We start from the raw sequence: 57,379 nt of genomic DNA, 5'->3' as shown, positions 1-57,379 counted from the left end.
GGGCTATCCGCCAACTCCTCGGCAGCAAAAGACTCCACCTGCGGCTGGCCCACCAACACCACCTGAAACTCGGAGCGGGAGCGGCTTAGGGCCAAATTGAGGAACAAAGGCAACTGCGCCGTCAGCGCCTGGGCCCAACTTTGGGGATCGGCGGCACAGACTGCTCCCCTGGCTGGCGCAGCAGCTAGGCTGGACAACCCCCAAACCACCGCTAAACCTACGCCCCGCCCTCCTTGAGCAGCTCTTTTCCCCCGCTTGCTTCCCCCCACTTCCACTCCCCTCAGCCAGCCGTCTCCACCAGCACTTGGAAGCGTTGCCAGGCGGCTAGGGGATCGGCAGCTGCCGTGATGGGGCGACCCACCACCAAATAGTCTGCCCCTGCCCGCAGAGCTGCTGCCGGGGTGCAGACCCGCCGCTGGTCGTCTCCCACCTCTGGCTCTCCGAGGCGGATCCCTGGAGTTACCAGCAGAACTGCTTGCCCCAGCGCCTGGCGCAGCCGCCCTACTTCTTGGGGGGAACAGACCAGCCCAGTTAGGCCCTGCTCCATGGCCAGCTGGGCCAACTGCAACACATAGTCGCCGGGATCCCGCTCAATGCCCAGCTCCTGCCGCACCTGGTCAGGGCCAAGGCTGGTTAAAAGGGTAACTGCCAACAGGCGACAGGAACTGCCCTGGGCAGCAGCTGCGGCTGAGCGCAGCATGGCGCTGCCGCCGGCGGCATGGACACTGAGGAAATCCACGCCCTGCTTGACTACCACCTCAACTGTCCGCCCCACCGTGTGGGGAATATCGTGCAGCTTGAGATCCAAGAAAATGCGCTTGCCCTGCTCCTTAAGGCTTTGCAGGATTGGAGGACCAACCGCCGTAAACAGCTCCAGCCCCACCTTCCACCACTGCACCTGGGGTAAGCGCTCCACCCACTCGAGAGCCTGTTGGAGAGAGGAGGTATCTAGGGCAACAATAAGGCGGCTATCCTGCATACCCACAGCTCCCAGCCTAGCTAACGCGGAGGGCTCTCCTCCCGCCGCTCGTAGTGGGGACAGCCTTGGCAGGGACCATAGGGGTTGACGGCACAGCGCAGCTGCGGGGAAAGGGCGTTGTAGCGACAGGTGGGATCCCCAATCCAGCCAGGTGGCGAAGTGATATAGGTATAGACAACTATGCCCCCAAACCCCAAGGGGCTGATGAAAAAGCGGCTGGTGCTAAAAGACTGCCCCCCGGCAGGGTTAAACGCTTCCTCTGGGGCCTCCGGCTCGGGCTCCAGCCGCCAAAAGGTTTCCCACTGCCTAAGGGTTTGCTCAAAGGGTGTGGCCAGGTGTTCTCCCAGCTCCCTCAGGGCAGCTTCAAAAGCAGCAAGGCTTGCCTCTGCCGCCTGGGTAAAGGCCGCCACCCATTCCTCCAAGAGCTTCTCAAAATCCATGCAGCCGCAACCTCAGGTCTTCCCTTAAATACCTTACCGCTTGTCTTGGCGATACCGCTAACTTCCCCCCTGGCAAACCGCCTCCACCAACTCTTGGGTTACCAAAGGAAACAGCTCCGCCAGTTCTTCGGTAGAGAGGTGACCAGGGCAGACGTTGGTGCGGATGTGCCACTCCGCCCACATCTGGGCTGAGGGAGCGGTGGGATCCTGGCCTTCCTCTAGAGGTGCACCCTTCATCGGCCTCGGAGCCAAGCCCCGTCCCGACCCAAGGTTAAGTTGCCGTACGCTGTCGCGGTTGATGCCTGTCAAAGAGGTTTGGGCATAGGCTTCGCCGGCCCAGGCAAGCGATAGAGACAAAGCCATCCAAGCCAGTCCCCAAAAGGCAGCACGGTACATCACGGGATCCCTGCTGTGGTGGAGGGTTGAAGGCAATTATAGGGGCTGTCTTTGGCAGCCAGCCCCTTGCCCAAAGCCAATTCCCGACCACTGCACGCAGCGACGGCCCTCTTTTTCTAGGGATCCCTCGCGGCGATAGGAAAAGAAGTCCTGGGGCTGGCCAAAGGTGCAGTGGGGACTGATGGCAATGTTCTCGGGCGGGATCCCTTGCGCTTGGGCCTGGGCAGAGTTGACCCAGCGCAGATCCAGGCGAACTTTGCCAGGGAGGGGATCGGGCCAAAGGGCAAGCTGTGGATCCACCCCTGCAGGCAGGGTCTGCAGCACCTGGTCAGCCACTGCTTGGGAAACCTGGTAGGCTGGTCCAGAAATGGCTGGCCCTAAGGCAATGCGGATCTCCTCCGCAGGGATCCCCCCCTGGAGAAAGACCTGGAGCACCTTAGGCAGGATGCCTGCGGCCGTCCCCCTCCAGCCGGCGTGAACTGCTGCCACCCACTGGCGGCTGGCAACCAAAATCGGCACACAGTCGGCAGTGCCAACCCAGGCAGAGTCTTCTGGGCAGCGGGCAATGACGGCATCGGTTGCAGGACGCTGAACCTCGCCTTCTGTCTTCTCTGCCCGGATCCTGGTGAGGGTATCGGCCCACCTCCACTGGCAGCCGTGAACCTGGCGGCCCCAAGCCGCCCGTTCGGGGATCAACTGCAGTTGCTCAGCCAGTTCAGCCGGTTGATAGAAAGAGTGGCGCCGGCAGCCAAAGGCATGCGGCCAGTCTGCTAAAAGCTGACACTGCAGCCAACGCCACCCCCCTTTTTCTTGCCAAATCCAGCCGTTAGAACCGCTCATCGGCCCGCCGCGCGAAAAGAGGATCTCTGGGCGTGCAGATGTCCTACGTGCTCCTCTAGGCAAAGCCGCAGCTCAACGGGGTTAAAGAGCATGGGTAGAAAATGGATGCCTCGGCTTTCCCGGAAGAAAAAAAGAACAGGGACAGGTCGCCAGAAAATCTGCCAATCCTGCCACTCGCTGTAGGGGAACTCGCGAATGCGCTGGGAGCCGCTATAGACTTGCAGGGCCCTGCGGGTAAAGGCCAGCCCAATGAGACAGGTCTGCACTAGCAAAAACAGGCCAAACAGACCCATCGCCAGCCCTACCCAAAAGGAAAGCCAAAATAGCGGCCCTGCCAAAACCAACACTGCCAGGCTGAGGCGAAAGTCAGGGGTCAACAAGTGGGCAGAGTAAGGTTTGATCACGCCTTGCTTCTCCTTTGGATCCCAGGCCTATTCTACGCCGCTGCCACTTCCCTTCCCAACTGGGCTTTTTCCATGGCTTGGGGAGAGCCACCTAGTCTCCAAAGAGTTTGATGGCTGGAGGCCTGGGATCAAAAACCCCGCTGGGATCTACCCGCGGGCGCTCCACCCCTTGCAGGGGCGAGAGAGGGCGACCGGTGTCGAACTGAAAGAGATAGATGGGCAACTGGCCGTCGCCCAGAGGCAAAAAGGCCAAGATATCAATCTGGGTGAGGGCATTGCGGCTGGCCGGTCGGGTGAGGTTAAAGGCGGCGATGCGGTCTTCTAGGGGGGTACCTGCGGCGGTGCGTCTGCCCAGGCCAATGCTAAATTGCTGATTTCCCTGCTCGTCCACTCCCAAAACCTGGACCTCTCCCAGCTCCAGTTGGGGACTGCTCCCCGGCAGGCCGGCCACCACTGGCGGTGCATCCAGCGGCGGCTGTGAGGGCAAAAAGCGCAACTGCACCCCCTCCGGCAGAAGGCGATAGTCCTGGTAGTCGTGCCGGATGGCAAGGGATCCTCTGAACACGCGGCGGGTCAGGCCCTCCAGCGTCCAAAACCCATAGCCCACATTGATGCGGCTGCTCTCCGGCAGCCAGTAACGGGTGCCTCCCTGGGGAGCAGGCACTGCCGTAAACCCCATGAGGACATAGGCCTGCCCCCACACCCCTGACAAAAACAAGAGCACCTGCCGCGGCAGCCCTGACTCTGGCTCCAGCCACAGCTCCCGCAGCTGGCCCTCCTGCAGGGGCTCTAGGCGCAAGTGCTGGACAGGGGATCCCGCCAGATCCGCCCGTTCTGAGGAGACGACGCGGTAGCGGCTAGGATCAGCCTCTAGCTCAAAACTTACCGAGGGCAGGAGCGCTTCGGGCCGGCTCACGTACACCGAATACAGCTTGAGCAGGTCCGATTGGTTCACCACCTCCAGTTGCCGCGAATCCAACAGGCGAATGCGATCCCCTTCGGCTACCCACGCCTGCCAACTGCCGTCACGGCGGCGGAGCACATCCAGGGTGGCTGTGAAAGTTTGGGATCCCTCCACCCGCACCTGCTGGCGGTACTGCAAGTTGGGCAGAGGCGGCAACTGCTTCAGGGCAGCGTTGTAGCGCCCTAGCCAAACTTGGGGATCCAGCTCGGCGCTTGGGGAAGGAGCGGGATCCAACTGGGCCAAGGCCGGATCTGCTGCCTGTAGGGCAACCAGCCCCGTTAGCAGGAACACCACCCCGACGAGATAGCCCCCGCGGGATCCCCGCCGTCGCCACCCTCTCAGTTTGGACTGTCTGGGCGACATTAGCTTACCTCGGCTTGCCCTGCTAAATTGAGAGGCTCCCCAGCAGGGATCCCTCCTGCCCGGACGCCTACTCGATGGAAATAGACTGGGGGCCTTGGGTGGGGGCGGGTGAATCCTCCACCCTCAAGCCCTGGGACTCCAGCCAACTGCGCAGCGGATCTTGCTTGATATCCAAGCCCAGCAGGCCGCTCAGGAAGCCCCCGCAGAAGACAACGGGGTTGCTCAAAAAGGCCTTCCAGACCTCGTTGTTGGTGAACATAGCCAACATGCCAAACCCTTCCCTATCCTAGCAGGGCCAAGCTAGACGGCAATTAACTTCTGGCGATCTATGCTTTGCAGGACATTGAAGATGTTGCTGCCAAGGCGCTGGAACTCCTTGCCGCTTTTGTCAGCAAAATGGAGTACCCAGGGAAGCCTGCAGGCTTGGAATCCACTGGCAGGATGAAGTTGAGAAAGGTGATAAGTCTGTAGAGCCAAAACCTCCAAAGGCGTACTGCCATATTCGTGGACAACTCGCAGGGGCCTTGCGCTGCCAATGGAGCCTGCGCCTTTTCTGCTAATGGGCTCGCTTGTTACCAGAGTAAATGACTTTCGCGAGTAGTCGAAAACAACGGTGCCTATTTCGGCATCTTTGTACTTACCTTTTCCTTCTTCTATCCCCATTCTTCCTGTACCGCTTTTGCGTATGCCGACAATATCCACAGCAATCTTTTCTTTTTCTAGCTCCTCAATTGTTCTACTAAATTCGCCTCCTTGAACTAAACCATCCCTCATCAAGAGAACCTTGCTGGGATAGCGACGAAGCTTGTCATGAAACTTATTGACAAGTTTGGACACAGTTTGATAGATTGTGTCCCCGGAGAAGGTTTCTCCTCTCTGCACAGCAGGCAGCTCCCAACCTAAGCTCTGCCCATCGGCCAGCACAGCAAAAGCAGAGGCTCCGTAGTATAGCTGCCGATTAGTGCCCACATCAAAGCCAATGATTAGCTCAGGGCGTTCAGGATGGTCGAGGGGTTCCAGGAGTACCGGCTGCCATGCTGCCTTACACAGAAGCCCTAGGACGACGTTTAGGGCTTTGTAGGGATCAGCGCCAGGGATCATAAACTGAGTCGCTATCCCTGCTTCAAGGGCCTCCATTCGGATCTTTTGCTTGCGCTCATTGGGCGACCAGGGCATGACAACCAAAACGGTTTTGATCCCTTGCTCAGCCCAGTGTTGCCAGAATCTTTTTCGGGCAAGATCGCCTTCAGGCAAGTCTTGCTGAGTGGCATAGAAGCCCAGTTCAACTTCTACTCCGCTTTTTTGGGCTACCTCAAGCAAGCACTTGCGCACTTCGCTGGGATACTCTTGCCTGTCGTCGGAGAGGTTTAGGCATCCAAACTTAGTCTCGCCTACTTTTGCACATCCGTGATACCTAACCCGAGCAGGATTTTGAACTTGCTTGCGACCCGATCCCAATAGCTTTGGCTTGGGCAGGATGTAGCCCTTGGTCTTGAAGGGCTCAACTTCCAGCTTGGGAGGGTTGTAGACATTCTCTATAAGAGACTTTGCAGTCTTTTCAGACTCTTGCAATCGTTTCTCTAGGCTTTTTCTAACATGCTTGATAACACGGTCGATAACTTTGCTGCTAGAACCTTTGTTACCTTCTAGACTGGCCAGCATTTCCAAGGTTAAAACAGGCGATAGCCTTCGAGACAGATGGGGCAAACGCTTTTGCTTTGAAGCTACTTCGACTACCCAAGAGCTTTCCACTTCCTCTCTAGGTGCATTGTACTTCTGTAAATGGTACTCTGCCAGACTCATGTTCAGTTCTGGCAACCGAATCTCCCACGGCAACTGATTGGAAAGAATACCCAGATACTCCCAGATCTCGCGTTTACCGTATGTATTCCGAACCCACTTGATTGGGATATCTGGATAGTTTTCCAGCCATTCATGCAAAGTCCACGGCGTGTAGAGGCGGTGATGAATATCGACTTCTAAGTAAAGCTTTCCATCTGGTTCGACAGCAACATCTATCGCTCTCCCTCTGTGGATTTCCCAGCCATCTCCGGAAAGTTCTACCCCTTCCTGAGCAGTGATCCACCAGAGCAGGCCTCCTCCTATCAATTCAACTGCAGTTTTGGTGTACAGAGATCTAAGGCGCGACTCTATCCTCTTGCGCTCAAAGCTTTCGAGGGCGCTTCTTTCTTGAGCATTGGCACAGGTTAGAACCCTAAGCCCACACTCTTCTAACTCCCATTCTGTTGTTTTGAGCTGGCTGGGCGAGACTCTTTCCCGTGTGATAATGCGACTCCCCAAACGAACGGCTATTACACCCAGCCGATTGCAAACCTTAGCAATAGCTTTCTGCTCTTCTCCTGGCTCCGGAAGTGGGTTTGGCCTACAGGCGTACTCATAAAAGGTGAGGTCTTCCTGAGCTAGCTCCTTGACAAAGAAGCGATTGAGTATAACTTCAACTGACTGGTTCTGGTGAAGCAGGCTCATTGGTGGATTCTTCGTCACCTTTCCAGGATAAGCCCTAGCTCCTCGCTCAAGATCCCCAGCTCAAGGACGAAACAGCTCCGGTGGGGCCAGGTCATAGCTAAACGCCTCGGCTTCAAAGTGGCCGCTCATGCCCACCACTTGCCATTCAGCGCTGCGATTTCCTTGGCGGAAGCGCAACCGCTGCGCCCGCAGGGGCACCACCTGGATGACCTCGGCTGGAAACGCCTGGTACTCCCCCAGGTACTGCCGGGGATCCGGCGGCAGGTCGGCACTGCTTTCGATTTGAATCCAAAACACCCGCCCCGCCTGGTTGCCGTAGGCCCGGATCTGCTCTTGGCCTTGGTAGTGCTCCACGCCCCGTAGCCGCTGCCGCCCTACCTGCATAGACTTAGCCCACTCCGGCAAGGGATCCCCCAAACTAATGGACCAAGCCGGCCCGCCCAATCCCAGCCAACCCAACAGCAGCAGAACCCAAAGCCAGAGCCAGCAGCGTGGCCTTCTACGTGCAGGGATCCCCTCCTGGGCAAACATTGGTTTCCTCCACAATTCAACTCAAGGCCTTGATCTCAACGTAGGCGAAAGCCAATCCGCCCCCTTGCAATATCAAAGGCAACGTCGGCGTTGAAAAACAGGGGCATGCCCAACAGTTGCACTCTCTGGTTGCCGTTCACAAAGATCCGATCCCGGCTGGGCGTTACCGGAAAGCCCACCCGAATGCGGTAGTCAAATGCCCCCTCCAGGACGGCGCGCCATTCCGACCCGGGGGGCAGGGTTGCGGTGGAAAAGGGAGGGGATCCCAACAGGCGAACGTTGAGGAAGATGTCGGAGGCGCCGCTGTCAAATAGGGTGGGACTGAGGACATTTTGAATAGAGGTATTGCTGATGCTGTAGGCCACCTGCAGGGCTTCATCCCGCCAGATGGGCGTGCCATCGGGAAAGCTTCCCACCTGAGGCAGTTGCCGGAAATTGAAGCCAGCGGTGTTGGCCTCCGTCAGGCCGAGGGTGAAAAGGCCTTGCACAGAGTCGAACCCACCTGTCTGGAGGATGTACCCAGAACCCAAATTGCCCGGCAGGCGAGGAAGGGGGCTAAACAAGTTGGCATCGGGGCTGCGCTCGTCTAGGGAGGTGCCAAGGATCCCGGTAAAGGGCCGCCCTGGTCCAAATAGGTTGTCGGAGCAGGTGGCCACCAGACCCTCCACACAGGTAATTTGGTCAATCAACTGAATCGTTACCGGCTCTTGACTTTGGATCCCGCCCAAGCCAAAGGGAGCGCGGGCCAGCACTCCGATAAATTGTGTGCCATCGGCAAAGGTTACTGTGGAAGGGATCCCTGTCCGCTCCAGGCCAAGGCGGCCTGCTGCTGACGATAAGATGCGCAGCCCTGCCGAGCCGGTGTCCAGTAACAGCTCGGCCTCCCCCCCTGCCACTTCCACCCTCAAGCTCAGCAACTTAAAGCGGCTATTGCCCAGAGTGCGCACCGTCAGAGGGATCGACTGGCTACCCGGCTCAGGCGGAGGCGGGAGCAATCCAGGAGGGGAGGTCCCAGAGCCCTTGGGGCTAGAACAGGCGATCCCCAGCAGCACCACCAGCGCCAGCACCAGCCCCCCCAGTCTGCGCCGGATTTCCCTCGCCCAGGCTTTCTTTTGGAGCCGCTCTCCTGTCTGCATCAGATCCCACTCCCCCAGCCACCAAACGCTTGGGCAGGGAAAACCCAACTGCGCCCAGTGCGCCTGCCCTGCCGATGGGGCTGCCAAGGCACGCACGGCTATCCCAGCCAAGAACAGTGTAGCTAGGGCCGGCTAGCGGAGAAGGGGCAACAGCACCTAGCTTGGGCGGGATCCCCCCTTCTGCTAACGGGACGGGTTCTCGCTCTGCGGGCTAGCCTCCGGCATCAGACAGCCGAGAGCATCACACCCTGCCGGCCCCTCTGCTATGAGGGCGAGGTTGCGGTCGTAGCGCGCCAGGGCCTCGTAAAAGTTGTCGGTTTTTCGTCTTTGCTTGACCTCAGCCATCAGCCGTTCATAGGTGGCTTTGTCAATTTTCTCAAAGGGCAAGCGGGGGAAGGGAGCGTCGAAGCGCGCCAACAGCGCCGCGCTAATGTACCCCTCGTCGTCGCGGATGGCCTCGTAAATGCGGGATCCCAGCGCCTCGATCTCGTCCTCCCGCAGCTCGATGGTGGCTGAGGTGTTGTGGGTAGTGTAGTACTTTTGCACCTGCATGTAGAAGTCAAACTGGGCCAGGGCAGAGAAGCGCTCAATCTCAATCTCCTCGGCGCCGGGCAAATTGGCCCACTCCACCTCCACCGGCAGCTCCACCAGCCACTCGGTACAGCGGGGATCAAAGGGATCGTTGAGCAGGTTGCCGTTTTCGTCCTTGTCCGCCTGGGCAGGCACTACCGAGTAGCCATAGTCCAGACAGGCGAGGGCCACGGGGTCGTTTTTGGCAAAGGTGATGCGGCGGATGTAGCGCTGGGCCTTGGGCGGGTGCCAGCCGGGCGAGGCGTTGGTGAGCAGGGACTTGGTGCCAGCAGGCTGAACAGTGGTGCAGCGGTTGGGACGGCGCAATCCGTGGCGGTCGCAGTAGTCCCAGACCACGCGGTGGACAACCTCCTTCCAAAAGCTGAGGTATTCCCGCTCCTGCTGCTTAAACTCCCGCCCCAGGGGCGTGTCCGGCCTCCCCTCCTGCCACCAGCGCAGCCAGTCCACCCCAAAGGCTTTGACGCAAAAGTCAAACAGCCCCGTAAACGAGACGCCGACGATGGGATCCCACTCCCGCGAGCGCTGGAAGCGGGGCTCGACAAAGCGATGGTGCAATAGCGCCGCCGCCGTCAGGGCCCCGGCTGTGAAGGCCTCCTCTTGTTCCTGGCGGTTGTGGGGATCCAGCCGGTTGAGGTGGATCTCAGCCAGGTTGCAGTGGAAGTCGCATCCAATGATCTCGCCGCAAGGGTTTAACCCATACCGCCGCAGCCGATGCTCCAGTTCAGCCTCGGGCAGGGTTGGCCAGTGGTGTTTTAGCCAGCGTCGAGCTTCCTCTGGGCCTTGGGAAGCATAGATGTTGAGGAAGGTCTGTTTCAATTCTGGAGTGGCGAGCAGGTCGGCATTGGCCCGTGCCACAGCTTCCCCCGCCCACTGGATGGCTCCCTCGCCGGAGTAAAACTGCTTGCGCACTGCCGCAATGCACTCTTCTCGCGTTGGCTTGCGGTGGAACACGCGCGTGTGGTTGGCCATGCGCAGGGCATCCCGCTCCGGGTCAATTCTCCAGTTGCCCTGCTCGTCCTGCTGCCAGAGGTTGTCCTTGGCGCTGGATCCCAGCTCGTCGTCGGCGGCAAATTGGCGCATGCCCGCGCTGTTGTGGGTGAGATAGCCATTGCAGTAAAAGCAATGGGCCTCTTCGACTTCAATGTCGTAGGTTCGTACCCAGTCATGGCTGCCTAGGCCCTTAACTGTAACGGGGATATCCAAATCCAACCCCGACTCAGCCAAGTATCGTTCATAGTTGGCTTCGACCGACCGAGCTCCTTGGCAGCCCATGCCGCGCATCTCAGTGTAGCTGTATACTTCCTGCAGCAGGGAACCCGGAATCGTAAAGCCATGCGTCTCCAGCCCTTGGGGCAACTTCCCTTTAGCTGAGTAGGGAGCCACCAAGGCGTTGTACCGAGCCTTGAATGCCGGCAGGGTAAGGCTGTATTGAACCTGCCAGTTCTCCTGCTGGGGGGGGAGGATTGTGAGTCGGCCTGCAATACCCAGACTGGAGAGCACAGCCCCCACTTGCAGGGCAAAGGAGCGGTGGACAGTTGTCAGCAATTGGGGGGGATGACTACGGGTTGACCCATTGCTGTCGATAAGGCCTGCCAGGTAAGCTGACCGTACCTCAACGGTGCCGCGCAGGATAAAGTCGGGAACTTGCAGGGGTTGCTTTGGTTTCTTGATGTGCCGCTCGAAATACTCTGCCAGCGGGATGCAGGAACACACAAACCTTGCCCTGTTCTCCCCTGGCCCATAGCTGCAGGTAGCTGTCAGCCCGAAGGCGGCCAGCGCCTGCTCCAGCTTAGCTTGGAGACGGGAAAGCAGCTCGGGATCCAGGGTATTGGCACTCCACTCCAGGTAACCGTAGGGCTTGCCGTGGAGATCGCGCCCCAGCGCAACATACCCACCCCCCTGGGTAAACCCAATGAGCCAGGCCACCTCTGGCGTCAGGGGCGGGATGTGCAGGGGCTTTGCGGTGGGGCTTTGGCTTGGACGAGATGCCGTAAAGTCCTCAGGGAGATGGGTGATGGTGCCGGGGAGAACTTGGGTGTTGTGCAGCAGACGATCCCCCTCGACTAACTCGTGGGTACTTTTCCATGCGATGTTCCCCCGAGCGTCTGCCAAAACTGCATGGCGGTGGTTCAAAGTTGAAAAGAAAGGAAGGGCATTGGTCTCTATTTCGTAAACTTCTTGGATCCCTTGGTCAAACTTGTTGACCACCCGACGAAACCCAAGGGGGGTCTGAACCCAATCGCCTACCTGCACATCCTTGATGGGCACCAGACCTTGTGAGGTGTGCACCAAGGCGTTTTCAGGTAAGCACCGCCGAATGTTCCCCGCCACAATCGTCACCGCTGCCTCGTCGATGAGCAGGCAGCACTCCACCGAGTTCAGTTGTCTGCCCACCGCTTTGTTGAGGATGGCGGCGCAGCGCTCGTAGAGGCCGGGCAGCTTGATGGGGTTGGCCACCCCCCCAAACCCCTGTAGCCGCTCGCCGGCAGGGCGGACATCGCTCAAGTCCACCGTCACCTGGACCTCGCCGCCCAAGCTGGGATCCGCCGCCAGCTCCAGCAGCGCCTGGTAGGACTCCACCCAGCCCCGCCGGCTATCCCCCACCTGGATGTGCACGCGGGATCCCTGCCGCTGGATGCGGGTGTGCTCCTGCCGCTGCTCTCGGGGGGTGGCGCCGATGGATCCCACCACCTGAACCTGTAGGCGGTTGAGGATGGGGGGCAACTGGCTGATGAACTGGGGCTCCAGCACCGCCCCTGTGCCACAGCCCATCATGGCCAGATCCATCATCAGGCCAAAGGAGGGCCAGTCGACCACGGTGAGGCTGGTGCAGTTGTAGGCGCCGGAGTAGTTTTCCGGCTTTTGGATCCACGCGGTGCCCATCACCCACAGGGCCCGACCCGAGATCAACGCCTTCAACTGCCGCTGCAGACGTTCCACCAGCTCCCGCTCCTGGGGAGTGAAGCGTCCTAGGCGGGCAATATCGGCCAGGCTGCGATCGCAGACGTCGCTCCAAGTCTCGCGGCTGCCATCCGGGCGCCGCCGACTGTAGGTGCGGTAGAACACTGGAGCGGCCGTCGGAGCGGTTGCTGGGAACTCGCCCCCAGAACCCAGCGCTTGCCCTTGTGGCAAGGGCACCGCTTTGCTCTGTTCGCTTGAGCGGGACGAAATCGACACCATAGCCACACCCCTCCTGCAAAGCTGCCCGTGGAGTCCGACGAGAATTTTCCTTGCCGGCCAGGGCCGTCCCAGAGGAGTTGCCCGACCCGCCGGCCATCCAAATGCCCAACTAGGCTACCACAATCGTCAAGGGGCAGGGGGTGTCGTGGGCTCTGGCTATCTTCCCCAGCTAGGGTGGGGGCAGGCGGGGGATCCGTTACCAAGCCCTGGAAAGGGCTAGAGTGGAAAGGAAGGGATCCCCAACGGAAGGGTTACCTGCTGTCTTAGAAACTGTGCCCCTTGGGCAAAAGCTGTGTAAGGAGTTGAGGGCTATGACCAGTCGCCTGCGCATTGGGAGTTTGTGGGGGATCCCCCTCTTCCTGGACTACACCTGGTTTCCAGCGGCTGTGTTGCTGGTGCTCTCCTATGGCCTGGTGACGGCGCTAGGGCTGTTTCTCTCCTTGCTGGCCCATGAGTTGGCCCACAGCTTGGTAGCCCGCGCCTATGGAGTCCGGGTGAGTTCCATCACGCTGTTTATCTTTGGCGGCATGGCGGCCATCGAGCGGGAAGTTCCTCGCCCCCTGGGCGCCTTTTGGGTGGCCCTGGCAGGGCCCCTCCTCAGCTTGGGCTTGTTTGTCCTCTTGAGCGTGGCCGGAGCTTGGATGGGGCCAGGATCGCCGCTGGTCTCAACCCTCGCCAGCTTGGCTGCCATCAACCTAATGATTGCCCTGTTTAATCTGCTGCCAGGTTTGCCCCTAGATGGGGGGCAGATGCTCAAAGCGGCCATCTGGGCTTGGACAGGGGATCGGCAAAAGGGCATGCTCTGGGCGGCTAGATCTGGCCAAGGAGTGGGCTGGGGCTTAGTAGGCCTAGGTCTGCTGGTGGTATTTTGGGGAAGCCTCAACGGCCTTTGGGTGGGGCTAATCGGCTTGTTTATTTTAAACAGCGCCCGTCGCTATGAGCAGTATGCACAACTGCAGCGGGTGTTGGCCCGCCTGAAGGCCGCAGACGTCATGAGCCGCCGGTTTCGCGTCCTGGATGCGGGCATGAGCCTGCGGGAGTTTGTCGATCGCTACCTGGTTCCCGCTTCCCTCCAGCCAGAGGCAGGAGGGGGAGTTCAAGAAGTGTACTTTGCCGAGGAGGACGGTCGCTACCGGGGCCTGGTGAGGCCGGAACTGCTCAACGACATCGAGCGCAGCCAGTGGGATCACCTCACCCTCAAGGCCATTCTTAAGCCAATGGAGCAACTGCAGGGGGTACGAGAGGAGACCCCTCTCCTCCAGGTGATGCAGATGATGCGCCAGGCGGAACCCCGTCGCGTCTTGGTCTTCACCCCCAGCGGCGCCATTGCCGGCTTGATCGACCGCGGCGATGTGGTAGCGGTAGCGGCGCGGGAGCTGGGGGTAGATCTGCCCCAGGAGGTGGTGCAGCGGCTACGCGACAGCGAAGAATGGCCCCCGGGCTTCCAAGTGGAAGAAAGCCTAGACGAAGGATCCCCCAGCTTTTCGTGGCCAGGAGCAACGGATACCCCTTCCAAGACCTAGAGAAATGACCCCTCCCTAGAGTATTCCAGGCGCTGACGGGGGGTTGTCTTGCTAAAATTAAGTTTGTTCTCTATCAATTAAGAATTTTGAGCCGCCTACCTCGTCTTCTGCCTGCTTACACCCATCGCTTAAACAGCGGGCTGCGCGTTATTCTTCACCCCGTTCCCATTGCCGACTCGGCTACTGTGGACGTCTGGGTACAGACAGGCGGGCGCAACGAGCCGCCGCAGTGGCTGGGCATCTCCCACTTTCTCGAGCACATGGTTTTCAAGGGCAGCGAGCGGCTGGCCCCCGGTGAGCTGGATCGCGCTATTGAAGGGCGGGGAGGCATCACCAACGCTGCTACTGGCCAGGATTACACCCACTACTACATGACAGTAGCTGCTGCCGATCTGCCGGAGACTCTGCCCTATCTGGCAGAGGCGGTGTTGCGGGCCGGGATCCCGCCCGAGGAGGTGGAACGGGAGCGCCAGGTGGTTTTGGAGGAAATTCGCCGCGCTGCTGACGACTTGGGGTACATCACCTACCAGCTTCTCATGGAAACTGCCTACGGGGAGGAGCACCCCTATGGGCGACCAGTGCTGGGCAGGCCGGAAACCCTGAGGCAACTGACCCCAGAGCTGCTGCGCGCCTACCACCGCGGCTGGTACCGACCCGAATACATGACAGTGGTGGTGACGGGAGGCATCGACCCTGAGCAGACGCTGGCACTAGTGGAAAAGGAGTTTGGCGGCCCCGCCCGTGGCCCTGCCTGGACAAGGCCCCCAATCCCGCCTCAGCCCCACCCGCAGGGGATCCTGCGCCGCGAGAGCACCCATGCCCGCCTAGAGCAGGCCCGTCTAAAATTGGCCTGGCCCACAGTTAGCCTCGACGCCTGGGAGCAAGTTTGCGGCCTGGAGCTGTTGGCTGCCGTGCTGGGGGATGGGCGTACTTCGCGGCTAGTGCATCTGCTGCGGGAACAGCGGGGCTGGGTGAGGGCTATCGGCTGCTCTTCGCTGGTGCTGAAGGAGGGGGGGCTCTTTTGCATCAGCGCCCAACTGGAGGTAGAGGATTTGCCACGGGTGGAGGCAACCCTCCTGCACGAGATCGAGAAGTTGCAGCAGGATGGCATCGGCCAAGCGGAGCTGGAGCGCGCTCGGCGCATGCTGACCCACGAACTTCTCTTCTCCGCCGAGTCCCCCAGCCAACTGGCAAGCCTCTACGGCTACTACGAGACCCTGGTCGGGGTGCAGCGCCTCCAGGAGTACCTGGAGCTGTTGCAAGCGTTTACCCCAGCGCAAATCCGCGAGCTGGCTCAGCAGTACCTCTCTCCTGAGGCTTACGTGGTGGCTCTGCTTAAGCCGGCTGCCTCTAATGCTGCCGCGGCTTCGGAGCTCCAACTGGCCTGCCGTTGATGGCCCTTCCGTCTTGGATCCCTTGCCCCTAATGAGCTCCACCCTGCTTGCCACGCAACGTAGCCGTTTACAGCGCCTCCACCTGGGCAACGGTATCACGCTGCTGTTGGGCCAGAACCCGACGGTGGAGATCCTGGCCGCCCACTGTTTTTTTCGTGGCGGCAGCCGGGTAGAGCAGCCGCAGCAGGCGGGCTTGAGCCACTTGCTGGCCGCTGTCCTCACCAAGGGCACTCGGCAGCGCAACTCCCAAGCTATTGCCGCTTGGGTGGAATCGTTGGGAGCTTCCCTTTCTGTAGACAGCGCTGCTGATCATTTCGAGGTTGGCCTGCGCTGTGTAGCGGAGGACTTTCCGGAGCTGTTGCAGTTGCTGGCGGAGATCCTCCGGGATCCCAGCTTTCCCGAGGCGGAGGTGGCGCGGGAGCGGGAGCTGATGCTGCAGGCCATTCGCGCCCAGCAGGAACGGCCCTTTAACCTGGCCTGGGATCAGGTGCGGCAGGCCCTCTATAGGGATCACCCCTACGCCCTGCCGGGGTTGGGACGACTGGAGACGGTGGGATCCCTGACCCGCGAGGATTTGCTAGCCTACCACAGCACCTACTGCCGCCCGGAGGGAATGGTGATGGCGGTAATTGGCCCGGAGCCGCCGGAGACGATGGCAGCCCAAGTGGAAGCTGTCCTGGGAGATTGGGTGAGCGCTGGCCCCCCTGCCCCCGATCCCAATCTGCCTCTGCCCCCCTTGGAGAAGCCGCAACTGCGAAAGCTCTCCCAACCCACCCAGCAGACAACGATCGTGCTTGGCTTTCGCGGCTCCCCTGCCTCTTCTGCGGATTATCCCGCCCTGAAGCTACTGGCCACCTACCTGGGCAGCGGCCTGTCCAGCCGTCTTTTTGTCGAGCTGCGGGAGCGCGGCGGCCTGGCCTACGAGGTCTCCGCCTTCTTTGCCACCCGTCGGGATCCCGCCCCTTTTGTGGCTTACCTGGGCACGGCAGCAGAGAACACTCCCGTGGCGCTGGAGCGCCTGCAAGCAGAGATCCAGCGCCTCCACGACACCCTCCTGAGTAGCGAGGAAGTGGAGATGGCCCAGCGCAAGCTTTTGGGCCAATATGCCCTTAGCAAACAGACCAACGCCCAAGTGGCGCAACTGGCCGGCTGGTACGAGATTTTGGGGTTGGGCATGGAGTTCGACCAGCAGTATTTGCAGAGGGTGAGGCAGCTTACCCCTGCCCATCTTCAGCAGGCTGCAAAAACCTACCTGGTCAACCCAGCTATTGCCCTGGTGGGGCCGGAAGAAGCTTTGGCAAAAGTTGAGCTGTAGGTGGGTGCCCCAAGACAGGCTGCTGCCCCGGGTGATCAACGACGCCACCTTTGCCGCTGCCAGCCCCCAGCTTCCCCACCAGTCCCCTAGAGGTTGAGATCCCAGAGGGGGAAAAATCCCACCAGCAGTTCCACAATGACCAAAGCCGGCAGCAGGTTGGCCACCCGTAGGCGGGCCAGGCCCAGTAGATTAATGCCAATACCCAGGATGAGGAGCCCACCGGTGGCTTCCAAGGCGGCCAGCAGGTCTGGGCGCAACAGCGGCTGCAGTTGGCGGGCCAGCAGGGCCACGCCCCCCTGAACTAAGAGCACCGGCAGGGCGGAAAACAGTGTGCCCCAGCCCAGGCTGGCGGTAAAAGCTAGGGTGGCAATGCCATCCAAGGCGGCTTTGACCAAAAGCAGGGAGGGATCCCCCAAACCATCCTCAATGGCGCCCAGCAGGGTCATGGGGCCGACCACAAACAGGAGGGTGGTGGTCACAAAGGCGCGAGCAATAGGGCTGGGGCCTAGCCAGCGACTGACCTGCTTTTCCAGGGCCTGTCCCAGCCGCTCAAAGGCAGCCTCAAGGTCGATCCCCTCCCCCAGCAAAGCCCCCCCGATCAGGGCTAGCAAAACCGTTACTGCTTGGGCAGCGCTGCTGAGGGTGAGGGCCATCTGGATCCCCAAGACCAACACCAGGGATCCCATAGCTTGTAGCAGGGTTTGGCTCATGCGCTCTGGCAAACGGCGGCCCAGCACCCAGCCAAGGCCACTGCCCACGAGGATGGCAAGGGCGTTGACGAGGGTGCCGGTGCCGGGGAGAGCCATAGGACGTTCTCGCTGGCCAGACTGGATTATAAGTCTCCCTATGGGTCTCTTCCAAGCCGGCACGGCAGCCGCTGAGCAGACGGGCCGCTTCTGCTGCCGATCCCAGCTATACTGAGGACAGGCTCACAAAGGTGGGCTTTTGCCCCACTGCAATTCCAATGGGTTTTTGGAAAGGGCTGTTTGGGTCAGCAGGGGCCGCTGCCACCAAAGCGTCACCGCCAACGGCTACACCCGCCCCTCGCCAGGAAACGGTGGCGGTAGGGGGGGAAACTATTGTCTTTAGCCTGGATCCCAACATAGATGTGTACGAGCTAGAAGAGCTTTGCGATGCGGTAGGGTGGTCGCGTCGCCCCATCCACAAAGTTAAGAAAGCCCTGCAGCATAGTTTTCTAGTGGTGTCGATGTGGCAGCAGCGGGGCAGCTACCGTCGCCTCATCGGCTTTGCCCGCGCCACCTCTGACCATGCCTTCAATGCCACCATCTGGGATGTGGTGGTCCATCCTGAGTTTCAGGGCCGAGGGCTGGGCAGGCGGCTAATGGAAAAGGTAATCCAGGAGTTGCGCGCCCAGGACATCAGCAACATCACCCTTTTCGCCGACCAGGGGGTAGTCAGCTTCTACGAGCGGCTGGGCTTTACACCCGACCCAGAGGGGATCAAGGGCATGTTTTGGTACCCGCGCTAGCCCATGGCTGCTCTGCCCACGGTGATCCTGCCCGGCTACTTGGCAGGTGCCTCAGAGTACGAGCCTTTGCGTCAGGAGCTGGAGGCCCGCGGCTATGCGGCCCGGGTGGTGCCCCTGCAGGTGTACAGTTGGATTCCCACGCTGGGGGGAAGGCCCGTCACCCCCATCTTGCGGGCCCTCCAGGCCACTATCCAACGCACCCAGGCCGAGTTTGCAGTTGACCGGGTTAACTTGGTGGCCCACTCCGCTGGCGGCTGGATTGCCCGCATCTACCTGGGATCCGTGCCCTACGGGGGGCAGGTGTGGCAGGGGCGAGAGCACGTTGCCACCCTAATCAGCCTGGGATCCCCTCACACCAGCCGGGAACGCTGGACAAGGCGTAACCTGGACTTTGTTAACACCCACTACCCGGGGGCCTTCTGGCCGCAGGTCAAGTACGTCTGTGTGGCCGGCAAGGCCATTCAAGGGCGCCGCCTGGGCCTGGGATCCCTGTGGCGGCAGGAGCATTATCTGGCTTGGCTGGCCTACAACAGCTACCGGCTTACCGCCGGCCAGGGGGAGCTGTGGGGAGATGGCATCACTCCCATTGAGGCTGCCCATCTGGCAGGGGCCATCAACCTCACCATTCCCGACTGTCACCATTCTGGCCGCGGTGGGCGGCGCTGGTACGGCTCGCCAGAGGTAGTAGATAGCTGGATTGCCTATTTGGTCTAGCTACTGGGCTTGCTGGAATCGGCAGGGGAGCTGCTAGGCAGGGAGGCAGCCGATTGACGGCGTTCCTGTTGACGCCGGGCCGCTTTTACCATCTCCTCCACAACAGCCCGCGCCTGCTTCAGGCGGTCCAAGTTGCTGCGGTAGAGCTCTAGGTCTTTTCTCACCCTCTCTGGGGAAAAAGGCAGCTTACCAATAAGCTCCTCCAAAAAGCGGCGGGTGCGTTCTTCGGGATCTTTGTAGAGGGAGGCAGCAACTGCCTCATAGGCTGTGTAGAGGCCAACTGCCAAAACCCGACTGTAGGCATAGGGAGGCTGGGTCATGCGCTGCAAAATGGCCTTGAGCCCGCCCACATCCTCTGCCTCCGGTTTGAGACAGAGCAGGTTGTAGCGTTGCTGGGGATCCCCACTGCGCAGGAGCTCCAGGAGGTCGTGGGCATTCTTGCGCACCACCTCCGGCTTGAGGTGGAGTGCCTTACAGAGGGCAGTGAAGATGGCCTCACGCTGCTCTGGAGGATGGTAAGCTTCCATCAGCCCGTTGTAGAGGGTAACCAAACCCAGGGCAAAAAAGGGGTCGTAGACAAAGGCGCTGTTGACAGTGGTTAGGTGCAGCTCCACCAGCAACTCCTCCACTGCCCGGCGATAGGCAGGGTGGAGGGGGCGGGGGTAGGCGCTCAAAAAGGCAGCCTTAGTGGCCGAAAAGGTGCGGACAGGATTCACAGGCAGAGAGCGGGAGGCAGACCTATAATATTTTCCCTCGGAGCGACCCCAAGGGCAAGCCAGGCCTAAGGTTTCGGGGTGGGAGGAGTATTGAACGATGGCAGCTACAGGGGGGACGATTGTCGTAAAAATTGGCACCTCCAGCCTGACGGATCCGCAAACGGGCTCACTGCGCCTTTCCGTGCTGGGGCCGCTGGTGGAGGTGCTGACGCGGCTGCGCAACCAAGGCTACGCCGTGATCCTCGTCTCCTCCGGAGCAGTGGGAGTGGGCTGTGCCCGCCTGGGCTTGCGCCAACGGCCAACAGCAATCGCGGAAAAACAGGCGGTGGCGGCGGTGGGCCAGGGACGGCTGATCCGCCTGTACGATGATCTCTTCTCCGCTCTCAACCAACCCATTGCTCAGGTGCTGCTTACTCGCGGCGACTTCGTGGAGCGCAGCCGCTACGTGAACGCCAATCGCACCTTTACCCAACTGCTGCAGATGGGAGTTATCCCCATTGTTAATGAAAACGATACCGTGGCGGTGGAGGAGCTGAAGTTTGGCGACAACGATTCCCTCTCAGCCTTGGTAGCCAGCATGGTGCAGGCCAAGTGGCTAATCCTCCTCACCGACGTAGACAGGCTCTACTCAGCCGATCCCCACCGCGATCCCTCCGCCGAGCCTATTGAGCGGGTGGAGCACGGGATGCCTTTACGGGTCAAGGCGGAAGCCCAAGGCAAAAGTGGCTGGGGCACGGGCGGCATGGCCACCAAGCTTACTGCTGCTCAAATTGCCACCTCTGCCGGCGTGACGGTGGTAATCACCAATGGCAAGCGGCCCGACCAGATCCCGGCCATCTTGGCTGGCGAGCCCATTGGCACCCGCTTCGAGCCAGCTCCCCAGCCTGTTAGCGCCCGCAAGCGGTGGATTGCCTACGGCCTTATCCCCGAGGGATCCCTCACCCTGGACGAGGGGGCAGTGCGGGCAGTCTGTGAGCAAGGGCGATCCCTGCTGCCGGCAGGGATCGTAGAGGTTTCCGGCGACTTTGAGGCAGGAGCTGCCGTGCGCCTGTGTGATCCCAGCGGGCGTGAGGTAGGCAGGGGCCTAGTCAACTACAGCGCCGAGGAACTGCGGCGCATCAAGGGCAAAAAAACTGCCGAGATCCCCTACATCTTGGGCTACGAAGGGGTGGATACCGCCGTCCATCGCGACAACCTAGCCCTGCTGGATTGACCTACTTTCCAGATTCTTGAGAGATCCCCTCAATCCCCCGGCTTAACCACCCACTCCACCGGAGTTTTGCTGGGATCCGGCAATTTCAGCGAGAACAGCCCTGCCATCAAAATCAACAGGGTGGAAAACCAGAGGCAGCCCTCCAGGCCGTAGAGCTGGAAGAGGATCCCGGAGGTTACCGTCCCCAGCAGGCGGCCACCGGAATTGGCCATGTAGTAAAAACCCACATTGAGGGCAACATCGTCATCTTCCGTGTAGGCCAGCACCAGGTAGGAGTGCACTGCTGAGTTAAAGGCAAAGACAATCCCAAAGAGGATGAGGCCGCCAGTAACTACCCATTCCGGCGGCAGGCCGGCCATAAAGGCGGTGGCAATGAGGGCCGGCACCGCGGTTAGGGTAAACGTCCAGACCTGGACGGTACGGGCCTTGGGAGCGCGACCCGGGCGACCTCCTCCCAGGAGTTGGGGCGCTAGGAACTGGATGATCCCATAGCCAATGACCCAGATGGCCATGTAGCTGCCCACCTGCATAAAGCTCCAGCCCAGCTCGTCGTAGAGAAACACCGGCAGGGCCACCACAAACCACACATCCCGCGATCCAAAGAGGAAAAAGCGGGCCGCTGAGAGGAGGTTGATCTCACGGCTTTTGGAGAACAGCCGCTTGAAGGGGATCTTCGCCTTAACCTTGCCCATGTCTGCTGGCAGCAGCGCCCCAGAGCAGAAGATCAAAGCCAGCGCTCCTGCCTGGACGAAGTTGGCCATGCGGAAGCCCATGGGATCCCCGTAGATCTCAGTGAAGATCTGCAGCAGAGCCGCTCCCACAAAGAAGCCCGCCCCCTTGAGGGCGTTTTTGGATCCCGTCAGCATCGCCACCCAGCGGAAGAGGCGGGATTCGGCCTCCTTGGGCACCACCAGCCGGACAGCGCTTTTGGAGCTCATCTTGGTGAGATCCTTGGCGATCCCAGCTAGGGCCTGGGCCGTCATCACATAGGCCACCTGGCCCCAGACCGGCCACTGCAGGTTGATCACCCCCAGCATCACCAGGCCGAAGATCTGGATGGCAATGCCTCCGTAGAGGGTAAGACGCAGGCCAAACAGGGAGCCAATCCAACCGCCCAGGAAGTTGGTGATCACCCCGAAGATCTCGTAGAAGAGAAACAGCATGGCAATTTGAATCGGAGTGAAGCCCAACTTGTGGAAGTGGAGCAGCACCAACATGCGGATGGCGCCGTCGGTGATGGTAAATCCCCAGTAGGCGGCGGTTACTAGGGCATAGTTGCGCACTGCGGCAGCTTGGGCGCTTGAGACAGCAGTCATGGGCAGGTCTCCTCTATAAGCTGAGAGCCACCTTGCGGGCCAATTCCGCCATGCGATTGGCGTAGCCCCATTCGTTGTCGTACCAAGCCAGGATCTTCACTTGGGTGCCATCTACCACCATGGTTGAGGAGGCATCCACAATGCTGGAGCGGGGATCCCCCTTGAAATCCACGGAGACCAAGGGCAGCTCCTCATAACCAAGGATGCCTTTGAGTTCCCCTTCGGCTGCAGTCTTCAAGAGGTGATTGACCTCTTCCACCGTGGTGGGCCGCCTTACCTCAAACACAGCATCGGTCAAGGAGGCATTCAGCAGGGGCACGCGCACGGCAATGCCGTTGAGCTTGCCGTTGAGCTCAGGGTAGATGAGGCCAATGGCCGTAGCGGCGCCGGTGGTGGTGGGCACCAAAGACAACAGAGCCGAGCGCGCCCGCCGCAGGTCCTTGTGGGGGGCATCCACCACGGTTTGGGTGTTGGTGACATCGTGGATGGTGGTGATGACCCCGCGTAGGATGCCAATCCCTTCGTGGATGACTTTGACCAAGGGGGCCAGGCAGTTGGTGGTGCAGGAGGCGGCAGTAAGCAGGTGGTGGCGGGCTGGATCGTAGAGGTGGTCGTTGATGCCCATAACGACGTTGAGGGCCTCTCCATCCTTAACGGGAGCAGCCACAATGACCTTGCGCACCCCCGCTTTGAAGTAAGCCTCCAGCTCTGCTGCCTTGACAAATTTCCCCGAGCACTCCAGCACCAAGTCAATCCCCAAATCGGCCCAGGGCACTTCACCAGGGGACTTAAACTCACTGAAGGTGAGGGTTTTGTCTTGGATGCGCAGCCGCTGCTCACCGGGTTCGATGTCAATGTTCCAGCGGCCCTGCACCGAGTCGAACTTGAGCAGGTGAGCTGCCGCAACAGGCCCACCCTTGATCTCGTTGATGTGGGCAAACTCCAGCTCTGGCCAGCCCCAAGCTGCCCGTAGCACCAGCCGTCCAATGCGGCCAAAACCATTAATGCCTACCCGTGCCACCCTCTTGGCCTCCAGGGATCCCAGAACCCCGCCTAGAGCTTATCAGAAACACCTGTTCACTGCAATCAAGTGGAGCGGCTAGGTCTGGGGTTGCTTAGTTTCCTAGAGAGGGCGTATCCTTCAGGGGCCCGCTTGCAAGGGAGCGGGCAATAGCAGCTCCCTGGTGTCTGCCCCCGGACAGCTCTAGGTTCCTACTGTCCAAGTGTTGCCGTACTCGATCTGCTCCGGGGTAAGGCTGTCGATCTGGATCCCCATGGCCTTGAGCTTGAGGCGGGCGATGGTCTCATCGATCTCCGCAGGAATGGGGTGCAGCCCAGGAGCCAGGCGTCCTCGGTTTTTCACCAAGTACTCGCAGGCCAGCGCCTGGTTGGCAAAGCTCATGTCCATGACGCTGGCGGGGTGGCCTTCGGCAGCAGCCAGGTTGATGAGCCGGCCCTCTCCCAGCACAAACACCGACTTGCCTGACTGAAGGCGGTACTCTTCCACGAAGGGGCGCACTGTCTGCCGGGAAACGGCCCGCTCTCGTAGGGCTCCTAGGTCAAGCTCGATATCAAAGTGGCCGGCGTTACAGACCATCGCCCCATCTTTCATGCAGTCGAAGTGCTCGCCGCGGATAACATGCTTGTTGCCAGTGACCGTGATGAACAGATCCCCCAGAGGGGCAGCCTCGGCCATGGGCATAACTCGAAAGCCATCCATCACTGCTTCCAGGGCCCGCACCGGGTTGACCTCGGTCACAATCACCTGGGAGCCCATACCGCGAGCCCGCATCGCCACCCCCCTGCCGCACCAGCCGTAGCCAGCCACCACCACCGTCTTCCCGGCTAGGAGAATGTTGGTACAACGCAGGATGCCGTCTAGGGTAGATTGGCCAGTGCCGTAGCGGTTGTCAAACAGGTGCTTGGTGGCTGCGTCATTAACGGTCATTACCGGGAAGCTGAGCACCCCAGCTCTAAGCATGGCCCGCAGACGCACCAAACCGGTGGTGGTCTCCTCCGTGGTGCCAATGATCTCCGAGAGCTGCTCCTGCCGCTGCTGCACCAGCTCCGCCGTCACGTCGCCGCCGTCGTCAATGATGAGGTTGGGGCGGTGATCCAGGGCAATCTGGACATGGCGGCGGTAGGTTTCCACATCCTCCCCCTTGATGGCAAAGACCGAGATGCCGTAGTCAGCCACGAGGCTGGCGGCCACATCGTCTTGGGTGGAAAGGGGATTGCTGGCAATGAGGACACTCTCAGCTCCGCCTGCCTGCAGGGCCAAGGCCAGATTGGCGGTTTCGGTAGTGACATGACAGCAGGCTACTAGACGCAGGCCAGCCAAGGGCTTTTCTTGGGCAAAGCGCTCCCGGATCTGAGCCAGCACCGGCATCTCCCGCGCCGCCCACTGAATCCGCTGCTTACCCAGGGGAGCAAGGTTCAGATCCTTGACTTCATGCTTGGGGAGGGACAGAGTAGCACTGCTCATGAGAAGGCTCCTAGGAGGAAGTTAAACTCTCCAGCGGCCAGAGAGAGGCCGCTACAATGTTGCCAAGGACGGAGGCTCAGATGTCCACAGGCCTGTACTATTCTCCCACAAGAGATCCCTTTTCAGCCCTAGGGCTGGACGTGGGCAACCGCCGCATTGGCGTGGCCGGCTCCGACCGACTGGGGCTGCTGGCTACTGGCCTGGGGGTAATCCAGCGCCGTTCCCTCCCGGAAGATATTGCCCAAGTGCAGGCGTGGATCCGCCGCCGCCAGGCTACTGTGGTGGTGGTGGGGATCCCCCTTTTGGCAGATGGCTCAGTGGGATCCCAAGCCCGCAAAGTGCAGCGCTTTGTGCGAGCTCTCCAGGCGGCTGTGGATTTACCCATAGAGACAGTTAACGAGTACCTAAGCACCGTGCAGGCAGAGTGGGATCTGCGCCAGGCAGGGATACCGGCCAAAGCCCAGAAGGCTCTTATTGACCAGCAGTCGGCGGCGGTGATTTTACAAACTTGGCTGGATGAGCGGCGCTACGGCTCCACCTCAAAGGCTCCCTGCCGGTAGTCAGCCACCGCGTAGCCAAGGCCAGGCCGATATTCCACCAGAGCAACATCGAAGCGACAGGCTACTTCCGCCAAGGGGGGATGCTGGCTGAGGAACGCTTGGGCAGCTTGGATCAAGCACTGCTGTTTTCGCCTCCCAACTGCCAAAAGTCCGCCTTGATCCCACCCCTGGCCGCTGCGGGTTTTGACTTCCACAAAAATCAGCAGCCCTGCCTTGTAGGCCACCAGATCCACTTCCCCCCAGCGACAGCGCCACCGCCGGGCCAGGATCTGCCAGCCTCGCCCTTCTAGGTAGCGCTGCACGCAGGCCTCGCCGGCCTCACCCGCCTCCTGGGGAGCGCTTCGCTTGCGATCCTTAGTCCCCACTGCTTCCTGCTGGCCCTAGTGGGCAGAGCCGTTGCCGTGATACTTGTCGGTGTCGTAGAAGCCGTTGCGGGTGCCAAAGTAGAAGCTTGCCAACGAGAGGATCAGGCCAACCGCTACCAAGATTGACTTTGCTTCCACGCGGTTTTCTCCCAGCTGTGTCCTCGTCCCAACCATGATAGCCTGCCCCCTGGTTAAGGCAGAATGGGAGGGGGATCCCCCGCCGGGGGACCAGAGCTGCTCACCCCTCTCCCTTGCCGCCAGGGGTGCCCTGAGAGTCTACCCGTTTTTCTGTGACCTCCTATGTCTTCTTTACCCTCTCTGTCAGCCGTTTCCAGCGAGCCCCGCATCCTGTTGGGCCTGCGGGCCGACGAATTTCGCCATCCAGTTGATCTGCAAGCCACCCGCTCTCTGCAGCAGCTGCCAGGCTTAGGCCTGCTGATTCAAAACTTGCTTGGCTCCACAGCAGGGGAGATGTTTTACTTGGACAACATTGCCTCCAGCATCCAAATCAACGAGCGCCAGTTGCCGGAAATCTACCAGCTTTTGGTGCAAGCCTGTCGCATTTTGGATCTGGAGGTGCCCCAGCTCTATGTGCGGCAAAACCCTGTGCCCAATGCCTACACTTTTGCCATGCAGGGGAAAAAGCCTTTTATTGTCTTGCACAGCTCTCTGCTAGATTTGCTGGAGCCGAAGGAACTCCAAGCTGTAATTGCTCACGAACTGGGCCATCTCAAGTGCAACCACGGCGTCTACCTAACGATGGCCAACATTCTCACGCTCTCCGCCAGCTTGCTCCCCTTTGGCGGTCTGTTCTATCAGGCGCTACAGGATCAACTGCTGCACTGGCTGCGTTGTGCCGAGTTTACCTGCGACCGGGCAGCGCTCCTGGTTACCCAGGACCCAAGAACGGTAATCTCAGTGCTGATGAAGCTGTGCGGCGGCTCACCCCAGTTGGCGGCCAAGCTCAACGTGGAGGCCTTTCTAGAACAGGCCCGCACCTACGAGGAGTTGGATAACGATCTCTGGCAGCTGGAGCTCAAACAACTGCAAACCCTTGGCCGTACCCATCCGCTGCCGGTGCTACGAGCTAGGGAAATCGAGCGCTGGTTCCGCAGCAACACTTACCAGCAAATCCTAGAGCAGCACGGCGTCCCTGCGCTCTAGTGGACGAGCATGGCTCCTCTTGAAGTGCCGCCTGGTCCGCCTCTGATCTTGGGGGAAGTTCTTTTTGACTGTTTCCCTGACAGGGTGGTGCTGGGAGGAGCAGCTTTGAACGTGGCTTGGAACCTCAAGGGACTGGGGTTGGATCCCCTGCTGATTAGCCGCATTGGCCAGGATGAGGCGGCAGAACAGTTGGTGGTGGCGCTGCGGCGGCAGGGGCTACGTCTGGAAGGGTTGCAGCGGGATCCGGCTCACCCCACCGGTCAAGTGCAGGTTACCCTCGACACGGAGGGGATCCCCAGCTTTGCCATCTTGCCCGAGCAGGCCTACGACTTCATTGAGTTGGATCCTGCTGCCCTTAGAGCCTTCCGGCCTAGCTTACTCTACCGGGGCAGTCTGGCAGCACGGCAAGAGGCAACCCACCGCCATTTCCAGGAGGCCATCCTGGCTTTGGGCTGTCCGGTGTTTCTCGACCTCAACCTGCGGGATCCCTGGTGGCACCCGGGCCCTATTCGAGAAATGCTGCGCAGCTGCACTTGGTTGAAGCTCAACCAGGCGGAGCTGGAGCAAGTGGTTCAACTGGAAGGGATCCCTGGCAAAGAGGTGGTAGAGCAGGGGCAGCTCTTGCGGGCCCAGTTGGGCCTTAAGGGCTTGTTCTTGACGTTGGGGGCGGCAGGGGCGCTCTTGTTTACAGCAGAGAGGGTGTATCAGGCGGAGGCGGTGCCAGCGCTGCAGCTAGTGGATACAGTAGGGGCAGGGGATGGGTTTAGCGCGGTAGCCATCCTCGGCCTGCTGCAAGGATGGCCGGAGGCGGTGCTGCTGCAGCGGGCAGTGGCGTTTGCAGCAGCCATCTGTGGGGTTGCGGGGGGTGCGCCCTCAGATCCGGAGTTCTATCGTCCCTTCCGGCAAGCGTGGGGGCTTTAGAGCTACTGGAACTGGCGCCAGTGGAACTGGGCGTAGCGTCCTCCTTTCACCAGGAGCTCGCGGTGGTTGCCCTGCTCTAGGAGTTGTCCTTCTTCGAGGACAAAAATGCGATGGGCGCTGCGCACAGTAGAGAGGCGGTGGGCAATAACAAAAACGGTACAGCGCTGCATTAGCCGTTGGAGGGCCTCCTGCACCAAAGCCTCGGACTCGTTATCCAAAGCAGAGGTAGCCTCGTCCAGGATGAGAATCTTGGGGTTGAGCAGCACGGCGCGAGCAATAGCTAGCCGCTGCCGCTGACCGCCGGAGAGGGTGATCCCGCGCTCGCCGATGCGGGTAGCGTAGCCCTCAGGCAGGCTCTCGATGAAGCGGTCAATATTGGCCACCCGGGCTGCCTGGCGCACTGCCTCTAGGTCAAAGTGCTCCTGGCCATAGGCAATGTTGCTGGCAATGGTGCCGGAAAAGAGGGTGATCTCCTGGGGAACAATGCCGATCTGGCGGCGCAAACTTTTGAGGGTGACGGTGCGGATGTCAATGCCGTCGATGCGAATACACCCCTGCTGCGGATCGTAGAAGCGAGGGATCAAATTCACCAAAGTTGATTTGCCGGCCCCGGAGGAGCCCACCAGGGCAACAATCTCGCCGGGGGCCACCTGGAAGCTAATGTCTTTGAGCACCGGCTGATCCGGCTTGTAGGCAAAGGAGACCCGATCAAACTCCACCCAGCCCTGAATGGGGGGCATGGGGCGGGCACCCGGCAGCTCGCGCACGCGGGGGCGGGTATCTAGGAGCTCAAAGATCCGCTCCACGGAAGCCTCCCCCTGCTTTAGCTCGCTGTAGTTATTGGTGATATGGACAATGGGATCAATCAGCAGGGCCACCCCCGCGATAAAGCCGAGGAACTGGCTGCCGGTCAGGTTGCCCTCGCTAATCTGCCAGCCCCCCACCCAAAATACCCCCAAGACGCTCATGGCGTAGAGAAAGCCCACCACCGGGTCTTGGATGGCCTTGACCTGTTCGGTTTGGAAGCGAGCCAGGCGGTTGCTTTCGGCCAGGGCACTGAAGCGGCGGATCTCGTAGTCCTCGGCAGCAAAGGCACGGGTGAGGCGGATGCCGGCAAAGACCTCTGTTAAAAGAGAAGATAGGTCAGCCATACTTTCCTGATTGCGGCGGGAGCGCTGCAGCAACCGCTCCCCAAACCAACTAATCAAGGCGCCCATCAGGGGGGCAATCACCAGGGTGGTTAGGGTGAGGATGCCGTTGAGGTAGAACAAGTAGGCCACCACGGCCAAGATGGTAAGCACGCTGGGGATAAAGCGGTGGAAAAACCGCTGGACCACCTCCCCCACCCGATCCAGATCGCTGGTGAGGCGATAGACGAGGTCACCAGTGCGGCTGCCGGAAAAATAGTCCACGTCTAGTCCCTGCAGGTGAGCGTAAACTCGCTGCCGCAACTCCAACACCATCTGCAGGGAAGCCCTGGCCATGAGGGTGTCCTGGCCGTACTGGAAAGCACCACGCACCACGAAAAATACCACCCCAATTAAGGCCAATGTCCGCAGTTGTCTGAGATCCCCAGCCCCGATGGAGCGGGCCACCCACTCGATTAGGTAAGCAAGGGCGGGCATGGTGAGGACAAAACCCAGAGTGCAGCCCAACCCCAGCAGCAACATCCACAAGTGGGGCTGAATGAAGGGAAAGAGACGGCGATAGCTACGCAGCGGATGCACCAAGTGCCACCCCAAGGGCTTCTGCCCCACCCAGCTTAGCGGATGCGCTCCTTCCCTGCTGCCGGGATCCCCTCCTGCTTTTGATAGCTCTAAGGAGGACTCGCCCTACCCTTGCCGCCGCTTGCCGGACAAGCCTTTCCCCTGCCGTCTTTTGCGCCAACGGCGCCAGCGCGAGACCAGGCAATCGCTGAGGCTGTGGTTGACGGCTCCCAGCTCCAGTCCTAGGCTCACCCAAAACAGCGTTGCGGCGTGGGCTTGCAGCCAGTGCCAGAGGCTCTCCCGCCAGATCCCCGGCTGCCACTGCCACCAGCCCAGGCGGGATCCCAGCCAAGCCGCTGGCAGGCCCACCCCTGTCACCCACAAGCCTAGGTAGAGTAGCCGCAGAGCGGTGCCCACCAGCGGCCCGTGGGACCAAAAGGAGCGATGGTGCAGCCAGCGACGGTAGGGAAGCCAAATCCAGCGCAGGAACAGCCAGCGGCGGTACTGCCGCGAGCGTGTATCCAGATCCCCGGAAAACATCAGGCCGGCAAAAAGATAGGCCGATCCCGCTGCGAGAGCCGCTGCGGTACTGTCACTTACCCAGCCTACCGCCAAAGCGATGCCGGGAGCCGTCCAAAGGGTGAGGCGATCGTGGGTGGATCCCCGGGGCATCCAGCCAGTGCAGCGCTCCACTGGAGCTGAGTCTAGCCGCAAGGGGAGGAAAAGGCTGGGATCCCACGATTAAGACGATCCAACACCTGCAGCTGCCGGTAGAGCATCTCCACCCGCGGCATCTGGACCCCGCCCTGCTGGGCATAGCGGAGAGGGTTGGCAAAAATAGCCTCCAGTTCCAGGGGACGCTTGCGCTCGTAGTCAATCTTCATGCTGGTGCGGTAGGGAGCCATCTTCTCGGTGTTAGCCAGCATTTCTGGAATCAGGGAAGGGGGAAGCCGGCGACCACAGGCCGCAGCTCCCTCCACCACCTCCTGCATCAGGGCTTCTGCCAAGGCGCGGGCTGCCGGGTCGCGGATCATCTGCTGGGTGTCGGCATTAAAGACCACCGAGAGGCCATTGAAGGGAATGTTCCAGACCAACTTTTGCCAGCGGGCCAACATCAGATCTGGTGAGAGGGCAGTGGGGATCCCAGCCCGCTGAAAATCGGCCTGGATCTGTTGCAGACGGGGTGTGATTCCCTGGGGGGCATAGCCAGGGCCGTATTCGGCCAGCAGCACCGAGCCATAGTCGAGGTGGCGGATGTGGCCGGGACCAACTTTATTGGAGCTGATGAAACAGAGGCCACCCATGATGCGCTCGGGGCCAACGCAGTTGGCAATCTCCGGCTCTGCCCCTAGCCCATTTTGCAGGAGGATCACCACCCCTCTTTCGGCCAGCACGGGCGGCAGCAACTGCGACAGAAGGTGATTTTGGGTTGCTTTCAGGGCCACGATGACCCCCTCGCAAGGGGGCATCTCCTCCACGGAGACGTAGGCATTGACCTGGGGCAGGTGAAAGTCTCCCCAGCAGGATTCCACCCACAGCCCGTTCTGGCGCACGTGCTCGTAGTCACTATGGAGCAGGAAATGCACCTCAAAGCCAGCCTGCTGTAACTTGGCTCCGTAGAATCCTCCCAGGGCACCGCTGCCCAAAACAGCGTAACGGCGGTTTTCCGGCAACATAGACCTAGCAACAACCTTGGGCCGCTGAGCCTCACCCTATCGCCCTCTGGGGCGCTTCCTTGGGATCAGGGTCAATCAACAGTACCCGCTCCTCACCGTCGGTTTCCCGCAGCTGCACCTTAACCATTTGCTCAGGGGTTGTGGTTAGCCTGTGGCCGCAGTAGTCTGGCTGAATGGGGAAGTGCCGATGGCCGCGGTCAATCAGCACGGCTAAGCGCACCCGTTCCGGCCGTCCAAAGTGGCTAAGGGCCTCCAAAGCTGCCCGGACCGTGCGGCCGTGAAAGATAACATCGTCCACCAGCACTACCTCTTGGCCAGTTAGATCCCGTGGCATTTCACTGCGATTGGGGGTGCGCAGCCGGCCAGCGCCCAGGTCGTCGCGGAAGAGGGTGATGTCCAACTCCCCTACCTGGGGTGGGATCCCAAACAGCTCGGCCATGCCATCCCGGAGCCGATAGGCCAGGGGCACCCCGCGGGTGCGGATGCCAATTAACACCAGCCTGTCCAGGTGGGGGTGATCCCTGCCGATTGCCGCCGCCAAAGCGGCAATTTGCCTAGCCATCTCCTGGGCACTGAACACCTCGGTTGTGGACATGGATCCCCTGCGTCCCCTTGTTGTTAGTGGGGGCTGACATCCCAAGTTAGCCCAATCTGCCGCTGAGATCCCCAGCCAGTAGGATAGATAAAGCAAAGGCAAAAAGACTCCAGAAGGGAGGGATCCGTCATGTCCACTGCAGGGCCAGTTGCGGCGGAGAAAAGATGGATGTGGGCCCGCTGCTTACGGGCCGTACTGGCGGCGCTCCTGGGGCTGGCGTTGGGGTTAGTCCTGCTGGGATTGCCAGCCTGGGCAGAAGACTACAGCAAGCGGGAGCTGCAGGGGGCAAACTTTGCCGGACAAGACCTGAGCGGCTGGAAATTCCTCAAAGCCAACCTACGGCAAAGCAATCTCAGCCACGTGAAGGCAACAGGAGCCAATTTTTTCGGAGCCAACCTCAGCAAGGCTAACCTGCGCGGTGCAGACCTGCGCGGCGCCACCTTGGACATGGCCAATTTACAGGGTGCTGACCTGCGGGAAGCCCAACTGCAAGACAGCATGATGTGGCTGGCGCGGGTGGAAGGGATCGAGATCGAGGGAGCAGACTTTACCAACGCCCTCATCCGCAAAGATGCCCTTGCTCTCCTCTGCCAACGGGCTAGCGGCGTTAACCCAGTTACTGGTCGGGCCACCCGCGACACCCTTGGGTGCGACTAGCCGCTGTCCCAGCCCCTCTCCCTAGGGGAGAGGGGCGAAATCCACCATTTGGCAGACCTAGCCTACGCAGCCACCTCAGAGCTGGCAGGCTTACGCTGAAACTGGCCGAGGAGAGAATTCCAGGCCAAGCGCGCCATCGACAGCAGCCAATTGCCCTCCAACTCTCTAAACAAGTCCATGTTGAGCTTGAAGGCATAGTTGGCTTCCGCCACAATGCGCTCGATAGTAACCTGATCCAGCCCCAGGGCATCCAGTTGAGCGCGGTAGCGCTGCTTAAACTTGCCCTCGTGGGGGATCTGCTCAAAGTCGTAGAAGGCAGTGCCCTCCCCTGGCGGCAGGCCCATGGCCCGGCGGGCAATGTTTTTCAGGATCTGGCCACCCGACAGGTCGCCAATGTAGCGGGTGTAGGCGTGGGCAATGAGCAAAACCGGATCTTTTTCCACCACTTCCCGAATGCGGTTGACATAGACTTGGCAAGCAGGGGAAGGCTTAACCACAGAGGGCCAATGGGGACCAATGAAGTAGTTTAAATCCTTCTCCAAGCTGGCCTTGCGCCACAATTCAGGGTAGTAGAGCTGACCCACGATTGGGTGATCCCGCAACTTCGCAAACCCCTCTTCCAGCGCGCTGTAGACAAAGTAGAAATTGCCCACGTAGCGGCTATAGGTACGCTTGTCGACCACCCCCTTAAGGAAACATTTGATAAAAGCCATGTTCTCGGCCATGGTGTGGGACTGCTTGGTGCCCTCCCGCAACTGGACCGATAGGCTAGCGTTTTGATGTTCCTGACTGTGCCGACTCACAAAACCCTCCTCTTGTAAACTCTCTATTGAAAACGCTGCCTGGCTCCAGCCATTGACCGGCTTATCGATAAACGGCGAAGGCTTTCCCACCTTGCAAGCTGGGTAAACTGGGCCTCCTCCTCGGGATCTCCTCAGCGCCCAGCCCGGCAAAGACAGCGCCGACCCCCTCTCCCGGGCTTGACTGTCCCCTCGCCGTCCTCTCCAGGAAGCCCGCAACCAACGGTCAACAGCCTAGAAGATTAGGATAGTCTGCCTAAGTGTGAATGGATGTGAACAATCCTTAAGGCAGGTTGGGAAGGAGGCGGGATCTGCCAGCTCCTGAGCCTAGGGCAGGGGTTGCCAGCGGCCCTTGTAACGTTCGTTGACGATCATTGGCGAGGCTTCTATAATTGAAGGCCTGACTGCAGCGCAAACCCTGCCAAGCAACGCATGACCCCACTAACTGTTCCCTCCCCTGTTCTTACCTTACCTGACCTGGTAGAGATTCAGCGGGAAAGTTTCCTCTGGTTTTTACGAGAAGGGTTTGAAGAGGAGCTCCTTAGTTTTTCTCCCATCGTCGACTACACCGGCAAGCTGGAACTGCACTTTCTGCCGGAGTATCGTCCCGGCGATCCCTCCAAAGGGTACAAGATTAGCAAGCCACGCTACGACCCAGAGGAGGCCAAGCGGCGGGACGCCACCTATCAAGCGCAAATCCGGGTGCCTACTCGCTTGATCAACAAGGAGACAGGCGAAATCAAGGACATGGACGTCTTCATGGGCGAGCTGCCCTTGATGACGGACCGGGGCACCTTTATCATCAACGGCGCCGAGCGGGTCATCGTCAACCAGATTGTGCGCAGCCCTGGCGTCTACTACAAGTCAGAGCTGGACAAAAACGGCCGCCGTACCTACAGCGCTAGTCTCATTCCCAACCGCGGTGCCTGGCTGAAGTTTGAGACTGACAAAAATGGCCTGGTATGGGTGCGCATTGACAAAACCCGCAAGCTCTCGGCGGCGGTTCTGCTCAAGGCTTTGGGTCTAAGTGACTCAGAGATCTACGACAGCCTGCGCCACCCCGAATTTTTCCAGAAGACCATGGAAGAGGAGGGGCGCTACAGCGAAGAAGAGGCGCTGATGGAGCTCTACCGCAAGCTGCGGCCTGGGGAGCCTCCCACGGTCTCCGGCGGCCAGCAGCTGCTGGAGTCGCGCTTTTTTGATCCCAAGCGCTACGACTTGGGCCGGGTAGGGCGCTACAAGCTCAACAAAAAGCTCAATCTAACGGTGCCCGAAAATGTGCGGGTGCTCACCGTTACCGACATTCTGGCTGTTATCGACTACCTCATCAACCTGGAGTATGACATTGGCCAGGTTGATGACATTGACCACCTGGGTAACCGGCGTGTGCGCTCTGTGGGGGAGCTGCTGCAAAACCAGGTGCGGGTAGGTCTCAACCGCCTGGAGCGGATTATCCGCGAGCGGATGACAGTTTCCGAGTCGGAAAACCTCACCCCAGCCTCCCTGGTTAACCCCAAGCCCCTGGTGGCTGCTATTAAGGAGTTCTTTGGCTCCAGCCAGCTCTCCCAGTTCATGGATCAGACAAACCCCCTGGCAGAGCTAACCCACAAGCGGCGGATATCGGCTCTGGGGCCTGGTGGCTTGACGCGGGAACGGGCTGGCTTTGCCGTGCGGGACATTCACCCCAGCCACTACGGGCGGATTTGTCCCATTGAAACCCCCGAAGGACCCAACGCAGGGTTGATTGGATCCTTAGCCACCCACGCCCGTGTCAACCAATACGGCTTTATCGAGAGCCCCTACTACCGTGTCGAGAACGGCGTGGTGCGCAAAGACCTAGGCATGGTCTACCTCACCGCCGACGAGGAGGACGAGTATCGCGTGGCACCAGGGGATGTGCCGGTCGATGCCGAGGGCCGCATCACGGCCGAGGTCGTGCCAGTACGCTACCGTCAAGAATTTACCACTGCCCACCCCAGTGAGGTGCATTACGTGCAGGTGTCACCGGTGCAGGTCATCTCGGTGGCCACCTCTTTGATCCCCTTCCTGGAGCATGACGACGCCAACCGCGCCTTGATGGGAGCCAACATGCAGCGCCAGGCGGTGCCGCTGCTCAAGCCGGAGCGGCCCTACGTGGGCACTGGTTTAGAAGCCCAGGCGGCGCGGGACTCTGGCATGGTGGTGGTGTCGCGCACCAATGGGGTAGTGACCTATGTTTCTGCGGATGAAATTGTGGTGCGGCCAGACGATGGCGGGGATCCCATCGTCTACCGCCTGCAAAAATATCAGCGCTCCAACCAAGACACCTGCCTTAACCAGCGTCCTTTGGTTTACGTGGGGGATCGGGTCGTGACCGGCCAGGTGCTGGCCGACGGCCCAGCAACCGAGGGCGGCGAGCTGGCCTTGGGCCAAAACGTACTGGTGGCCTACATGCCCTGGGAGGGCTACAACTACGAAGACGCCATCCTCATCAGCGAGCGGCTGGTCTACGATGATGTCTTCACCTCAGTCCACATTGAGAAATACGAAATTGAGGCCCGGCAAACCAAGCTAGGGCCGGAGGAGATTACCCGCGAGATCCCCAACGTAGGCGAGGATGCCCTGCGCAACCTGGATGAAAACGGCATTGTGCGCATTGGGGCTTGGGTAGAAGCCGGCGACATCCTCGTGGGCAAGGTGACGCCCAAAGGGGAGTCGGATCAGCCTCCGGAAGAACGCCTGCTGCGGGCCATTTTCGGCGAGAAAGCCCGCGACGTGCGAGACAACTCCCTGCGGGTGCCCAACGGTGAGCGCGGGCGGGTGGTAGATGTGCGCATTTTTACCCGTGAGCAGGGGGATGAGCTGCCGCCGGGTGCCAACATGGTGGTGCGAGTCTACATTGCCCTCAAGCGCAAGATTCAGGTGGGGGATAAGATTGCTGGCCGCCACGGCAACAAGGGCATCATCTCCCGCATCTTGCCGATTGAGGACATGCCCTACCTGCCAGATGGCACCCCAGTGGATGTGGTGCTCAACCCCCTAGGGGTGCCCTCCCGCATGAACGTGGGCCAAGTGTATGAGTGCCTACTGGGCTGGGCAGCAGAGCACCTAGGGGTACGCTTTAAGCTAATGCCCTTCGATGAAATGCACGGCCTGGAGGCTTCCCGGCTGACAGTGGAGGCCAAGTTGCGGGAGGCGCGCGAGAAGACTGGCAAGGACTGGATCTTCAACCCTGAAGGCAAGTACTGTGGCAAAGTTCAGGTGTTTGACGGCCGCACGGGTGAGCCTTTCGACCAGCCGGTTACGGTGGGCCGTGCCTACATGCTGAAGCTGGTGCACTTGGTGGACGACAAGATCCACGCCCGCTCCACTGGCCCCTACTCGCTGGTAACCCAGCAGCCCCTGGGGGGCAAGGCGCAGCAGGGTGGCCAGCGCTTTGGCGAGATGGAGGTGTGGGCTCTGGAGGCGTTTGGGGCGGCCTACATCCTGCAGGAACTGCTGACTGTGAAGTCGGACGACATGGTGGGGCGCAACGAGGCCCTCAACGCCATTGTCAAGGGCAAGCCCATTCCTCGACCCGGCACGCCGGAATCCTTCAAGGTGTTGGTGCGGGAGCTCCAGTCCCTTTGCCTAGATGTCTCCGTGCACAAGGTAGAGGTGGACAGCAAGGGCCAGACCTACCACGTGGAGGTAGACCTGATGGCTGATGTCTCGACCCGCCACACTCCCTCCCGGCCCACCTACGAGTCAATTACGGCTGAGGATCTTTCTCCGGCGCCTAGGGAGGACTTCTCCCCAGCCAGCCGCAGTTGGGAGAAGGAAGAAGACGAGGACGATTTCTAGGGGGCGCTGGGTAGGTCTAAGGTCCCAGCCAACTGAGGAAGGAGGGGGATGATCCCTCTCTCCTTCCTGTCCAGGTGCTAGGGCAGCAAGTCAGGAGAAATGGCAATGGCCAGAACAGAGCAGCGCTTTGACTACATCAAGATTGGGTTGGCCTCTCCAGAGCGAATTATGGAGTGGTGCCAGCGCACGCTACCCAATGGCCAAGTGGTGGGAGAGGTCACCAAGCCAGAGACCATCAACTACCGGACCCTTAAGCCGGAGATGGATGGCCTCTTTTGTGAGCGCATCTTTGGGCCAGTTAAGGACTGGGAGTGCCACTGTGGCAAGTACAAGCGCGTGCGGCACCGCGGCATTGTTTGCGAACGCTGTGGGGTGGAAGTGACGGAGTCGCGAGTGCGCCGCTATCGCATGGGCTACATCAAGCTGGCCGCTCCGGTTACCCACGTTTGGTACTTGAAGGGGATCCCCAGCTATATTGCCACGCTGCTGGACATGCCGCTGCGCGACGTGGAGCAGGTGGTGTACTTTAACGCCTACGTCGTGGTGGATCCGGGCAATGCCCCCAACCTCTCCTACAAGCAGCTGCTGACTGAGGACCAATACCTCGAGATTGAGGATCAGATGTACGAGGAGGGATCCCAGCTGCAGCTGCCGGAAAACTGGGCCATGATTGGGGCGGAAGCTATCGAACGCCTGCTCAAAGACATTGATCTAGAAAAAGAAGCGGAGCAGTTGCGGGAGGAAATTGCTACTGCCCGCGGCCAGAAGCGAGCGCGCCTGATTAAGCGGTTGCGGGTTATCAACAACTTCATTGCCACTGGAGCTCGGCCTGAGTGGATGGTGCTGCGGGTGCTACCCGTCATCCCACCCGATCTGCGCCCAATGGTGCAGTTGGATGGGGGCCGTTTTGCCACTAGTGACCTCAACGACCTCTATCGCCGCGTGATTAATCGCAACAACCGCCTGGCGCGCCTGCAGGAGATCATGGCGCCAGAGATCATTGTGCGCAACGAAAAGCGCATGCTACAGGAGGCGGTAGATGCCCTCATTGACAATGGGAGGCGGGGGCGCATGGTGGTGGGGGCTAACAATCGTCCCCTCAAGTCTCTCTCAGACATCATCGAGGGCAAACAGGGGCGCTTCCGGCAAAACCTGCTTGGCAAGCGCGTGGATTATTCTGGGCGCTCGGTAATTGTGGTGGGGCCCAACCTGCGCATGCACCAGTGCGGCCTGCCCAAAGAGATGGCCATCGAGCTGTTCCAACCCTTTGTCATCCACAAGTTGATCAAGCGGAACATCGTCAACAACATCAGAGCCGCCAAAAAGCTAATCCAAAGCAATGACCCGCAGGTTTGGGATGTCCTGGAGGAGGTCATTGACGGCCACCCAGTTTTGCTCAACCGCGCTCCAACATTGCACCGCCTCGGGATCCAAGCCTTTGAGCCGGTTCTAGTGGAGGGGAGGGCGATTCAGCTCCACCCCCTGGTCTGTCCAGCTTTCAACGCTGACTTTGATGGCGACCAGATGGCCGTGCATGTGCCCTTATCCTTGGAAGCCCAGGCGGAGGCGCGCCTGCTGATGTTGGCCACCAACAATATCCTCTCCCCCGCCACCGGTGCCCCCATCATTACCCCTACCCAAGACATGGTGTTGGGCTGCTACTACCTGACCGTGGACAACCCCGAGGCGCCTGAGATTAACGACCGCTATTTTGCCAGCCTGGAGGATGCCCTCATTGCCTACGACCGCGGCATCATTGGTCTGCACAGCAAAATCTGGGTGCGCTACAGCGGCCCCATGGAGTTGGGCAAAGGAGAAAAAGAGTCAGAGCCCCAGATTATCGAGGAACCAGGCGGCACCCGACTCAAGATTACCAACTACCGTCGCATTCGCGAGGACCAAGAGGGCAACGTAATTAGTCAATACATTCGCACTACACCGGGTCGGATCATCTTTAACAAGACGGTGCAGGACATTCTGTCGGCGTAATTCCCCCTTTTCTAGCGAGGCACCATGAGCGAAAAAGGACGAATTTCTCCCAGCTGGATGCGGCGGCCTGCTCCTGGCTCTAGGACCGAGACCCCGCCGCCTCCTGTTCCCTTTCGCAACTATCAAATCGGTAAAAAAGAGCTGCACAACCTCATTGCCTGGGCCTTTGCCCGCTACGGCACTGCCCGCACAGCCCAGGTGGCGGATGCCCTGAAAGCGCTGGGCTTTAGGTACGCCACCCAAGCTGCTGTCTCCATCAGCATTGAAGACCTACGCATCCCGCCCAGCAAGCGGAAGCTGTTGGCCCAGGCAGAAGCAGAGATCGAGGCAGCCACAGAGCGCTTTATCCGCGGCGAGATTACGGAAGTGGAGCGCTATCAAAAGGTCATCGACACTTGGAACCAAGTCAATGAGCAAATTAAGGAGGAGATGCTCAACAACTTCCGCCAGAACGATCCTCTCAACTCGGTCTACATGATGGCCAACTCGGGGGCGAGGGGCAATGTCTCGCAAGTGCGGCAGTTGGTGGGCATGCGCGGCCTCATGGCCAATCCCCAGGGGGAGATCATTGACTTGCCCATTAAAGCCAATTTCCGCGAGGGCTTAACTGTTACCGAATACATCATCTCCTCCTACGGGGCGCGCAAGGGCTTGGTGGACACAGCGCTGCGTACTGCCGACTCTGGCTACCTCACTCGCCGCTTGGTGGATGTCTGCCAGGACGTGATTGTGCGAGAGGTGGACTGCGGCACGGACCAGGGGATCCCGCTGCAGGCTTTGATGGATGGAGACAAGGTCGTGGTGCCCCTGGAGGAGCGCTTGGTGGGGCGGGTGCTAGCCCAAGATGTGGTGCATCCGCAAACCCAGGAGATCATTGCCCGCCGCAACCAAGATGTAGATCACGATTTAGCCAAAGCCATTGTGGAGGCCGGCATCCAGCAGGTGATGGTGCGTTCTCCCCTCACCTGTGAAGCCAACCGCTCGGTGTGCCGCATGTGCTACGGCTGGAGCCTGGCCCATTCCCGTCTGGTGGATCTGGGTGAGGCGGTCGGGATCATTGCTGCGCAATCGATTGGAGAGCCGGGCACCCAGTTGACCATGCGCACCTTCCATACGGGGGGGGTGTTTACAGGGGAGGTGGCTCGCCAAATTCGCGCCCCCTTTGCCGGTGTGGTGCGCTTCCCGAAGAATCTGCGCACCCGCCCCTTCCGCACCCGCCACGGTGATGACGCCCTCCAGGTGGAGGTCAATAACCAAATTGTCCTGGAGGGACCGGATGGACAGCGGGAAGTCTTCGATCTAACCCAGGGATCCACCCTGCTGGTGCGAGATGGGGCGCAGGTGCAGCGGAATCAGTTAATTGGGGAAGTGGCTGTAGCCAAGGCCGTGCGCAAGAGCACCGAAAAAGCCCAGAAGGAGGTAGTAGCCGATTTGGCGGGGGAAATTCGCTTTGCTGACCTGCCCATTGAGGAAAAAACCGACCGCCAGGGCAACACTACCTCCACTGCCCAGCGGCAAGGGCTGATCTGGGTTCTGTCTGGCCAGGTGTACAACCTGCCTCCGGGCGCCGAGCCAGTGGTGAAAAACGGGGATCGGGTGCAGCCGGGGGATGTGATTGCCGAAACCTCCCTAGTAACTGAGCATGGCGGTATGGTGCGCCTGCCAGAGTGCAGCGACATCAAAGGTGGACGGGAGGTGGAGATTATCAATGCGGCCGTGGTGCTCCACGAGGCGCGGGTGCGGGTGGAATCTCACCAGGGCCGAGAGCAATTTTTGCTAGACACCCCCAGCGGCCAGACTTTTGTCCTCAAAGCCACGCCAGGTACCAAAGTCGGCAACGACGAGGTGGTGGCAGAGCTAATCGACAACCACTTCCGCAGTCAAACGGGGGGCTTGGCCAAGTTTGCTGGCATTGAGGTAGCTCGGCGGGGCAGAGCAAAGCAGGGCTACGAGGTCATCCGCGGCGGCACCCTGCTGTGGATCCCGGAGGAGACCCACGAGGTGAATAAGGACATCTCTCTCTTAAACGTAGAGGATGGCCAGTACGTGGAAGCCGGCACTGAGGTGGTGAAGGACATTTTCTGCCAAAATGCCGGTGTAGTTGAGGTTATCCAGAAAAACGACATCCTCCGGGAAATCATCATCAAGCCTGGATCTCTGCATTTGGTGGAGGATCCCGCTGACTTGGAAATCCCCACTGGAACCTTCATCCAGCCGGGTCAAAAGCTGCTTAGCAGCATTGTTCCTGACCGACTGGTCTATCTGGAGCAGGTGGAAACCCCCGAAGGACCCGCCGTCCTCCTGCGCCCGGTGTACGAGTATGAAATTCCCGATCGACCTGTGGTGCCCACCCAGGAGTCCACGAGTGAGTCTGGTCGCTCCATTCGCCTGCGGGCTGTACAGCGGGTTCCCTTTAAGGACGGGGAGCGGGTCAAGTCGGTGGGTCCAGTGGAATTGCTACGCACACAATTGGTGTTGGAGATCGATACTGACGCCCCGCAGCTGAAGGCTGATATTGAGCTCATCCAGGATGAGAAGGATCCCAGTATCCGCCGCCTGCAACTGGTGATTCTGGAAACCTTGGTGCTGCGCCCCGATGTGGAGGCAGATCTCACCCAGGGGAGTACCCACACCCGGCTGCTGGTCAATCAAGGAGACACTGTTGGCAAAGGGGGAGTTATCGCCCGCACCGAGATCCAGGCCAAAAAAGCCGGGATTGTGCAAGGGATCCGCCAGGGCACTGAGGTAGTGCGGCGGGTGCTAGTCATTACCGACGACGATCTGCTGACGGTGCCCTTAAACGGACCCGCTAGGGTCGAGGTGGGAGCGCTAGTGCGAGCTGGAGATGAGCTGGCGCCAGGGATCGCTGCTCCTGAGTCGGGCCAAGTGATGCAAATTGCGGAGGGGCACCTGGTGCTGCGGCTGGCGCGGCCCTACCTGGTTTCCGCAGGTGCCATCCTCCAGGTGCGGGATGGAGATCTCGTGCAGCGGGGAGATGCCCTAGCCATCCTCATCTTTGAGCGGGCCAAGACCGGCGACATCATCCAGGGGCTGCCGCGGGTGGAGGAGCTGTTAGAGGCTCGCAAGCCCAAGGAAATGTGTGTCTTGGCCAAGCGACCCGGCATCGTGCAGCTAAGCTGGCAGGGAGAAGAGCCGGATCTAAGGGTCATCGAGGCCGATGGCACGGTTACTCCCTATTCTGTGCTGCCAGGGCAGAGCTTGGTGGTGGTTGACGGCCAGCCGGTGGGGGTAGGGGATCCCCTAACTGACGGCCCCGCCAACCCCCACGATCTTCTGGAGATCTACTTCGAGTACTACCGCCAGACCCTGGGAGATGACCAAGCGGCGCGGCTGGCCCTGCGGGAGGTACAGCGCTTCCTCGTCAACGAGGTGCAGAATGTCTACCGCTCGCAGGGGGTAGAAATTGCCGACAAGCACATTGAGATTGTGGTACGCCAGATGACCTCTAAAGTGCGGGTGGACGACAGCGGTGACACCGTCCTGTTACCGGGTGAGCTGGTAGAGTTGCGGCAAATCCAGCAAGAAAATGCCTCCCTAGCGCTCAGTGGAGGGGCACCGGCCAAGTACACACCCGTCCTCCTGGGGATCACCAAGGCCAGCTTGAATACCGATAGCTTCATCTCAGCAGCCAGCTTCCAGGAAACCACGCGGGTGCTCACTGAGGCAGCCATTGAGGGCAGATCCGACTGGTTGCGGGGCCTGAAGGAGAACGTCATCATCGGCCGCCTGATCCCGGCAGGTACAGGCTTTAGCACCTACCAGGAGGTAGTGCCAGAGCCGGAGCCTCCTGAGGAGGAAGAGCATCCCGTAGTCCTGCCGGGGGTACCACGCCGCGTGGTCCTAGAGGATGACCAACTCATCGACGACTCCACCCCTATTGACGAGCCAACAGAAGAGGAGGAAGAAGAAGAGTAAGCGAGGCCACCTAAGTTGCGGTTGCTGTCCCTCCTGCTAACTTGGCAAGGAGGGATGGCTCCCCAAAAGGTGGCCTGTTTTTCCCTTCGGGGTTAGGGGCTGCCAGGTTTCCCAGAGGTCAATGGCCTGTTTGCTTTGCCCGCATGGGGGTTGTTGGGCAGACCCCACCTCGCGGTAGAGCCAAAAGCAGGGCAACACCACCTCGTAGGGATCCACAGCAGCCAAGGCCAAAACATTCCCACCGCCTAAAGGCGGGGGATTCTTACGCAGTTCAACAACGAACTTGTAAAGGCACTGGCAAGATGCCTCTAGACAGTCCCTTGAGGCAAAGCCCCTTAGCGGGACGGAGTCCTTGCAGGCTGGCTGAGACGTTAGTATCTCCCGGACGCTTGCCACCGTTTTAGGGACTCGCCTGGGAACAGCAACCTGAGCGAGCTTTTCCGCCCCGCCCTCAAGGGCTGGGTTCTGGACAGGCTGCGCTTAGCCGCAATGGCTCCCAGGGCAAAGTTCAAGAAGCTCACCACCCGCTCAGACTCTTCAGAACGGGCTTAAGCAAAGTCGGCATCCTGCTGCCAATCTGCCTAAGGTGAGTGGTAAAGAAGCGCTTCCGCGTCGTTTTTTTAACCTTGAGCCTAAGCTGCCGGCAGGAGAGGGCGAAAGCCGTGCTTGCGCGACAATTGCCCAATGAGCTCTAGTTTCTCCAAAGTAATGAGGTTGCGGCCCCAACTGAAATTGGTGTGCAGACCCTCGAACTCCAGCAGCATTGCCTCGGCAAAGCAGGCAAAGAGGTGACGGGCGGGGTTGGCCACATTCAAAAATTGCATGATATTCCACTCAATATCCAGGGCGTGTTCCACCATGCCGCCGTCGATGACATATAACCCCTTGCGCTGCAACCGAGAGGCGATGTTTTTGGGATAGCCGCCGTCGATGATGACGCAGGGATCCGGCAACACTTGGGGATCGAGGGTTACCCCCTGGCTCATGCTGGCCACCCAGACAATGAAGTCGGCGCGCGGCAAGGCCTCTTCTAGGGAAGAGATCTCCCCTTTTTTGAGGGTGGCCTGCAGTTCTTCTAGGCGTCGCCGCTCGCGGGCTATGAGCAACAGCTTGGCTACTGAAGTGCAGTTCACCAGCCACTGACAAATGGCACTGCCGATATCGCCGGTAGCTCCCACCACGGCAACTGTGGCAGCAGCCAAGTCCATAGCGTAGCGCTGGGCTGCCGCCTGCAATTGTTGACAAATAATGTAAGCGGTGTGGGTGTTGCCAGTCGTGAAGCGCCGGATCTCCAGGTCAACGTTGCGCACCCGCTTGAGGGTTTCGAGGCGAAAATTCTCAAAGATAATGCTGCTAAACCCGCCTAGCGCAGTGATATTGAGGCCCCGCCGCTGCGCTAGGGCCATGGCATTTAAAACTTTACGACAGGCCGCCTTTACTCGACCCCCAGCCAGCATTTCCGGTAGGAAACAGGATTCAACGTACTGACCATAAATTTTCTGGCCAGTGATACTGGTAACTACAATCTCATCCACCACTTGAGGTGGAGCCATACACCAAAATTCCAGGTCACTTTCCGCATATTCGGCATACCCCAGCTTGTCTGCCACCTGCTTTGCGTTGGCCAGGCTAGTCAAGTGCCCGATCAGGCCAAACATAGACGCCCACTCACTTCTTCCATCCGGATCCCATCAAAACATGTCCCAGCAAGAGTAGGGAGCGCTCCAGCTAGGCCAGACACCCCATCGGCAGGCAGAGTAGAGGCGGGTCAAGCAGCCCGCAGACCCTGGGCTGAGAGGCGCATCACCTCGCGCGTGCTAAAGCCAATGTTGGCCAGCGCTTCGCCATAGGCAATGAGGAAGTCCTCCACAATGGCCTCGCGATCCATGTAGATAGCTTCTATGTCTTCATTCACCTGCTGCAGCATCTGCCAGACCAGGGGCAGATTTTGGGCGTTGGCCGCTTCAATTTGGGCTTTGACCTCAGCAAAGTTTTCGCCCAGCCAGCGCTCGCCAAAATTAAGGTGGAAATATTCGTCCTTGACTACCCCTTCTGTAATCTTGCGGGCAAACTCATCGGCAACTGGGAGGTAGATGTTGTAGGCAGCAATGGCAAAGCACTCGATGATTAGCGACTGAATAACCAAGCAAGTAACCAAGTCTGCAGCTGCTGCCGCTTTTTGGAAATTATTCCGCAAGGGGGCAAAGAAAGTACGGGCAAACTCCCTCTCGGGTTCTACCTGCAGATTTTTGCCACAGGCTTGGAAGCCCTTCATGTGGCGCAGTTCCATCTTGGCCAACTTGCGCAGCTCCTCTGCAGCTTCCGGCAGCATTTCGGCCAGCTTAAGGTAGTTGTTATGGGCTTCCTGTTCCCCTTCGATAACAATGCCGTTGATACGGGAGTAGGCCTGCCGATACCGTGGGCTGCTGTAGTCTATCCCATCGGCAGGGGAGGGAGAGGTGTTGGGCAGGACGTTCGCTGGGGCCATACGCATGCATCTCCTTTTGTCGTCGTAGATTGCTGGGAACCGTTTGCCAGCCAGCAATCCTAGGGCTTGCCACCCAATTGTTCCTCTACTCAGGATAGCCTTAGGTGGCGCGGAATTTGTCGGATCCCCTTTGCCTGAGGAGACAAGCCTGTTAGGGTGAGTGCTCAAGTGGTGTTGGGGGGCCTGTGGTATGTCTGCTCTTGGGGATGGCCTGCAGCAGTTGCGCCAGTTGCTGGTGGAGCTGGAGGAACAATCCCTCGATCAGCCAATTGGCAGTGCCGAGGAGGTGTTGCAGGCAATCGAGTTGGCAACGGCTTTTGAGCTGTTCGAGGCAGAGAGCAGTCGCTTGCTGCTCCAGATTGTGGCCAATCTTTGGGATCGGGTGCGCCAGCACGATCTGTCGGCGCCGGAGATTGCAGTGGTGGCGGAGAAGCTGCGGGCAGTGGGCTACACAGACGCTGAGATCGAAGAGATTTTGGATCTAGAGCCGCAGGAAGACTAGCGAGAGGCTAGGCAGAAACCATGCCCAGTTCCTCAGTATCTGCTTCCAGTTGGGTAGCAGGGTTGTAGCAGGCTCCGCGCAGGTTAGCCAGTTTCAGCTTGCAGCCGCTGAGGTTAGCCCCTTTGAGATTGGCACTGCTGAGGTTGGCCCCCGCCAGGTCGGCCTGGCTAAGATCGGCGCCACTTAGATCGGCTGCAGTCAGGTTGGCGCCGCGCAGGTTGGCTCTTTGCAATTGGGATCCTGGCAACTTGGCTTTCTCCAGGTTGGCCAGGCGCAGGTTGGATCCCTGCAGATCGGCCTGGCTAAGATCGGCGCCGCTAAGGTAGGCCCGCTCCAGGTTAGCCCCCGCTAGCTTGGCTTGCTGGAGGAGGGCCCCCCCTAAGTCAATCCCAGGTAGCTCCGCGCCAGTCAAGTCAGCTCCTGGCAGTTGGCTGTTGCTGAAATCGCGCTCACCCCTGCTGTAGCGTTGCAGCAGTTCCGTTACGCTCTCAACCATTCCCCTTTTCCACACCCAACAAGTCGGATCTTAGGGGGGAGAACAGTTGCTGCCAAGAATACAGCTGCCGCAGCCAGCTCCCCCTTCTTCAAAACCGCGCTAGGATGGGCACATCCCCACTCTTGTCCCAAACCTCCTGTGATGGACTTGCCCCGCGTGCCCCGCTCCCGACCTCGGCCAAAGTTGCGCTCGATCCCTCGCCGCAAAACCGAATCTGCCCTCTATGCCGAGATGCAGCAGCTCTCGCTAGAAAAGCAGCGGCTTAATCAGGAACTGGAGTTTCTCCAGGAGCGGCAAGGGCAAATACAGGCACGGCTTCAGGAAATTGAACAAGCGCTGCAGCATTTTCAGCAGGCAGCAGAGGCTTTTCGAGATCCCGCCTCTTCCCCAAAGCCCCATCCTGCCGGCTTTTCTCCCTCGCGCTTCCTACCCATGACCTTTGAGTACTGAGCCAGTTTGCAGGGGGGCAAGCCAGCTGCGTGCCTGAACCTGGGAAAGCCAATCTTACAGGGGGTTAGGGAGAGTGGTAGGCTGATCCTAGCAGTGAGGCCGAGGTCCTGCAGCAGACCAGTTGTCTGGCAATTGCCCCCGGCTTTCCCTGGCGGGATCCGACGCCCAGCTTAGGAGCCACTCATTTTTTCCAACATCGCTAAGTCCACAACTACAGCTGAGCAAACAAGGAGCTAAACCACAACCATGGTTAGTGCTACTGCCACTGCAGCCAACGTTGGCTACATTACCCAGGTCATTGGACCGGTGGTTGACGTCGAGTTTCCCAGCGGCAAGCTGCCCCAAATCTACAATGCCCTCAAGGTGGAGGCCACTACCGAAAGTGGTCTGAAGGTAAAAGTTACCTGTGAAGTGCAGCAGCTTTTGGGAGATAACCGCGTGCGGGCCGTGGCCATGTCTTCCACCGATGGGCTGGTGCGGGGTATGCCGGTGGTGGATACAGGCGCCCCAATTACTGTGCCAGTGGGTGAGGCCACCCTGGGCCGTATTTTCAACGTGCTGGGAGAGCCGGTGGATCAGGGAGGGCCGGTACAAGCTAAGGAGTATGCCCCTATCCACCGCAGTGCTCCGCCCTTGGTGGAACTCAGTGTCAAACCGGAGCTCCTTGAAACTGGCATTAAGGTCATTGACCTGCTGGCCCCCTTCAAGAAGGGCGGTAAGGTAGGCTTGTTTGGGGGTGCCGGTGTAGGCAAGACCGTACTTATCCAGGAGCTAATCCACAACATTGCCGAAGAGCACTCTGGCCTGTCAGTGTTTGCCGGTGTGGGAGAGCGCACCCGCGAGGGAAACGACCTCTACAACGAAATGAAGGAGTCTGGGGTGCTGAGTAAGGTGGCGCTGGTCTACGGCCAGATGAACGAGCCGCCGGGTGCCCGCATGCGGGTGGGCCTCACCGCCCTGACGATGGCCGAGTACTTCCGCGACGTCAACAAGCAGGACGTGCTGCTGTTTATCGACAACATCTTCCGCTTTGTGCAGGCTGGCTCGGAAGTGTCGGCGCTGTTGGGCCGGATGCCCTCGGCGGTGGGCTATCAGCCAACCTTGGCGACAGAGATGGGCAACCTGCAGGAGCGGATTACCTCCACCAAGCAGGGATCCATCACTTCTGTGCAGGCGGTGTATGTGCCTGCTGACGACTTGACGGATCCGGCACCAGCGACGACGTTTGCCCACCTGGATTCGACAGTGGTGCTGTCGCGCAGCTTGGCAGCCAAGGGCATTTACCCCGCGGTGGATCCCCTGGATTCTTCATCCACAATTTTGCAGGCGGACATTGTGGGGGAAGAGCACTACAACACAGCCCGGGCAGTGAAGCAGACGCTGCAGCGCTACAAGGAGCTGCAGGACATCATTGCTATTTTGGGCCTGGACGAGCTCTCGGAGGAAGACAAGCTGGTGGTGGCCCGTGCCCGCCGCATTGAGCGCTTCCTGTCGCAGCCCTTCTTTGTGGCGGAAGTGTTCACGGGCTCGCCCGGCAAGTACGTGAAGTTGGAGGATACCATCAAGGGCTTCCAGCGCATTCTCTCGGGAGAGCTGGACGAGCTGCCGGAACAGGCCTTCTACCTGGTGGGCACCATCGAGGAGGCCATCGAGAAGGCAGAGAAGCTCAAGTCCAAGTAACTCCTTCCCCCCTCCCCAAGGGGAGGGAGAGGAGGGGGGCCAGGGACCCTTGGCCACAGGCCGGAAGCAGTACCGTAACAGGCGTACCTAGGCCTGCAGGACTTGGCTGCGGGGGAGATCAGCCGCCCCAGCTCGTTGACTGGGTAGGCGCCCTTCTCCCTGGTCGTTGGAGGGCAGGGCGGCAAAGCAAAAGCAAGAGCCCCGCCCACTCTCGGCTGCTGCCCCAGCTTCCAGGCGCTGATTCTTCCTGCGCGCCAGGCTTTAGGAGGCTGTCTCCTCGTTGGTGGTAGAAGGAAGCTCGACGCTTAGGGAGGGATTCTCCAGCTGCAGGGAGAGCTCATAAAGGCGGCGCCGCGTCCAGAAAGAGGATCCCTGCAGACGCTGAGCCAGTTGTCGGCTGGCGGCGGAGCGGGGCAGGCCCTTAGCCAGCAGGCAAGCCAGCTCCTGGCGCACTTCTGCTTCGGAGGGGGAGATTTCCTCGCCCTTTTCTAAGGAAGGCCGCCCCTCCAGAACAAGGGTAAATTCTCCCCGCGGCGGCTGGGCAAGGCAGTGCTCCAGAGCAGCGGCCAGGGATCCCCGCCAAAAGGACTCGTGCCATTTGGTGAGCTCGCGGGCTAGCACAATCTGCCGCTGGGGGCCGCAGTGCACTAGGAGATCCTGCAAGGTCTGCTGCAGGCGGTGGGGGGCTTCGTAGAGAACGATGGTGCGCTCTTCTTGGGCCAGTTGCTGCAGGCGTACCTGGCGCTGCCTGGGTTTAAGGGGAAGAAAGCCCTCGAAGACAAATCGTTCGGTGGGCAAGCCGGAGGCCGTCAACGCGGCCACTGCCGCCACAGGCCCAGGCACCGGGATCACCGGGATCCCAGCTTGGATACAGGCGCGCACCAACTCCTGGCCTGGATCGGAGATGGCGGGTGTACCGGCATCGCTGATGAGGGCCACCGACTGCCCTGCTGCTAGGTACTTGAGGATCTGCGGGATCCGCCGACTGGCATTGTGCTCGTGGTAGCTAATGAGGCGAGCGGAAATTTGAAAATGGCTAAGAAGCTGACCAGAATGGCGGGTATCTTCCGCAGCCACCCAGTCCACCTCTTGCAAAACTCGCAGTGCGCGTAGGGTGATATCTTCGCGGTTGCCAATAGGAGTAGCCACCAAGTAAAGGGCGGCGCTGGGGTGCTCCATTCCCGGGGCCCGGAGGGATCTCCAGGCTAAGGGCTTGTAATTTGGAAACGACTCTCAGCAGCAAGAAAGCCCTCTTTTGAGGGCCTCCTTAGGGATACTGTTTGCGCCGTTTTACCGTTGTTTTCGACCTGGAAAATCCACGATAGGACATCGGGGATGACTATTGATAGTTTCCAAACCAAGTTTGGCCTACTGCTCTCACATCCACACCCGTCCTAATTTCCAAAGGGTATCGATCGCAAAAACATAACGGCAGTCACCAACGCCTCAGTATCCTTTGGCTATCATACCGCATTCCTGGGCTAGATCTGTCAAGGACCTAGCAAGGATTTGCAGGGAGGGAGGCTAGGCCCGCCTTTAGCTACGATAAGGGACAGCTCAACCTTTTGGCAGCCATGCTGGGTTCTCTGTTGGACAACATCTACGGCGCCTGGTTTTTACCCGAGCGTACCTTTCGCCTGCTGCGACAGCAGCCTGTCCTCTGGCAGGCGTTTGTGGTGGTAGCGCTGCTCCACATCCTCGAGGCCCTTCGCCGCTTTGGGGTAAACTTGCCGAGCTTGGTACTGGCCGTCGTGGCGGGATCCCTAAGCTGGGTAAGCTCAGCAGCTTTGTTGCAGGGGCTGGCCTTTTGCTTTGGGCGGGCTGCCCCTTCCTTTGCGGCACTGCTTTGCCTAACGGCCTTTGCCGGTTTGCCTTGGCTGCTCCTGGGGCCTGCCCAGTCTTTGGGCGGGGTGGCCGGATCCCTCTTGGGCTTAGTGGCGCTAGGGTGGTTTGCGGTCTGGCAGGTGCGGGCAGCGGCGGTGGCCCTGGATCTGGAGTGGTGGCGTCTAGTTGGCCTAATCCCAATGGCCTTTCTGGGAGGGATCCTGTCCCTGAACTGGTTAACCAGCGGCCTCCTCGCCTTGGCTTCTCTGGGCTAGGTGGGGAGGAAGTACTCGTTGCAGCTCGGGTCTTTCCTCGGGGAGGATGGCGCCTTCGATGGGGCAAACCTGTAAACAGATGCCACAGTCGATGCAGACGGCAAAGTCAATCCAGAAGTAGTTGGTGCCTTTGGCATTTTTGCCATCCCCCGGGTGAATACAGGCAACAGGGCAAGCCTCCACACAGTCGGCAACGCCTTCGCAAACGTCGGTAACAATGGTGTGTGGCATGGATCCCTCCCGCCGGCAATTCTCACTCCTGCTGGTCAGGGCAGTCAGCCTCAAGTCTGTCCGCCCTCTGTCCGTGGCTTGCGGATGGTTTTGTCATTCTAGGCGAAAACGGGCCTCTTGATGGGTAGTCCCCGCAACTGCAACAGTAGCAAAGGTGAAGAGGGAGAGGGGAAGTTTGGGCTAAGCTTTCTCTGAGGAAAGCCAAATCAAGCGGGAGTGGCAGCCATGCGGTGCTCGTGGCCCCTGGCGCTGGGCTTAGGTTGGGTGCTCACCTGGTCGAGTGCTAGCCTACCGACGTGGTCCCAAGGCGTGCAACAGCAAGCCTCGCTGGCCTGGACGGAGGCCTATGTGGCGGCGTTGGAGCGCCAAACGGATCTGGTGCTTACTCAGGAGCCGCTGTCGGCCCCTCTCACCCGCCTAGAACTGGCCCAGTGGCTGACGGAGTTTTTCGGCTACATCCCCAACCCCAAGCAGGTCCAAGAGATTCGCGATCTCGAGCCCAATACCCCCGACTATTGGACAGCCCAGGCGGTGCTGCAGGCAGGGGCAATGCGCCTGTACGAAGGCAACGAGTTTCGCCCGCAAGGGGATCTCACCCACCTGGAAGCTCTGGCTATTTTGGTGCGGGCCCTGCAATTGCCTGCCCCCACCCCAGCTGACATTGAGCGCTGGATGGCTTTGTACACCGATGCTGCTGAGGTGCCAGAGGTAGGGCGGGCTTTGGTGGCCATGGCAGGGGAAGCGGGCCTAGTGGTGAATGTACCGGATCCCGCCAAGCTGCGGCCCAACCGAGTGCTTAGCCGAGCTGAAGGGGCAGTGCTGTTGCATCAAGCGCTGGTGTATCGCGGAAAGCTGCCGCCTCTGCCGCCTCCAGTAGCCCAGCTGCGTCCTTCCCCTGCAGCGGTAGCCACGAGGGTTCAGCCTGAAATCTTGCAAACACGAGTTATTCCTGAAGCGGGAGTGGTGCCGCCAGGGGGAACCTTGACCGTTGAGGCCCGGGGCACCCCCAATGGCAAGGCCAGGGTGGATATTGGCGATCTGGTGCGTGGCTTGCCCATGGAAGAGGTGCAGCCCGGCTACTACCGTGCCGTCTACACCCTTGGCCCCCAAGACAGGGCCCTTGGCCCCGACCTCCGCATTCAACTCAGCCTCAACGGGCTGGAGACCCGTGTTCAGCGGCGACTCCCTCAGTTGGCCCTGGGCAATGTTGCGCCCCCGCCGGTGCAGCCCCTCTTCCCTCCGCCACCTATTGCTACTCCTACCCCCGTGGCCACCAGCCTTGCCCCTCGCATCACGGCTATTCGTTTGGATCCCCAGCGCGACCTGGTGGAAGGTGACATCCTCACCATCGCCATCTGGGGGGACTCGGGGGGAGTGGCCCAATTTGACCTGGGCAATCTGGCCCTGAACCAGCCAATGCGGGAGGTGCGGCCCCACCACTACGAGGGCACCTACGTGGTGGCTCCCACCCACCAGGCCACCAACCCCACTGTGCGGGTTGTGTTAACTAAAGACGGCCTCAGCCAGGAGTACCGGGAGATCTTTCCTTTCTCCATCGATGGATCTAAAGGGACCCGCTCCACCATTCAGCCAGCTTCTCGGCCTTTGGCTGCTGGGCCGCCCCAGATTTTTAGCGTCGCCACCAACAGCACCAACCTGCGCCCAGGTGAGATCCTCAAAGTTACGATGCGAGGGGATCCTGGAGGGAGAGCTGCCTTTCGCATCGTTGGGGTGACGCCGGAGGTGGAGATGCGAGAGGTGGCACCAGGCCTCTACGAAACCCAGCAACAACTGCCCCTTAACATGCAGCCGGTTACCAACGGCGTCATTGAAGTAATCTTGGAGCGAGGCGGGCAGAAAACCACCCAAACTAGCCCCTCACCTATTACTATTGCTCCTTGAGCACCTGCTACGCAGTATTGCAAGAACTTTATCCCACTAGCGCAAATAGGAGCTATAGGCTGGTCCAGCTATGGGCTGAGGATTTTGAACAAACCGGTAGCGATGACCTGAGCTACTGCCCAACCAGACATTCCCAGAAGTAGGGGGGAACACTGTCCCTTTTCTGTACCCTACTTCCACATAGAGGGCAGGCTTCAATGGCTTACGCCACGCTCTGGGAACGCTTCAATTGTCCCTCTACGAGCAACCCCAGCAGGTCCCACCGCGTGGTTACACCCGAGACCCTCCTACCCCCTCTTCGCGGGGGTGTCGGGATCCCGGCCCTGGCGCTGCGAGTTTGGGAGGGGACTTATCCACCCCCCTGCCCCCAGCAGCTCAAGAATCCGATTGGCCAGCTGTTGGCATTCAGCAGCAGCTTGGTAGTTGGGTGGGCAGCAAAGTGTCTTTGTCTTGTTGGAAATGACCATCTGCTCCTTGGCTAGATGGCTGCCTCAAAGGGATCCGCGCTGTGCTGCAGCTGGGTAGAGAGCTTGGGGATAACTTGCAGTTTGAACTGTTGCTCGAAGACTTTTTTCTTCTCGTTCAAGCTCCACAGCTCTAGAGCACAGTCATCGTTGGGGTGCTTGGGCTCCAAAATGAGCTCCAGGCAACGGGGGCCCTCTCCCAAAAGCTGAAAACGGCAGTGCACCGCCTGGATGGCCTGCAGGCGGCGGCGATCCAGAGCACAGGCTATGCGCAACAAGGGACTCAGTTCCAGGACCACTTGGCGATCCCGCTCGTTGGTAAGGCGCTGAAAGTTCTCGTGCTTCTTCTTGGGGGGGGACTTGCGATGGTAGCGGGCTAGGTTGGCGATCACCTCCACCTCTTCCTCGTTAAAGCCCAAGAGTTCCCCGTAGCGGATGAGGTAGTAGGAGTGTTTGTGGTGGGCGGCATGGCTGATGAAGTGGCCGCAGTTGTGCAGCATGGCCGCCGCCCAGAGAAGGGCTCGCTCGCGAGAGCCCCAGGAGTGCAGGATGCCGCGGGTTTGATCGAAGAGGCTGAGGGCAAACTCCGCCACTCGCTCGGCGTAGGGGATCTCCACCTGGTATTTTTCCGCCAGCTTGAGGACGCTGCGCCGCCGCACCGAGCTGTGGTAGCGCAGCCGATCTTCAATTAACCCCTGGCTGATCATCCAATCTACGATCAGCCCTTCCCGCAGGGCCCGCTCACAAAACTGGATCTTCTCCACCCCCAGCAGGGTCATCACCTCCTCCAAGATGACTGCCCCCGCTAGGATGATTTCTCCCCGCCTCTCCCCAAGACCAGGTAGCTTTTGCCGTTCGGCTACGGTGAGAGAGCGCAGCTCTTTGACATAGCGCCGCAGGGCTTCCAGGCTAAACTTGTACCCCTGCAGGCGAGTGGGGACAGCACCCAAGCGACGGCGGGCATCCAACTGGGCCAGGCACTCGATGGTGCCAGAGGTGCCCACCAAGGGCAGGGATCCCTGCTGCTGTGAGGCTGCAACGATGCGCCTCATCTGCTCGATGGGAGCTTCCAGCATGCCGCGGATGTGTTGCCGCAGGGCTTGCAACTCGGCAGCAGTAGGCGGATCGTGGTGCAAAAACGCTTGGGTCAGGCGCACCGCTCCCACCTTGATGCTGCGCAGGAACTCGGGCTCTTGGCCGTTGCCCAGAATCAGCTCGGTGGAGCCGCCGCCGATATCCACCACTGCGTGCAGCCGGTTGTGGAACTCCATGGCCGAGAGTACCCCCAGGTAGATGCGGCGGGCTTCCTCCTGGCCCGAGATCAACTCCACCCGCAGGCCCAGCTCCTGTTCTATCCGCTTTAAAAATTCCAGCCCGTTGGGGGCTTCGCGCACGGCACTAGTAGCCACCGCAACAATGTCCTGCACCTGAAAGCTTTCGGCAAGGCGGCAAAACCGCTCCAGAGCCAACTGCGCCCGTTCCATGGCTGCAGGCGTCAGGGCGCCCGTCTGGCTGCAAAACTCTCCCAGGCGGACGGTGGCTTTTTCGCGGGAGATGATGGTGAAGCTGGGGATGTGGGGGTTGATGCGCACCACCACCATGTGTAGGGAGTTGCTGCCCACATCGATGGCGGCGATAACGGGAGCACCTCCAGAAAGGGAGAGCGGTTGCGGTTCAGAAGCAGCAGAGCGTGCAACAAGGTTGGCGGGCGAGGAGACCATGATAAAGGCAGGGGTTGCAGCACCTCAATAAGATAGAATACCGCGCCCTTTTGCCCCTTTTTCTTGGCTAAGCTTGAGGGGCCTCTCAACCCAGCAGTATCTCGACTGCCCTTGCCTCAGCCTAAGATAAGAGTACGAATAGTCTTTGTTGTTAAAGCGGGTTCCGATGTCTCAACCAGCCGCGTCGCCTCAGCAGGCCAATAGTACCCTCAAGCTGCTGCGTACTCAGGAGTCTCCCAAGCTGGAGCGCATTCGCCATACCACCTCCCATGTGATGGCCATGGCGGTGCAAAGGCTATTTCCCAAGGCAAAGGTAACCATCGGCCCAACAACGGACTATGGCTTCTACTACGATTTTGACCATCCCGAGCCCTTCACCCCGGAAGATCTAGAGCGCATCAAAAAAGAGATGCAGGCCATCATCAAAAAGGGCTTGCCGGTAATCCGTGAGGAGGTGAGTCGGGAAGAAGCCAGACGCCGCATCGAAGCCCTTGGCGAGCCTTACAAATTGGAGATCCTAGACAGCATCCCCGAAGGCGAGCCAATCACCATTTATCATCTGGGGGACGAGTGGTGGGATCTCTGTGCCGGCCCCCACGTGGAAAACACTAAGGAGATCAACCCCAAGGCTTTTGACCTGCTCAGCGTAGCTGGCGCCTATTGGCGAGGAGATGCAAGCAGGCCCCAGCTTCAGCGCATCTACGGCACTGCCTGGGAGACGCCAGAGGAGCTGAAGGAATACAAGCGGCGGCTGGAAGAGGCCAAGCGACGGGATCACCGCAAGCTGGGCAAGGAGTTGGGCCTATTCATCTTTTCCGACGAGGTGGGGCCGGGCCTGCCCCTTTGGACTCCCAAAGGAACTACCCTGCGCTGGGTGCTGGAGGATTTTCTCAAGCAGGAGCAGCTCAAGCGGGGCTATCTGCCGGTGGTGACACCCCATATTGCCCGTGTGGATTTGTTCAAGATCTCCGGCCACTGGCAAAAGTATCGGGAAGACATGTTTCCCCTGATGGCGGAAAGCGAGGAAGCACGGGCGGCAGAGCAGGGCTTTGTCATGAAGCCGATGAACTGCCCTTTTCACATCCAAATCTATAAATCGGAGCTGCGCTCCTACCGCGACTTACCACTGCGCTATGCCGAATTCGGCACCGTCTATCGCTACGAACAATCGGGAGAGCTGGGAGGCTTAACCCGCGTTCGCGGCTTCACGGTAGATGATGCCCATTTGTTTGTCCGGCCCGATCAGTTGGAAGAAGAGTTTCTCAAGGTTGTCGATCTCATTCTGGTCGTTTTCGACAAGCTCAAACTCAAGAATTTTCGCGCCCGCCTCAGTTTCCGCGATCCCAAATCCGATAAATATTTGGGATCCCCGGAAGAGTGGGACATGGCCGAGAACGCCATTCGCCGCGCGGTGGAGAAGTTGTCGATGCCCTATTTTGAAGGGATCGGGGAGGCAGCTTTCTACGGGCCGAAGCTGGACTTCATCTTCCGCGACGCGCTGGATCGGGAGTGGCAGTTGGGCACAGTGCAGGTGGACTACCAAAACCCGCAGCGCTTTGATTTGTACTACGTAGCCGAAGACGGCTCCCGGCAGCGGCCGGTGATGATCCACCGCGCTCCCTTTGGCTCGCTGGAGCGGCTCATTGGAATCCTCATTGAAGAATACGCGGGGGATTTTCCCTTCTGGCTAGCGCCAGAACAGGTGCGCATTTTGCCCATTTCCGACCAGTACCTGGGCTATGCCACCCAGGTGCGGGACCAGCTGCGGGAACAGGGGATCCGCGTCCACATCGATGCCGACAGCGAGCGCCTGCCCAAAAAGATCCGCAACGCCGAGAAGGCCAGGATCCCCTTCATGCTCATTGTGGGAGAAAAAGAACAGGCAACTGGCACAGTGAGCGTGCGCCAGCGCCACGGACAAGACTGGGGATCCCTGACAGTGGCGGAGTTCCTAGCCAAGGTGCAAGCCCTTGACTAGGTGGGGTCCCCGCCGTCGCTGCTTGGAGAACTAGCTAGAGCTGGAGGCTGCCAGAGCCGCCCGCCGCTGCTCCAAGTCTTGGGCCGAGATGCGCCCGTAGGTTACACTGAGCTCCGCCAGCCGCTGGGCCAGCTCTGGTTGCAGCATCTCCTCGCGGTAGCGCCAGGCCCAGTTGTTCTCGGCCCTGCCGGGGAAGTTCATGCGCGCCTCTGCCCCCAGGCCCATCACATCTTGCAGGGGAATGATGGCCAGAGTGGCCACGGAGGCAAAGGCGAGGCGGATGAGATCCCAGTGGATGCCCTCCGATCCCTGGCAGCCGAGGTAGCGCAATAGGTTTTGTTTTTCCCACTCCGGGCGTTCTGGGTCATGAAACCAGCCCACCACAGTGTTGTTGTCGTGGGTGCCGGTGTAGACGACGAAGTTGCGCTCGTAGTTGTGGGGCAGGTGGGGATTGTCAGGGCCAGCGCCGAAGGCAAACAGCAGGACTTTCATGCCAGGCAGACCAAATTGATCCCGCAATTGCAACACCTCTGGCGTAATTTCTCCCAGATCTTCGGCAATGACCGGAACTTCCCCCAACTTCTCGGCCAGCGCCCGAAAGAAATCAGCCCCCGGCCCCTTTTGCCACTCCCCTTCTACGGCTGTTTCCGCCTCGGCAGGGATGGCCCAGTAGCTTTCGAAGCCGCGAAAGTGGTCAATGC

General features: G+C 59.9%; 48 protein-coding genes, 1 other RNA gene and 1 pseudogene (2 of these 50 only partly in view). 18 read left to right on the top strand and 32 right to left on the bottom strand.

The features are described 5' to 3' along the window. The 12 genes from NW830_RS09235 to nrdJ all read right to left on the bottom strand — a co-directional run. Positions 1-209, bottom strand: partial view of a hypothetical protein gene (locus NW830_RS09235; RefSeq protein ID WP_414361888.1) — the 5' end (the start) only. The gene continues 313 nt to the left of window position 1, outside the view; only the first 209 of its 522 coding nucleotides appear in the window; the start codon lies at positions 207-209; its stop codon lies off the left edge, out of view. A gap of 71 nt (positions 210-280) precedes the next feature. After that, positions 281-979 (bottom strand): orotidine-5'-phosphate decarboxylase, encoded by a 699-nt coding sequence (gene pyrF, locus NW830_RS09230; RefSeq protein WP_414361890.1) that lies wholly within the window; start codon positions 977-979, stop codon positions 281-283. Positions 980-999: 20 nt separating this feature from the next. Then, entirely contained in the window at positions 1,000-1,419 is a 420-nt protein-coding gene (locus tag NW830_RS09225; protein WP_414361892.1) for a DUF6464 family protein, read from the bottom strand. A gap of 57 nt (positions 1,420-1,476) precedes the next feature. Further along, a complete protein-coding gene (locus tag NW830_RS09220) occupies positions 1,477-1,815 on the bottom strand; it encodes a hypothetical protein (RefSeq protein WP_414361895.1) in 339 nt (112 codons plus the stop codon). 36 nt (positions 1,816-1,851) lie between these two features. Beyond that, a complete protein-coding gene (gene pgeF / locus NW830_RS09215; protein ID WP_414361897.1) occupies positions 1,852-2,655 on the bottom strand; it encodes a peptidoglycan editing factor PgeF in 804 nt (267 codons plus the stop codon). Further along, positions 2,652-3,059: a DUF3119 family protein gene (locus tag NW830_RS09210; protein ID WP_414361899.1), complete on the bottom strand. Its 408-nt coding sequence runs from the start codon at positions 3,057-3,059 to the stop codon at positions 2,652-2,654. The genes pgeF and NW830_RS09210 overlap by 4 nt, the downstream gene beginning before the upstream one ends. A gap of 91 nt (positions 3,060-3,150) precedes the next feature. Next, entirely contained in the window at positions 3,151-4,386 is a 1,236-nt protein-coding gene (locus NW830_RS09205) for a hypothetical protein (protein ID WP_414361901.1), read from the bottom strand. 67 nt (positions 4,387-4,453) lie between these two features. Further along, the gene (locus tag NW830_RS09200) at positions 4,454-4,654 is read right to left on the bottom strand and encodes a hypothetical protein (RefSeq protein WP_414361903.1); all 201 of its coding nucleotides are present in this window, start codon (positions 4,652-4,654) and stop codon (positions 4,454-4,456) included. Positions 4,655-4,686: 32 nt separating this feature from the next. Beyond that, positions 4,687-6,873, bottom strand: a complete 2,187-nt coding sequence (locus NW830_RS09195; protein WP_414361906.1) for an argonaute PAZ domain-containing protein — start codon at positions 6,871-6,873, stop codon at positions 4,687-4,689. Positions 6,874-6,933: 60 nt separating this feature from the next. Then, a complete protein-coding gene (locus tag NW830_RS09190; RefSeq protein ID WP_414384936.1) occupies positions 6,934-7,332 on the bottom strand; it encodes a hypothetical protein in 399 nt (132 codons plus the stop codon). A 107-nt stretch (positions 7,333-7,439) separates the two neighbouring features. Beyond that, complete coding sequence (locus NW830_RS09185) at positions 7,440-8,636, bottom strand: hypothetical protein (RefSeq protein WP_414361911.1); 1,197 nt, start codon at positions 8,634-8,636, stop codon at positions 7,440-7,442. Positions 8,637-8,723: 87 nt separating this feature from the next. Then, the gene (gene nrdJ, locus NW830_RS09180; protein WP_414361914.1) at positions 8,724-12,311 is read right to left on the bottom strand and encodes a ribonucleoside-triphosphate reductase, adenosylcobalamin-dependent; all 3,588 of its coding nucleotides are present in this window, start codon (positions 12,309-12,311) and stop codon (positions 8,724-8,726) included. A 311-nt stretch (positions 12,312-12,622) separates the two neighbouring features. Between nrdJ and NW830_RS09175 the strand changes: the two genes are divergently transcribed. The 3 genes from NW830_RS09175 to NW830_RS09165 all read left to right on the top strand — a co-directional run bounded on the left by NW830_RS09175 (position 12,623) and on the right by NW830_RS09165 (position 16,543). Further along, positions 12,623-13,834 carry a site-2 protease family protein gene (locus NW830_RS09175; RefSeq protein ID WP_414361917.1) on the top strand — a complete coding sequence of 404 codons (1,212 nt, stop codon included), beginning with the start codon at positions 12,623-12,625 and terminating at the stop codon, positions 13,832-13,834. Between the two features lie 86 nt (positions 13,835-13,920). Beyond that, positions 13,921-15,228, top strand: a complete 1,308-nt coding sequence (locus tag NW830_RS09170; protein ID WP_414361920.1) for a M16 family metallopeptidase — start codon at positions 13,921-13,923, stop codon at positions 15,226-15,228. Next, positions 15,188-16,543, top strand: coding sequence for a M16 family metallopeptidase (locus tag NW830_RS09165; protein WP_414404676.1), 1,356 nt, complete (start codon positions 15,188-15,190; stop codon positions 16,541-16,543). Before NW830_RS09170 ends, NW830_RS09165 begins: the two co-directional genes overlap by 41 nt. An 86-nt stretch (positions 16,544-16,629) precedes the next feature. On the opposite strand, the gene NW830_RS09160 is transcribed toward NW830_RS09165, so the two are convergent. Beyond that, a complete protein-coding gene (locus NW830_RS09160) occupies positions 16,630-17,349 on the bottom strand; it encodes a DUF554 domain-containing protein (protein WP_414361925.1) in 720 nt (239 codons plus the stop codon). A gap of 158 nt (positions 17,350-17,507) precedes the next feature. Between NW830_RS09160 and NW830_RS09155 the strand changes: the two genes are divergently transcribed. Beyond that, positions 17,508-18,032 carry a GNAT family N-acetyltransferase gene (locus NW830_RS09155; RefSeq protein ID WP_414361927.1) on the top strand — a complete coding sequence of 175 codons (525 nt, stop codon included), beginning with the start codon at positions 17,508-17,510 and terminating at the stop codon, positions 18,030-18,032. 3 nt (positions 18,033-18,035) lie between these two features. Then, on the top strand, positions 18,036-18,746 hold the full coding sequence (locus NW830_RS09150; RefSeq protein ID WP_414361930.1) for an esterase/lipase family protein: 711 nt from the start codon (positions 18,036-18,038) through the stop codon (positions 18,744-18,746). Here the strand turns inward: NW830_RS09150 and psb29 are convergent. Next, positions 18,743-19,462 (bottom strand): photosystem II biogenesis protein Psp29, encoded by a 720-nt coding sequence (gene psb29 / locus NW830_RS09145; protein WP_414403334.1) that lies wholly within the window; start codon positions 19,460-19,462, stop codon positions 18,743-18,745. The two genes, NW830_RS09150 and psb29, sit on opposite strands and share 4 nt — an antisense overlap. Positions 19,463-19,559: 97 nt before the next feature. Here psb29 and proB point away from each other — a divergent pair, with 97 nt between their 5' ends. Continuing rightward, the gene (gene proB / locus NW830_RS09140; protein WP_414361935.1) at positions 19,560-20,675 is read left to right on the top strand and encodes a glutamate 5-kinase; all 1,116 of its coding nucleotides are present in this window, start codon (positions 19,560-19,562) and stop codon (positions 20,673-20,675) included. Between the two features lie 29 nt (positions 20,676-20,704). Here the strand turns inward: proB and arsJ are convergent, their stop codons facing one another. The 3 genes from arsJ to ahcY all read right to left on the bottom strand — a co-directional run bounded on the left by arsJ (position 20,705) and on the right by ahcY (position 24,476). Next, positions 20,705-21,991: an organoarsenical effux MFS transporter ArsJ gene (gene arsJ, locus NW830_RS09135; RefSeq protein WP_414361937.1), complete on the bottom strand. Its 1,287-nt coding sequence runs from the start codon at positions 21,989-21,991 to the stop codon at positions 20,705-20,707. A 13-nt stretch (positions 21,992-22,004) separates the two neighbouring features. Next, on the bottom strand, positions 22,005-23,012 hold the full coding sequence (locus NW830_RS09130; protein ID WP_414361939.1) for an ArsJ-associated glyceraldehyde-3-phosphate dehydrogenase: 1,008 nt from the start codon (positions 23,010-23,012) through the stop codon (positions 22,005-22,007). A 183-nt stretch (positions 23,013-23,195) separates the two neighbouring features. Next, positions 23,196-24,476, bottom strand: coding sequence for an adenosylhomocysteinase (ahcY, locus tag NW830_RS09125; protein ID WP_414361941.1), 1,281 nt, complete (start codon positions 24,474-24,476; stop codon positions 23,196-23,198). 80 nt (positions 24,477-24,556) lie between these two features. On the opposite strand from ahcY, the gene ruvX reads away from it, so the two are divergent. Further along, complete coding sequence (gene ruvX / locus NW830_RS09120; protein WP_414361944.1) at positions 24,557-25,036, top strand: Holliday junction resolvase RuvX; 480 nt, start codon at positions 24,557-24,559, stop codon at positions 25,034-25,036. Here the strand turns inward: ruvX and NW830_RS09115 are convergent. Further along, complete coding sequence (locus NW830_RS09115) at positions 25,003-25,401, bottom strand: YraN family protein (RefSeq protein ID WP_414361945.1); 399 nt, start codon at positions 25,399-25,401, stop codon at positions 25,003-25,005. The genes ruvX and NW830_RS09115 overlap by 34 nt on opposite strands. Positions 25,402-25,416: 15 nt before the next feature. Further along, positions 25,417-25,575: a hypothetical protein gene (locus NW830_RS09110; RefSeq protein WP_414362080.1), complete on the bottom strand. Its 159-nt coding sequence runs from the start codon at positions 25,573-25,575 to the stop codon at positions 25,417-25,419. Positions 25,576-25,701: 126 nt separating this feature from the next. Between NW830_RS09110 and NW830_RS09105 the strand changes: the two genes are divergently transcribed. Together NW830_RS09105 and NW830_RS09100 are read left to right on the top strand one after the other, a co-directional pair. Beyond that, a complete protein-coding gene (locus NW830_RS09105) occupies positions 25,702-26,565 on the top strand; it encodes a M48 family metallopeptidase (protein ID WP_414361947.1) in 864 nt (287 codons plus the stop codon). 9 nt (positions 26,566-26,574) lie between these two features. Beyond that, positions 26,575-27,486, top strand: coding sequence for a carbohydrate kinase family protein (locus NW830_RS09100; RefSeq protein ID WP_414361949.1), 912 nt, complete (start codon positions 26,575-26,577; stop codon positions 27,484-27,486). A gap of 2 nt (positions 27,487-27,488) precedes the next feature. On the opposite strand, the gene NW830_RS09095 is transcribed toward NW830_RS09100, so the two are convergent. From NW830_RS09095 to pyrR, 4 genes are all read right to left on the bottom strand, one after another. After that, positions 27,489-29,156 (bottom strand): ABC transporter ATP-binding protein, encoded by a 1,668-nt coding sequence (locus tag NW830_RS09095; protein ID WP_414362068.1) that lies wholly within the window; start codon positions 29,154-29,156, stop codon positions 27,489-27,491. 162 nt (positions 29,157-29,318) lie between these two features. Next, complete coding sequence (locus NW830_RS09090; RefSeq protein ID WP_414361952.1) at positions 29,319-29,864, bottom strand: metal-binding protein; 546 nt, start codon at positions 29,862-29,864, stop codon at positions 29,319-29,321. 32 nt (positions 29,865-29,896) lie between these two features. Further along, the gene (locus NW830_RS09085; RefSeq protein WP_414361954.1) at positions 29,897-30,868 is read right to left on the bottom strand and encodes a putative 2-dehydropantoate 2-reductase; all 972 of its coding nucleotides are present in this window, start codon (positions 30,866-30,868) and stop codon (positions 29,897-29,899) included. Positions 30,869-30,899: 31 nt separating this feature from the next. Beyond that, complete coding sequence (pyrR, locus tag NW830_RS09080; protein ID WP_414361957.1) at positions 30,900-31,463, bottom strand: bifunctional pyr operon transcriptional regulator/uracil phosphoribosyltransferase PyrR; 564 nt, start codon at positions 31,461-31,463, stop codon at positions 30,900-30,902. A gap of 129 nt (positions 31,464-31,592) precedes the next feature. Between pyrR and NW830_RS09075 the strand changes: the two genes are divergently transcribed. Continuing rightward, on the top strand, positions 31,593-32,120 hold the full coding sequence (locus tag NW830_RS09075) for a pentapeptide repeat-containing protein (RefSeq protein ID WP_414361960.1): 528 nt from the start codon (positions 31,593-31,595) through the stop codon (positions 32,118-32,120). Positions 32,121-32,182: 62 nt separating this feature from the next. On the opposite strand, the gene NW830_RS09070 is transcribed toward NW830_RS09075, so the two are convergent. Next, complete coding sequence (locus NW830_RS09070; RefSeq protein WP_414361962.1) at positions 32,183-32,923, bottom strand: heme oxygenase (biliverdin-producing); 741 nt, start codon at positions 32,921-32,923, stop codon at positions 32,183-32,185. 429 nt (positions 32,924-33,352) lie between these two features. On the opposite strand from NW830_RS09070, the gene rpoB reads away from it, so the two are divergent. Continuing rightward, positions 33,353-36,742 carry a DNA-directed RNA polymerase subunit beta gene (rpoB, locus tag NW830_RS09065; protein WP_414361963.1) on the top strand — a complete coding sequence of 1,130 codons (3,390 nt, stop codon included), beginning with the start codon at positions 33,353-33,355 and terminating at the stop codon, positions 36,740-36,742. A 105-nt stretch (positions 36,743-36,847) separates the two neighbouring features. Beyond that, positions 36,848-42,667 (top strand): annotated as a pseudogene (locus NW830_RS09060) (DNA-directed RNA polymerase subunit beta'); the annotation flags it as partial. A gap of 632 nt (positions 42,668-43,299) precedes the next feature. On the opposite strand, the gene NW830_RS09055 reads toward NW830_RS09060, so the two are convergent. Together NW830_RS09055 and NW830_RS09050 are read right to left on the bottom strand one after the other, a co-directional pair. Continuing rightward, positions 43,300-44,325: a long-chain acyl-[acyl-carrier-protein] reductase gene (locus NW830_RS09055; protein WP_414361965.1), complete on the bottom strand. Its 1,026-nt coding sequence runs from the start codon at positions 44,323-44,325 to the stop codon at positions 43,300-43,302. Between the two features lie 110 nt (positions 44,326-44,435). Beyond that, positions 44,436-45,155: an aldehyde oxygenase (deformylating) gene (locus NW830_RS09050; protein WP_414361966.1), complete on the bottom strand. Its 720-nt coding sequence runs from the start codon at positions 45,153-45,155 to the stop codon at positions 44,436-44,438. Positions 45,156-45,345: 190 nt separating this feature from the next. Between NW830_RS09050 and NW830_RS09045 the strand changes: the two genes are divergently transcribed. Continuing rightward, complete coding sequence (locus tag NW830_RS09045; RefSeq protein ID WP_414361968.1) at positions 45,346-45,657, top strand: hypothetical protein; 312 nt, start codon at positions 45,346-45,348, stop codon at positions 45,655-45,657. Positions 45,658-45,664: 7 nt separating this feature from the next. On the opposite strand, the gene NW830_RS09040 is transcribed toward NW830_RS09045, so the two are convergent. Then, positions 45,665-46,153: a pentapeptide repeat-containing protein gene (locus NW830_RS09040; RefSeq protein WP_414361970.1), complete on the bottom strand. Its 489-nt coding sequence runs from the start codon at positions 46,151-46,153 to the stop codon at positions 45,665-45,667. A gap of 141 nt (positions 46,154-46,294) precedes the next feature. On the opposite strand from NW830_RS09040, the gene NW830_RS09035 reads away from it, so the two are divergent. Both NW830_RS09035 and atpD read left to right on the top strand, forming a co-directional pair. Beyond that, positions 46,295-46,603, top strand: a complete 309-nt coding sequence (locus NW830_RS09035) for a gas vesicle protein GvpV (RefSeq protein WP_414361972.1) — start codon at positions 46,295-46,297, stop codon at positions 46,601-46,603. Between the two features lie 246 nt (positions 46,604-46,849). Further along, complete coding sequence (atpD, locus tag NW830_RS09030; RefSeq protein ID WP_414361973.1) at positions 46,850-48,283, top strand: F0F1 ATP synthase subunit beta; 1,434 nt, start codon at positions 46,850-46,852, stop codon at positions 48,281-48,283. Positions 48,284-48,544: 261 nt separating this feature from the next. Here atpD and rsmI read toward each other — a convergent pair whose 3' ends face one another. Continuing rightward, complete coding sequence (gene rsmI / locus NW830_RS09025; protein ID WP_414361974.1) at positions 48,545-49,462, bottom strand: 16S rRNA (cytidine(1402)-2'-O)-methyltransferase; 918 nt, start codon at positions 49,460-49,462, stop codon at positions 48,545-48,547. A gap of 90 nt (positions 49,463-49,552) precedes the next feature. Further along, a non-coding RNA gene (gene ssrS, locus NW830_RS09020) (6S RNA) lies at positions 49,553-49,739 on the bottom strand. A gap of 118 nt (positions 49,740-49,857) precedes the next feature. On the opposite strand from ssrS, the gene NW830_RS09015 reads away from it, so the two are divergent. Continuing rightward, positions 49,858-50,382 (top strand): hypothetical protein, encoded by a 525-nt coding sequence (locus NW830_RS09015; protein ID WP_414361975.1) that lies wholly within the window; start codon positions 49,858-49,860, stop codon positions 50,380-50,382. On the opposite strand, the gene NW830_RS09010 is transcribed toward NW830_RS09015, so the two are convergent. Further along, positions 50,344-50,613 carry an indolepyruvate ferredoxin oxidoreductase subunit alpha gene (locus tag NW830_RS09010; RefSeq protein WP_414361976.1) on the bottom strand — a complete coding sequence of 90 codons (270 nt, stop codon included), beginning with the start codon at positions 50,611-50,613 and terminating at the stop codon, positions 50,344-50,346. The two genes, NW830_RS09015 and NW830_RS09010, sit on opposite strands and share 39 nt — an antisense overlap. Before the next feature lie 225 nt (positions 50,614-50,838). Here NW830_RS09010 and NW830_RS09005 point away from each other — a divergent pair, with 225 nt between their 5' ends. Next, positions 50,839-52,515, top strand: coding sequence for an S-layer protein (locus NW830_RS09005; protein WP_414361978.1), 1,677 nt, complete (start codon positions 50,839-50,841; stop codon positions 52,513-52,515). A 478-nt stretch (positions 52,516-52,993) separates the two neighbouring features. Here NW830_RS09005 and NW830_RS09000 read toward each other — a convergent pair whose 3' ends face one another. Then, the gene (locus NW830_RS09000; RefSeq protein WP_414361980.1) at positions 52,994-54,700 is read right to left on the bottom strand and encodes an HD domain-containing protein; all 1,707 of its coding nucleotides are present in this window, start codon (positions 54,698-54,700) and stop codon (positions 52,994-52,996) included. Between the two features lie 166 nt (positions 54,701-54,866). Here NW830_RS09000 and thrS point away from each other — a divergent pair, with 166 nt between their 5' ends. Further along, positions 54,867-56,678, top strand: coding sequence for a threonine--tRNA ligase (gene thrS, locus NW830_RS08995; protein ID WP_414361982.1), 1,812 nt, complete (start codon positions 54,867-54,869; stop codon positions 56,676-56,678). Positions 56,679-56,708: 30 nt separating this feature from the next. Here thrS and malQ read toward each other — a convergent pair whose 3' ends face one another. After that, on the bottom strand, positions 56,709-57,379 hold the final stretch of the coding sequence (malQ, locus tag NW830_RS08990; RefSeq protein ID WP_414362070.1) for a 4-alpha-glucanotransferase. It continues 901 nt past the right edge of the window; only the last 671 of its 1,572 coding nucleotides appear in the window; its start codon lies beyond the right edge, outside the window; its stop codon occupies positions 56,709-56,711.

The sequence above is a fragment of the Synechococcus sp. OH30 genome, from assembly GCF_047462175.1.
GTDB lineage: Bacteria > Cyanobacteriota > Cyanobacteriia > Thermostichales > Thermostichaceae > Thermostichus.
The sequence above is the reverse complement of the archived record's forward strand: the minus strand, read 5'-3'. Positions and strand labels throughout refer to the sequence as shown.

Bases quoted from the DNA above. Each gene is read 5' to 3' on its own strand.
- pyrF (WP_414361890.1), bottom strand. From the start codon at position 979: ATGCAGGATAGCCGCCTTATTGTTGCCCTAGATACCTCCTCTCTCCAA.
- NW830_RS09225 (WP_414361892.1), bottom strand. From the start codon at position 1,419: ATGGATTTTGAGAAGCTCTTGGAGGAATGGGTGGCGGCCTTTACCCAG.
- NW830_RS09220 (WP_414361895.1), bottom strand. From the start codon at position 1,815: ATGTACCGTGCTGCCTTTTGGGGACTGGCTTGGATGGCTTTGTCTCTA.
- pgeF (WP_414361897.1), bottom strand. From the start codon at position 2,655: ATGAGCGGTTCTAACGGCTGGATTTGGCAAGAAAAAGGGGGGTGGCGT.
- NW830_RS09205 (WP_414361901.1), bottom strand. From the start codon at position 4,386: ATGTCGCCCAGACAGTCCAAACTGAGAGGGTGGCGACGGCGGGGATCC.
- NW830_RS09200 (WP_414361903.1), bottom strand. From the start codon at position 4,654: ATGTTGGCTATGTTCACCAACAACGAGGTCTGGAAGGCCTTTTTGAGC.
- NW830_RS09195 (WP_414361906.1), bottom strand. From the start codon at position 6,873: ATGAGCCTGCTTCACCAGAACCAGTCAGTTGAAGTTATACTCAATCGC.
- nrdJ (WP_414361914.1), bottom strand. From the start codon at position 12,311: ATGGTGTCGATTTCGTCCCGCTCAAGCGAACAGAGCAAAGCGGTGCCC.
- NW830_RS09175 (WP_414361917.1), top strand. From the start codon at position 12,623: ATGACCAGTCGCCTGCGCATTGGGAGTTTGTGGGGGATCCCCCTCTTC.
- NW830_RS09165 (WP_414404676.1), top strand. From the start codon at position 15,188: ATGCTGCCGCGGCTTCGGAGCTCCAACTGGCCTGCCGTTGATGGCCCT.
- NW830_RS09160 (WP_414361925.1), bottom strand. From the start codon at position 17,349: ATGGCTCTCCCCGGCACCGGCACCCTCGTCAACGCCCTTGCCATCCTC.
- NW830_RS09155 (WP_414361927.1), top strand. From the start codon at position 17,508: ATGGGTTTTTGGAAAGGGCTGTTTGGGTCAGCAGGGGCCGCTGCCACC.
- NW830_RS09150 (WP_414361930.1), top strand. From the start codon at position 18,036: ATGGCTGCTCTGCCCACGGTGATCCTGCCCGGCTACTTGGCAGGTGCC.
- proB (WP_414361935.1), top strand. From the start codon at position 19,560: ATGGCAGCTACAGGGGGGACGATTGTCGTAAAAATTGGCACCTCCAGC.
- arsJ (WP_414361937.1), bottom strand. From the start codon at position 21,991: ATGACTGCTGTCTCAAGCGCCCAAGCTGCCGCAGTGCGCAACTATGCC.
- ahcY (WP_414361941.1), bottom strand. From the start codon at position 24,476: ATGAGCAGTGCTACTCTGTCCCTCCCCAAGCATGAAGTCAAGGATCTG.
- ruvX (WP_414361944.1), top strand. From the start codon at position 24,557: ATGTCCACAGGCCTGTACTATTCTCCCACAAGAGATCCCTTTTCAGCC.
- NW830_RS09110 (WP_414362080.1), bottom strand. From the start codon at position 25,575: ATGGTTGGGACGAGGACACAGCTGGGAGAAAACCGCGTGGAAGCAAAG.
- NW830_RS09105 (WP_414361947.1), top strand. From the start codon at position 25,702: ATGTCTTCTTTACCCTCTCTGTCAGCCGTTTCCAGCGAGCCCCGCATC.
- NW830_RS09100 (WP_414361949.1), top strand. From the start codon at position 26,575: ATGGCTCCTCTTGAAGTGCCGCCTGGTCCGCCTCTGATCTTGGGGGAA.
- NW830_RS09095 (WP_414362068.1), bottom strand. From the start codon at position 29,156: ATGTTGCTGCTGGGGTTGGGCTGCACTCTGGGTTTTGTCCTCACCATG.
- NW830_RS09090 (WP_414361952.1), bottom strand. From the start codon at position 29,864: ATGCCCCGGGGATCCACCCACGATCGCCTCACCCTTTGGACGGCTCCC.
- NW830_RS09085 (WP_414361954.1), bottom strand. From the start codon at position 30,868: ATGTTGCCGGAAAACCGCCGTTACGCTGTTTTGGGCAGCGGTGCCCTG.
- pyrR (WP_414361957.1), bottom strand. From the start codon at position 31,463: ATGTCCACAACCGAGGTGTTCAGTGCCCAGGAGATGGCTAGGCAAATT.
- NW830_RS09075 (WP_414361960.1), top strand. From the start codon at position 31,593: ATGTCCACTGCAGGGCCAGTTGCGGCGGAGAAAAGATGGATGTGGGCC.
- rpoB (WP_414361963.1), top strand. From the start codon at position 33,353: ATGACCCCACTAACTGTTCCCTCCCCTGTTCTTACCTTACCTGACCTG.
- NW830_RS09055 (WP_414361965.1), bottom strand. From the start codon at position 44,325: ATGTTTGGCCTGATCGGGCACTTGACTAGCCTGGCCAACGCAAAGCAG.
- NW830_RS09050 (WP_414361966.1), bottom strand. From the start codon at position 45,155: ATGGCCCCAGCGAACGTCCTGCCCAACACCTCTCCCTCCCCTGCCGAT.
- NW830_RS09045 (WP_414361968.1), top strand. From the start codon at position 45,346: ATGTCTGCTCTTGGGGATGGCCTGCAGCAGTTGCGCCAGTTGCTGGTG.
- NW830_RS09040 (WP_414361970.1), bottom strand. From the start codon at position 46,153: ATGGTTGAGAGCGTAACGGAACTGCTGCAACGCTACAGCAGGGGTGAG.
- NW830_RS09035 (WP_414361972.1), top strand. From the start codon at position 46,295: ATGGACTTGCCCCGCGTGCCCCGCTCCCGACCTCGGCCAAAGTTGCGC.
- atpD (WP_414361973.1), top strand. From the start codon at position 46,850: ATGGTTAGTGCTACTGCCACTGCAGCCAACGTTGGCTACATTACCCAG.
- rsmI (WP_414361974.1), bottom strand. From the start codon at position 49,462: ATGGAGCACCCCAGCGCCGCCCTTTACTTGGTGGCTACTCCTATTGGC.
- NW830_RS09015 (WP_414361975.1), top strand. From the start codon at position 49,858: ATGCTGGGTTCTCTGTTGGACAACATCTACGGCGCCTGGTTTTTACCC.
- NW830_RS09010 (WP_414361976.1), bottom strand. From the start codon at position 50,613: ATGCCACACACCATTGTTACCGACGTTTGCGAAGGCGTTGCCGACTGT.
- NW830_RS09005 (WP_414361978.1), top strand. From the start codon at position 50,839: ATGCGGTGCTCGTGGCCCCTGGCGCTGGGCTTAGGTTGGGTGCTCACC.
- NW830_RS09000 (WP_414361980.1), bottom strand. From the start codon at position 54,700: ATGGTCTCCTCGCCCGCCAACCTTGTTGCACGCTCTGCTGCTTCTGAA.
- thrS (WP_414361982.1), top strand. From the start codon at position 54,867: ATGTCTCAACCAGCCGCGTCGCCTCAGCAGGCCAATAGTACCCTCAAG.